General features: G+C 71.6%; 55 protein-coding genes and 1 pseudogene (1 of these 56 cut by a window edge). 30 read left to right on the forward strand and 26 right to left on the reverse strand.

Going from position 1 to position 56,686, the window contains the following annotated elements; all coding sequences use genetic code 11:
- The 3 genes and pseudogenes from FAF44_RS14330 to FAF44_RS14340 form a co-directional block, all read left to right on the forward strand.
- A pseudogene (locus tag FAF44_RS14330) lies at positions 1 to 211 on the forward strand (sarcosine oxidase subunit gamma); the annotation flags it as partial.
- Positions 212 to 268: 57 nt separating this feature from the next.
- Positions 269 to 946 carry an HNH endonuclease family protein gene (locus FAF44_RS14335; RefSeq protein WP_237103624.1) on the forward strand — a complete coding sequence of 226 codons (678 nt, stop codon included), beginning with the start codon at positions 269 to 271 and terminating at the stop codon, positions 944 to 946.
- Positions 947 to 1,014: 68 nt separating this feature from the next.
- The gene (locus tag FAF44_RS14340; RefSeq protein WP_237103625.1) at positions 1,015 to 1,800 is read left to right on the forward strand and encodes an endonuclease/exonuclease/phosphatase family protein; all 786 of its coding nucleotides are present in this window, start codon (positions 1,015 to 1,017) and stop codon (positions 1,798 to 1,800) included.
- A 64-nt stretch (positions 1,801 to 1,864) separates the two neighbouring features.
- Here the strand turns inward: FAF44_RS14340 and FAF44_RS14345 are convergent, their stop codons facing one another.
- Genes FAF44_RS14345 through FAF44_RS14355 form a run of 3 tightly spaced genes read right to left on the reverse strand, consistent with a single transcriptional unit; the run spans position 1,865 to position 4,276 of the window.
- Positions 1,865 to 2,284, reverse strand: a complete 420-nt coding sequence (locus FAF44_RS14345) for a PepSY domain-containing protein (RefSeq protein WP_237103626.1) — start codon at positions 2,282 to 2,284, stop codon at positions 1,865 to 1,867.
- Between the two features lie 46 nt (positions 2,285 to 2,330).
- On the reverse strand, positions 2,331 to 3,599 hold the full coding sequence (locus tag FAF44_RS14350) for a HAMP domain-containing sensor histidine kinase (protein ID WP_237103627.1): 1,269 nt from the start codon (positions 3,597 to 3,599) through the stop codon (positions 2,331 to 2,333).
- Positions 3,596 to 4,276 (reverse strand): response regulator transcription factor, encoded by a 681-nt coding sequence (locus tag FAF44_RS14355; protein WP_237103628.1) that lies wholly within the window; start codon positions 4,274 to 4,276, stop codon positions 3,596 to 3,598. Before FAF44_RS14355 ends, FAF44_RS14350 begins: the two co-directional genes overlap by 4 nt.
- A 93-nt stretch (positions 4,277 to 4,369) precedes the next feature.
- Between FAF44_RS14355 and FAF44_RS14360 the strand changes: the two genes are divergently transcribed.
- Positions 4,370 to 4,804, forward strand: coding sequence for a hypothetical protein (locus FAF44_RS14360; RefSeq protein ID WP_237103629.1), 435 nt, complete (start codon positions 4,370 to 4,372; stop codon positions 4,802 to 4,804).
- A 23-nt stretch (positions 4,805 to 4,827) separates the two neighbouring features.
- On the opposite strand, the gene FAF44_RS14365 is transcribed toward FAF44_RS14360, so the two are convergent.
- Positions 4,828 to 5,430, reverse strand: coding sequence for a YdcF family protein (locus FAF44_RS14365; RefSeq protein WP_237103630.1), 603 nt, complete (start codon positions 5,428 to 5,430; stop codon positions 4,828 to 4,830).
- 9 nt (positions 5,431 to 5,439) lie between these two features.
- Positions 5,440 to 6,786, reverse strand: coding sequence for a helix-turn-helix domain-containing protein (locus tag FAF44_RS14370; RefSeq protein ID WP_237103631.1), 1,347 nt, complete (start codon positions 6,784 to 6,786; stop codon positions 5,440 to 5,442).
- Between the two features lie 150 nt (positions 6,787 to 6,936).
- Between FAF44_RS14370 and FAF44_RS14375 the strand changes: the two genes are divergently transcribed.
- Complete coding sequence (locus tag FAF44_RS14375; protein WP_237103632.1) at positions 6,937 to 7,878, forward strand: radical SAM protein; 942 nt, start codon at positions 6,937 to 6,939, stop codon at positions 7,876 to 7,878.
- Entirely contained in the window at positions 7,875 to 9,035 is a 1,161-nt protein-coding gene (locus FAF44_RS14380) for a methyltransferase domain-containing protein (protein ID WP_237103633.1), read from the forward strand. The genes FAF44_RS14375 and FAF44_RS14380 overlap by 4 nt, the downstream gene beginning before the upstream one ends.
- Before the next feature lie 28 nt (positions 9,036 to 9,063).
- Here FAF44_RS14380 and FAF44_RS14385 read toward each other — a convergent pair whose 3' ends face one another.
- From FAF44_RS14385 to aceB, 7 genes are read right to left on the reverse strand one after another with little or no spacing between them, the layout of a single operon-like run.
- Entirely contained in the window at positions 9,064 to 9,276 is a 213-nt protein-coding gene (locus FAF44_RS14385) for a DUF2277 domain-containing protein (protein ID WP_237103634.1), read from the reverse strand.
- Between the two features lie 4 nt (positions 9,277 to 9,280).
- A complete protein-coding gene (locus tag FAF44_RS14390; protein ID WP_237103635.1) occupies positions 9,281 to 10,021 on the reverse strand; it encodes an IclR family transcriptional regulator in 741 nt (246 codons plus the stop codon).
- Between the two features lie 17 nt (positions 10,022 to 10,038).
- Positions 10,039 to 10,779 carry an IclR family transcriptional regulator gene (locus FAF44_RS55765; RefSeq protein ID WP_237103636.1) on the reverse strand — a complete coding sequence of 247 codons (741 nt, stop codon included), beginning with the start codon at positions 10,777 to 10,779 and terminating at the stop codon, positions 10,039 to 10,041.
- A 25-nt stretch (positions 10,780 to 10,804) separates the two neighbouring features.
- Positions 10,805 to 12,007 carry a (Fe-S)-binding protein gene (locus FAF44_RS14400; protein ID WP_237103637.1) on the reverse strand — a complete coding sequence of 401 codons (1,203 nt, stop codon included), beginning with the start codon at positions 12,005 to 12,007 and terminating at the stop codon, positions 10,805 to 10,807.
- Position 12,008: 1 nt separating this feature from the next.
- Positions 12,009 to 13,190 carry an FAD-binding oxidoreductase gene (locus FAF44_RS14405; protein WP_237103638.1) on the reverse strand — a complete coding sequence of 394 codons (1,182 nt, stop codon included), beginning with the start codon at positions 13,188 to 13,190 and terminating at the stop codon, positions 12,009 to 12,011.
- A complete protein-coding gene (locus FAF44_RS14410) occupies positions 13,187 to 14,623 on the reverse strand; it encodes an FAD-linked oxidase C-terminal domain-containing protein (protein ID WP_237103639.1) in 1,437 nt (478 codons plus the stop codon). Before FAF44_RS14410 ends, FAF44_RS14405 begins: the two co-directional genes overlap by 4 nt.
- A gap of 11 nt (positions 14,624 to 14,634) precedes the next feature.
- Entirely contained in the window at positions 14,635 to 16,212 is a 1,578-nt protein-coding gene (aceB, locus tag FAF44_RS14415) for a malate synthase A (RefSeq protein WP_237103640.1), read from the reverse strand.
- A 157-nt stretch (positions 16,213 to 16,369) separates the two neighbouring features.
- Here aceB and FAF44_RS14420 point away from each other — a divergent pair, with 157 nt between their 5' ends.
- The 8 genes from FAF44_RS14420 (at position 16,370) to holA (ending at position 25,992) form a co-directional block, all read left to right on the forward strand.
- A complete protein-coding gene (locus FAF44_RS14420) occupies positions 16,370 to 17,062 on the forward strand; it encodes a DUF4097 family beta strand repeat-containing protein (protein WP_237103641.1) in 693 nt (230 codons plus the stop codon).
- Between the two features lie 99 nt (positions 17,063 to 17,161).
- The gene (gene hflX / locus FAF44_RS14425; RefSeq protein ID WP_237103642.1) at positions 17,162 to 18,583 is read left to right on the forward strand and encodes a GTPase HflX; all 1,422 of its coding nucleotides are present in this window, start codon (positions 17,162 to 17,164) and stop codon (positions 18,581 to 18,583) included.
- 528 nt (positions 18,584 to 19,111) lie between these two features.
- Entirely contained in the window at positions 19,112 to 20,320 is a 1,209-nt protein-coding gene (hutI, locus tag FAF44_RS14430) for an imidazolonepropionase (protein ID WP_237103643.1), read from the forward strand.
- A 57-nt stretch (positions 20,321 to 20,377) separates the two neighbouring features.
- Positions 20,378 to 20,548, forward strand: coding sequence for a DegV family protein (locus FAF44_RS14435; RefSeq protein WP_237103644.1), 171 nt, complete (start codon positions 20,378 to 20,380; stop codon positions 20,546 to 20,548).
- The gene (locus tag FAF44_RS14440; RefSeq protein ID WP_237103645.1) at positions 20,515 to 20,658 is read left to right on the forward strand and encodes a hypothetical protein; all 144 of its coding nucleotides are present in this window, start codon (positions 20,515 to 20,517) and stop codon (positions 20,656 to 20,658) included. Before FAF44_RS14435 ends, FAF44_RS14440 begins: the two co-directional genes overlap by 34 nt.
- A gap of 265 nt (positions 20,659 to 20,923) precedes the next feature.
- Positions 20,924 to 21,622: a ComEA family DNA-binding protein gene (locus FAF44_RS14445; RefSeq protein WP_237103646.1), complete on the forward strand. Its 699-nt coding sequence runs from the start codon at positions 20,924 to 20,926 to the stop codon at positions 21,620 to 21,622.
- Between the two features lie 303 nt (positions 21,623 to 21,925).
- Complete coding sequence (locus FAF44_RS14450) at positions 21,926 to 24,418, forward strand: ComEC/Rec2 family competence protein (RefSeq protein WP_237103647.1); 2,493 nt, start codon at positions 21,926 to 21,928, stop codon at positions 24,416 to 24,418.
- 602 nt (positions 24,419 to 25,020) lie between these two features.
- Positions 25,021 to 25,992, forward strand: a complete 972-nt coding sequence (gene holA / locus FAF44_RS14455; RefSeq protein ID WP_237103648.1) for a DNA polymerase III subunit delta — start codon at positions 25,021 to 25,023, stop codon at positions 25,990 to 25,992.
- A 179-nt stretch (positions 25,993 to 26,171) separates the two neighbouring features.
- Here the strand turns inward: holA and FAF44_RS14460 are convergent, their stop codons facing one another.
- The 6 genes from FAF44_RS14460 to FAF44_RS14485 form a co-directional block, all read right to left on the reverse strand.
- On the reverse strand, positions 26,172 to 26,864 hold the full coding sequence (locus FAF44_RS14460) for an ABC transporter ATP-binding protein (RefSeq protein ID WP_237103649.1): 693 nt from the start codon (positions 26,862 to 26,864) through the stop codon (positions 26,172 to 26,174).
- Positions 26,857 to 27,783, reverse strand: coding sequence for an ABC transporter ATP-binding protein (locus FAF44_RS14465; protein WP_237103650.1), 927 nt, complete (start codon positions 27,781 to 27,783; stop codon positions 26,857 to 26,859). Before FAF44_RS14465 ends, FAF44_RS14460 begins: the two co-directional genes overlap by 8 nt.
- On the reverse strand, positions 27,780 to 30,368 hold the full coding sequence (locus FAF44_RS14470) for an FtsX-like permease family protein (RefSeq protein WP_237103651.1): 2,589 nt from the start codon (positions 30,366 to 30,368) through the stop codon (positions 27,780 to 27,782). The genes FAF44_RS14465 and FAF44_RS14470 overlap by 4 nt, the downstream gene beginning before the upstream one ends.
- A complete protein-coding gene (locus FAF44_RS14475) occupies positions 30,365 to 33,424 on the reverse strand; it encodes an ABC transporter permease (protein ID WP_237103652.1) in 3,060 nt (1,019 codons plus the stop codon). Before FAF44_RS14475 ends, FAF44_RS14470 begins: the two co-directional genes overlap by 4 nt.
- 184 nt (positions 33,425 to 33,608) lie before the next feature.
- Complete coding sequence (rpsT, locus tag FAF44_RS14480) at positions 33,609 to 33,881, reverse strand: 30S ribosomal protein S20 (protein WP_237103653.1); 273 nt, start codon at positions 33,879 to 33,881, stop codon at positions 33,609 to 33,611.
- Between the two features lie 108 nt (positions 33,882 to 33,989).
- Positions 33,990 to 34,976: a glycosyl hydrolase family 18 protein gene (locus tag FAF44_RS14485; RefSeq protein WP_237103654.1), complete on the reverse strand. Its 987-nt coding sequence runs from the start codon at positions 34,974 to 34,976 to the stop codon at positions 33,990 to 33,992.
- Between the two features lie 14 nt (positions 34,977 to 34,990).
- Here FAF44_RS14485 and lepA point away from each other — a divergent pair, with 14 nt between their 5' ends.
- Both lepA and FAF44_RS14495 read left to right on the forward strand, forming a co-directional pair.
- A complete protein-coding gene (lepA, locus tag FAF44_RS14490) occupies positions 34,991 to 36,862 on the forward strand; it encodes a translation elongation factor 4 (protein WP_237103655.1) in 1,872 nt (623 codons plus the stop codon).
- A 40-nt stretch (positions 36,863 to 36,902) separates the two neighbouring features.
- Positions 36,903 to 37,394, forward strand: coding sequence for a GNAT family N-acetyltransferase (locus tag FAF44_RS14495; protein WP_237103656.1), 492 nt, complete (start codon positions 36,903 to 36,905; stop codon positions 37,392 to 37,394).
- Positions 37,395 to 37,419: 25 nt separating this feature from the next.
- Here FAF44_RS14495 and FAF44_RS14500 read toward each other — a convergent pair whose 3' ends face one another.
- On the reverse strand, positions 37,420 to 38,949 hold the full coding sequence (locus FAF44_RS14500; protein WP_237103657.1) for a DUF6297 family protein: 1,530 nt from the start codon (positions 38,947 to 38,949) through the stop codon (positions 37,420 to 37,422).
- Positions 38,946 to 39,569, reverse strand: a complete 624-nt coding sequence (gene ccmA, locus FAF44_RS14505) for a heme ABC exporter ATP-binding protein CcmA (protein WP_237103658.1) — start codon at positions 39,567 to 39,569, stop codon at positions 38,946 to 38,948. The genes FAF44_RS14500 and ccmA overlap by 4 nt, the downstream gene beginning before the upstream one ends.
- A gap of 145 nt (positions 39,570 to 39,714) precedes the next feature.
- Here ccmA and FAF44_RS14510 point away from each other — a divergent pair, with 145 nt between their 5' ends.
- Together FAF44_RS14510 and FAF44_RS14515 are read left to right on the forward strand one after the other, a co-directional pair.
- Complete coding sequence (locus FAF44_RS14510; RefSeq protein ID WP_237103659.1) at positions 39,715 to 40,026, forward strand: hypothetical protein; 312 nt, start codon at positions 39,715 to 39,717, stop codon at positions 40,024 to 40,026.
- A 56-nt stretch (positions 40,027 to 40,082) separates the two neighbouring features.
- Entirely contained in the window at positions 40,083 to 40,724 is a 642-nt protein-coding gene (locus tag FAF44_RS14515; protein WP_237103660.1) for an MOSC domain-containing protein, read from the forward strand.
- A 171-nt stretch (positions 40,725 to 40,895) separates the two neighbouring features.
- On the opposite strand, the gene FAF44_RS14520 is transcribed toward FAF44_RS14515, so the two are convergent.
- Positions 40,896 to 42,140: a glycoside hydrolase family 18 protein gene (locus FAF44_RS14520; RefSeq protein WP_237103661.1), complete on the reverse strand. Its 1,245-nt coding sequence runs from the start codon at positions 42,138 to 42,140 to the stop codon at positions 40,896 to 40,898.
- 48 nt (positions 42,141 to 42,188) lie between these two features.
- Positions 42,189 to 43,418, reverse strand: coding sequence for a styrene monooxygenase/indole monooxygenase family protein (locus FAF44_RS14525; protein ID WP_237103662.1), 1,230 nt, complete (start codon positions 43,416 to 43,418; stop codon positions 42,189 to 42,191).
- A gap of 92 nt (positions 43,419 to 43,510) precedes the next feature.
- On the opposite strand from FAF44_RS14525, the gene hemW reads away from it, so the two are divergent.
- Entirely contained in the window at positions 43,511 to 44,731 is a 1,221-nt protein-coding gene (hemW, locus tag FAF44_RS14530) for a radical SAM family heme chaperone HemW (RefSeq protein WP_237103663.1), read from the forward strand.
- 2 nt (positions 44,732 to 44,733) lie between these two features.
- Here hemW and FAF44_RS55770 read toward each other — a convergent pair whose 3' ends face one another.
- Both FAF44_RS55770 and FAF44_RS14540 read right to left on the reverse strand, forming a co-directional pair.
- Positions 44,734 to 45,426, reverse strand: coding sequence for a DUF4870 domain-containing protein (locus tag FAF44_RS55770; RefSeq protein WP_237103664.1), 693 nt, complete (start codon positions 45,424 to 45,426; stop codon positions 44,734 to 44,736).
- Positions 45,427 to 45,473: 47 nt separating this feature from the next.
- Positions 45,474 to 46,280, reverse strand: a complete 807-nt coding sequence (locus FAF44_RS14540; RefSeq protein ID WP_237103665.1) for a DUF3097 domain-containing protein — start codon at positions 46,278 to 46,280, stop codon at positions 45,474 to 45,476.
- Between the two features lie 394 nt (positions 46,281 to 46,674).
- Between FAF44_RS14540 and hrcA the strand changes: the two genes are divergently transcribed.
- The 3 genes from hrcA to FAF44_RS14555 are packed head-to-tail and all read left to right on the forward strand — an operon-like array spanning position 46,675 to position 49,567.
- On the forward strand, positions 46,675 to 47,688 hold the full coding sequence (hrcA, locus tag FAF44_RS14545) for a heat-inducible transcriptional repressor HrcA (RefSeq protein WP_237103666.1): 1,014 nt from the start codon (positions 46,675 to 46,677) through the stop codon (positions 47,686 to 47,688).
- 11 nt (positions 47,689 to 47,699) lie between these two features.
- Complete coding sequence (dnaJ, locus tag FAF44_RS14550) at positions 47,700 to 48,839, forward strand: molecular chaperone DnaJ (protein ID WP_237103667.1); 1,140 nt, start codon at positions 47,700 to 47,702, stop codon at positions 48,837 to 48,839.
- Entirely contained in the window at positions 48,836 to 49,567 is a 732-nt protein-coding gene (locus FAF44_RS14555) for a 16S rRNA (uracil(1498)-N(3))-methyltransferase (protein WP_237103668.1), read from the forward strand. The genes dnaJ and FAF44_RS14555 overlap by 4 nt, the downstream gene beginning before the upstream one ends.
- Positions 49,568 to 49,571: 4 nt before the next feature.
- Here FAF44_RS14555 and FAF44_RS14560 read toward each other — a convergent pair whose 3' ends face one another.
- Both FAF44_RS14560 and FAF44_RS14565 read right to left on the reverse strand, forming a co-directional pair.
- Positions 49,572 to 50,231 (reverse strand): hypothetical protein, encoded by a 660-nt coding sequence (locus FAF44_RS14560; RefSeq protein ID WP_237103669.1) that lies wholly within the window; start codon positions 50,229 to 50,231, stop codon positions 49,572 to 49,574.
- Positions 50,228 to 50,740, reverse strand: coding sequence for a SigE family RNA polymerase sigma factor (locus FAF44_RS14565; RefSeq protein ID WP_080047132.1), 513 nt, complete (start codon positions 50,738 to 50,740; stop codon positions 50,228 to 50,230). Before FAF44_RS14565 ends, FAF44_RS14560 begins: the two co-directional genes overlap by 4 nt.
- A gap of 277 nt (positions 50,741 to 51,017) precedes the next feature.
- Between FAF44_RS14565 and FAF44_RS14570 the strand changes: the two genes are divergently transcribed.
- The 8 genes from FAF44_RS14570 to era form a co-directional block, all read left to right on the forward strand.
- Positions 51,018 to 51,362, forward strand: a complete 345-nt coding sequence (locus tag FAF44_RS14570) for a histidine triad nucleotide-binding protein (RefSeq protein WP_237103670.1) — start codon at positions 51,018 to 51,020, stop codon at positions 51,360 to 51,362.
- Between the two features lie 106 nt (positions 51,363 to 51,468).
- Positions 51,469 to 52,512, forward strand: coding sequence for a PhoH family protein (locus tag FAF44_RS14575; RefSeq protein ID WP_237103671.1), 1,044 nt, complete (start codon positions 51,469 to 51,471; stop codon positions 52,510 to 52,512).
- Positions 52,509 to 52,985 carry an rRNA maturation RNase YbeY gene (gene ybeY, locus FAF44_RS14580; RefSeq protein WP_237103672.1) on the forward strand — a complete coding sequence of 159 codons (477 nt, stop codon included), beginning with the start codon at positions 52,509 to 52,511 and terminating at the stop codon, positions 52,983 to 52,985. Before FAF44_RS14575 ends, ybeY begins: the two co-directional genes overlap by 4 nt.
- A complete protein-coding gene (locus FAF44_RS14585; protein WP_237103673.1) occupies positions 52,982 to 54,277 on the forward strand; it encodes a hemolysin family protein in 1,296 nt (431 codons plus the stop codon). Before ybeY ends, FAF44_RS14585 begins: the two co-directional genes overlap by 4 nt.
- 322 nt (positions 54,278 to 54,599) lie before the next feature.
- The gene (locus FAF44_RS14590) at positions 54,600 to 55,232 is read left to right on the forward strand and encodes a hypothetical protein (protein WP_237103674.1); all 633 of its coding nucleotides are present in this window, start codon (positions 54,600 to 54,602) and stop codon (positions 55,230 to 55,232) included.
- A 9-nt stretch (positions 55,233 to 55,241) separates the two neighbouring features.
- Entirely contained in the window at positions 55,242 to 55,553 is a 312-nt protein-coding gene (locus FAF44_RS14595) for a cytidine deaminase (RefSeq protein WP_237103675.1), read from the forward strand.
- An 8-nt stretch (positions 55,554 to 55,561) separates the two neighbouring features.
- Positions 55,562 to 56,038, forward strand: coding sequence for an NUDIX domain-containing protein (locus FAF44_RS14600; protein ID WP_237103676.1), 477 nt, complete (start codon positions 55,562 to 55,564; stop codon positions 56,036 to 56,038).
- Positions 56,035 to 56,686: the 5' portion of a GTPase Era gene (gene era, locus FAF44_RS14605; RefSeq protein WP_237103677.1), read on the forward strand. It continues 278 nt past the right edge of the window; the window shows 652 of its 930 coding nt (coding positions 1–652); its start codon is at positions 56,035 to 56,037; its stop codon lies off the right edge, out of view. The genes FAF44_RS14600 and era overlap by 4 nt, the downstream gene beginning before the upstream one ends.

Consider the following 56,686-nt stretch of genomic DNA (forward strand, 5'->3'; position numbering starts at 1 on the left):
CGTCCTGGGCCCGCGGGCCCAGGACGTGCTGATCACCGGCTGCCCGATCGACCTGCACCCGGACGTCTTTCCAGGTCACGCCCAGACCCTGCTCGGCCGGGCCTCGGTGATCCTGGAACGCCGGGCCGCCGATCGGTACCGCGTGTACGTCAGGTCGTCCTTCACCCGTTACCTCGCGGAGTGGCTTCTCGACGCGATCGACGCGATTTAAGTCCATATTTGGGCATTACCTAGACTTTACGAAAAAACTAAAGTCTGGGGAGCGGGCGTGCGGGTACGGGCGTTCATGGCCGGTCTGGCCACGGTGGCGGTGCTGACCGGTTGCGGCGGACTCGATGTGGCGCAGTCGTCGGGCGGTGACCAGAGCGCCGGGACGGCGGACTCGGCAGCGATCTCCGACGCCAAGAAGAAACTGGACAAGCTCGCCGTCAAGGGGCGGGCCCCCAAGACCGGCTTCGACCGCGACGAGTTCGGCCCCGCGTGGTCCGACGTCGACCGCAACGGCTGCGACACCCGCAACGACATCCTCAAGCGCGACCTCGAGGACGAGACGTTCCAGTCCGGCACCCACGACTGCGTCGTGCTGACCGGCACCCTCCACGACCCCTACAGCGGCAAGACGATCAACTTCAAGCGCGGCCAGACCACCAGCTCGGCCGTGCAGATCGACCACCTGATCCCGCTCTCGGACGCCTGGCAGAAGGGCGCCCAGCAGTGGCAGGCCGCCAAGCGCAAGGAGTTCGCCAACGACCCGCTGAACCTCATGGCCGTGGACGGCCCGCTCAACGGCCAGAAGAGCGACTCTGACGCGGCCACCTGGCTGCCGCCCGTCAAGTCCTACCGGTGTACTTACATCGCCCGCCAGATCGAGGTGAAGACCAAGTACGAGCTCTGGGTGACCGCGGCGGAGAAGGACGCGATGGCCGGCGTCCTGGGGAACTGCTGACGACCACGCCGGCCGGCGTCCGGCGGAACTGATGACGATCCCGTGACGCGCGCGTAAGATCACGAGTCATGCGCGTGATCTTAGGTAGTCAAGCGATCGCAGCGTCCCTTCTCCTGCTCACCGCCGTCTCCGTCACGCCCGCCGAGGCGCAGGCGGTCAGTGTCGTCGTCCTCGACTGGAACATCCACGGCGAGGACGCCGACATCGCCGCCATGGCCGAGGTGATCCGCGACAGCGGCGCCAACGTCGTCACCCTCCAGGAGATCCACCGCAGGCCGGACGCCGACCAGGTGCGCCAACTGGCCGACGAACTGGGCTGGGACATCACCGCCAACGCCCATTTCGGCGCGGGCGACGATGTGGGACCCTGCGACGACCCGCAGCCGGGCAAGGCGGGCAACGCGATCCTGTCCTCGTTCCGGATCGTCGAACGGGTGACGATCAAGCTCACCGACTTCGCCACCTGCCCCGTCAACCGCTCGATGGCTGGGGCCAAGCTCGACCTCGGCGGCGGCGCGGAGGTCCGGGTGTTCACCACCCACCTGTCGCCCGGACTGTCGCAGACCTCCGTCGACCGGCGCGAGGCCCAGGCCGCCAAGGTGCTCGCCTACTTCGGCTCCAGGACCGGGATCATCCTCACCGGCGACTTCAACGCGCCGCCGACGGACGCGCTGTCCAAGCGCTTCGTCAGCGCGGGCTGGACGGACACCGGCGCCCGGTACGCCGCCCTGCCCACCCACGGCGACGCCCGTATCGACTACGTCTACACCCGCGGCGTCACGACGACCAGCGGGTCCGTGCTGTCGAGCACGCTGTCCGACCACCGGCCGCTGGTCATGCGCATGGTGCGCTGACCGCCCCCGGACATGAGGACGCCGGCCCGCGCAGAGCGCGGGCCGGCGTCAGGCCGGTGCGGGATCAGTCGTCGTCGCCGTGCCGGTCGTCGCCGTGCCGGTCATCGTCGCGGCCGTCGTGCCGGCTGTGGCGGTCGTCGTCGATCTCCTGCTTGACGATCTTGCCGGAGGCGGCGTCCACGTCCACCTCGTGCCGCTGCGCGCCCTTGACCAGCTCGACCTCCCACACGTCCGCGCGGCTGCCGCGGCCGTCGAAGTCCACTTCGCTGACCCACGCCCCCGGCACCGCCTGCTTCGCGATGTCGATGGCCTGCTCCGCCGTGACCTTCGGGGCGGTGGGCGCGGCGGCGCTCGTGAGGGGGCTCGTGAGGGCGGTCGGGGCGGCGGTGTCGCCGGCGCTGGTGGCGGCGTAGGCGGCGCTGCCACCCGCGACCAGGGCGAGGACTCCGGCACCTGCAACGATGAGCTTCTTTGTGATCTGCATGTCTCTACGGAACCGCGACCCGGGGTAATCGGGCGCTAAAGGGCGGTTAAGGCGACGAGAAGATGTCAGGGACGCCATCCTGGACGCCGAGCAGCAGCTCCACCCGCGCCCCGCCGTCCGCCGCCCTGGAGACGGCCAGGCCGCCACCCGACGACTCGGCGGTACGCCGGGCGATGTCGAGCCCGAGCCCCGTCGAACCGCCGCCGCTGGTGCCCCGCTCCAGCAGCGCGGGCTCGAACCCCGGCCCGGAATCCTCCACGACCAGCAGCGCGCCCCTCGCGTCCGGACGGAGCCGGACCGCCATGGAGACCCCCTCCGGCGTGTGCGCGAAGACGTTGCCGAGCAGCGCGTCCACGCACGCGGCCAGTTCCTCGGCCCCCACGGGGACCACCAGCGGCCCGTGGGGCAGCTCGACCGCCACGTCCCGTCCCTGGTCCTCGGCCAGCACCGACCAGAACCGCACCCGCTCGCGCACCGCCGCCGCCGCGTCGCACGAGTCGCGACCGGCCGAGCGCCGCCGTGCCTCGGTGATGACCGCGCTCACCGCCCGCTCCAGGGCGTCCACCCTGGCCTGCACGCGGGCCGCCTCCTCGGGGTCGCGCAGCGACTCGGCGTCGAGCCGCAGGCCCGTCAGCGGCGTACGCAGCCGGTGCGACAGATCGGCCACCGACTCCCGCTCGGCCACCAGCAACTCGTCGATCCGCCCGGCCAGATGGTTGAGCGCCAGCGCCACCGAACGCACCTCGGGCGGCCCGCCGGGTTCGGCCCTGGCGCTCAGATCGCCCCCGGCCAGCCGGTGCGAGACCCGCGCCAGCCCGTCCACCGGCCGCGTCACGGCCAGCGCCAGCCGGTCCGCCAGCGCGATCCCGAGCCCCACCAGCCCGATCCCCAGCAGCGACAGCGCCAGCCACGCCTCGCGCACGCCCCGCATGAGCTCGTCGTCCGGCACGAACACCCTGATCACGGCCGTGCCCCCCGGGGACTGCGCCGAGACGAGCACCTCCCTGCCCCCCGCCGCCTCGGCGGTCACGCTGCGGCCGGTGGCGGCCAGGCGCACGGCGTCGGAGCGGGCAGCCCGCGCGCCGACCGTCCGCCCGTCGGGCAGGAACACCGTCACGGGCCGCGACACCTGCTCCACCGCCAGCCCCAGGTCGGGCGTGCCCGCCGCGACCGCGACCGACTCGGCGGCGGCCGTGGCCCGGCTCATCGCGCCGTTCTCGGCCACCGCGCGGATCAGCAGCGCCATCGGCACCAGCAACGCGATCAGCACCAGCGAGGTCGTGGCCGCGACCAGCAGCGCCAGCCAGCGCCTCACGACGGCCCGACCAGCTTGACGCCGACCCCGCGCACCGTGTGCAGGTACCGCGGCTCGGCGGCCGTCTCGCCCAGCTTCCTGCGCAGCCACGACAGGTGCACGTCGACGGTCTTGTCCGCGCCTCCGTAGGGGAGCTGCCACACCTCGGTCAGCAGCTCCCGCTTGGTGACGACCTCACCCGGCCGCGCCGCGAGATAGTGCAGGACGTCGAACTCGCGCGGCGTCAGGTCCAGCGCCGTGCCGTCGAGGGTGGCCGTACGCGCCCGCGGATCCACCCGCAGCGCCCCCACCTTCAGCGGCTCCTCGGGCGCCACCGCCCCGGCCCGCCGCAACACGGCCCGCACCCGGGCGTCGAGCTGCGCCGCGCTGTACGGCTTGACCACGTAGTCGTCGGCCCCCGCGTCCAACACCGGCACCATCTCGGCGTCGCCGTCGCGGGCCGTCGCCACGATCACCGGCACCCGGCTGACCGCCCGCAACATCCGCAGCAGCTCCACCCCGTCGAGATCCGGCAGCCCCAGATCGAGCACGATCAGGTCGGGCCGGTCCTGCACGGCCAGCCGCAGCCCCTCCATCGCCGTGGGGGAGGAGGAGACGGCGTGGCCGAGCTCCCGCAGGCCGCGGCTCAGCGCGGTACGGATCGCCACGTCGTCTTCGATGAGCAGGATGTCGGCCATATAGAAGAACGTAGACGCTTTCTTGCGATGCCTTGAGCAGCCTTAGCGTCGCCTTAACCTGGTCTTAGCCGGATGTGGGGGAAGCTGCCGGGAATGAAGAAGCTCGTCGCGGCCTGGGTCGCCACCGCACTCGCCGCCACCGCAGCCGCCGTGGCGGTGCTCGGCCTGCTCGGCAACGGCCTCACCGGCGCCGACAGCCACGTGCTCAGCCAGGCGAGCGTCCGCGCCGCCCTCGCCACCGCCACGGCCACCGCCTCCGCCCGCGCCACCGCGACGGGGCGCCCCGAGCCCACGCACACCGCGCAGGGCAGGCTGATCCGCAGCGCGGGCGGCAACGTGATCGCCTCCTGCCACGGCGGCCTGGTCACCCTCCGCTCGTGGAGCCCCGCCCAGGACTACTCGGTCGACGAGGTCGAGGCCGGTCCGGCACGCGAGGCCAAGGTGGAGTTCGAGCCCGACGAGGGCAAGGAGGTCGAACTCAAGATCACCTGTGTCTCCGACGTCCCGACGGCCCGCATCCACCACTGACGTCGCGAGCCGAGCCACGCGACTCAGCGCCAGGCCCCGTTCACGGACCGCAGGTCGGCGAGGCTTCCATCCCCAACACGACGGGACACCTCCTGCCACTCGCGGACCACACGCCGCCTGCCATCGGGTACGGACGGCCAGCCCACTCGGGTGACGGCCTCGCCTCCGTAGGCCGGTTCCCAGCCGATGGCGTAAAAGGCGCCGATGCCGGGGAGCAGGGTCTTGAGCATGTGCACGGTGCGACGGTGAAACCACTTGGACACGGCCGTGACCGCCAGCCCCGCCTGGAGCGCTTCTTCGAGAAAGGGCAGCGCGAACTCGACGTTCTGCCAAGTGCTGGCGGACCGGTCCTCGCAGCGGATCACGTTCTCGGGCACACCGCGCTCGATGAGGAGCCGCCTGAAGGTCTGGCCTTCGACGATCCCGCTGTGCCGGTTCACGCCACCGGTGACGATGACGAGCGGCGCGAGACCGGCGAGGTGACGTTCGGCCACGACCTCGATCGGTGCTGACTGGTTGGTTCCGAACAGGAAGAGCGCGGTCGGCCGATCGTCGGGCGGCGGCATCGCGATGTCCACGAACCCGGTGATCTCAGGTATCTGCTCCGGGCTGAAATCGTCGGTCATGCACGATCCTCAAACAGTGTGCGGAAACCGCAGACGGCGGGCTTCCACGGTGTTGATCGCTTCGAGATACCGGGCATGATACTCAGCCGTCTGGCGAGCGTCCGCGAATCGCCGGGTCAGTGTCTGGTCGAGCTTGCTGGCCAGCACCATGGTGGGCCAAGCCGGACGGCCGCCGGCCAGCGCGGCGTGCCCGGCGGCCAGCGACTCGTCCAACCGGCCGAGCCCGGCCTGAGACAGCCCCAGGATGAGCAGGGAACGCGCGTACGCGGACGGATGTTCTCCGCACTGCCTCGTCTCCGGTCGGTAGCAGGCGTTGATGACGCGGTCGGCCGCGGTCACGGCTTCCTGGTAGCGGCTGACGAACAGCAGCGACGTGGCCGTGTAGGGCGGATCCTCCGACAGCGCGATGGACAGGGCGCCTGTGGTGGGCACGCCGGGGGCAAGCGCCGCGATCGCCTCGCCGGCTCGACGCCGGGCCTGGGCCATGCCATGCGCGTCGCCCGCCATCGCTTCCGCCCGCATCTCCTGTGAGGCCAGCTTGGCGTGGACGACCGTCCCCTGACGGGCTACCCTTTGGCCGCGTGCGGCCGACACCGCCGATCGGCGAGGGCTCCCCTGGTACCACGCGATCATGGCTTTGACCAGGTCCGCCCATGCTTCCAGGTCGGGGTGTCCGACATCCCGGCTCCGGCGGGCTGCATCGGAGCACCAGACGTGTGCGGCCGCGTGCTCTCCCATGTCGCAGGCTGCGACGGCGAGCAGGTGAGACAGCCGGCCGGCCGCGAGAACGAGATCCTTCCATGACGGTGCGTGCCCGGCTCGATCGAGGAGGCCACCGACGTACGACCTGACTGAGAGAAGTTCGTCATACGCGTGCGCCGGGGGAAGCACATTGATCGCGAACGTGTAGTGGTCGACGAGCTCGCCGAGACCGTCCACGATCCCGCTGAGCTGGTCACCGCCCACCACGTTGAGCGCCTCGACGACTCGCCCGCCCACGGGCGGAACCACCGCGGCCGCGATCCCACCCTGCAGAAAGGTTCGGCGAAGCAACTTGCTCCGCCGCTCTTCGCCATCGCTGGGGGCGGCGGACGCCGTGCCGGTGCGCGCCTTCTTGCCGGGTCTGTCAGGCGCGGACTCCAGCACATCCCGGTCCACGTCGAGGACGTCCGCCAGCGCGGGGAGCCAGGAGACGGGCCGGACCCGGCCCTGCTCCCACCTGCCGACCTCGAACCGGGTGACCGTGTAGGTGCCGGTGGCCGCACACAGCCGGTCCGCTACTTCCTGCTGGGTCATACCGGCGGAGCTTCGCAGCAGTTTCAGCAGGTCCGGAAGCGGGAGGAGGATGGCTTCCACCTGGCGACCCCTTTTCGGTCACATGTGGGCACGGTGTGGGCACGCTCAGTGCGCCCCTCCATGGTGCCCTTCGCAGGCGGATGCTGCACAGTGTCCCGGCCGCTCCCGTGACGGCCGGAGAAACCACCGCTCACCTGAAAGTTCGACATCATGACTGTCGCACCGGTCCGCCCCACCGCTCCCGCCCTAGCGCCGGAGCCCGTATGGTTCCTCGAACTCGAGCTCACCAACCGCTGCCAACTCGGCTGTATGCACTGCTACGCCGGTTCCGGCCCGGCAGAGGGAAGCGGTGAGATGACTCGCGCCGACTGGGAACGCCTGCTGGCCACCGCCCCGGACGCCGGCATCAGGGTGGTCCAGTTCATCGGTGGCGAGGCGACTCTGCATCCAGACTTCCCGCATCTCGCCGAACGTGCCCTCGGGGCGGGACTGAAAGTGCAGGTGTACTCGAACCTGTACCGCGTCACGAACGCGCTCTGGGAGCTGTACTCCCGCCCGGACGTGACGCTGGCCACGTCCTACTACAGCGACCTGCCCGCCGAGCACGACAGGATCACCGGCAGGAAGGGCAGCCACTCTCGCACTCGCGCCGCCGTCATCGAGGCCGTGAATCGCGGCATCCCGCTGAAGGTCGGCATCGTGGACTGCGGCGCACCGGGCCAGCGCGCCCGGGAGGCGCGCGAAGAGATGATCGCGCTCGGCGTCGCCCAGGTTCCGGCGCCCGACCGGATCCGTGGTGTCGGCCGTGCCGCCCAGGCCATGGGCATCGAGGCGAACGTGCACGAGCTGTGCGGGCGCTGCGGCAGCGGTCGTGCCGCCGTCTCGTGGGATGGTGACGTCCGCCCGTGCGTTCTGTCGAGGTTCCTGCCTTCGGCCGGGAACGTCCGGACCACTGCGCTGGCGCACATTCTCGGCGGTGCCGCCTGGAACGCACTGCTCGTTCAGGTCCCCCGCCGGCGCGAGCCGGACGAGGAGTGCAGGCCGGACTCGGACGGCAATGACTGCAGGCCGGCCGAGACGGTGTGCGAGGGTGACGCACTGGTCCTGCCCGAGCTCCCGGCGCGCTGTGACCGGCCCGGAGGTGGCGGATGACGGGCGACGTCAGCGCATACTTCCTTATGAGCTGGAAGGACCACGCCCGAGCCCTGGCCGCGGCTGCCACCCCGCCCGGCTCTCGGTGGCGGGCACCCGTCGCCGCCACGCCGCGCCACACGTACGTCCCACGATGGTGGGAGCGGGAAGGCGGCGTGTGGGTGCTGCGGGACGGCGGAGCCGACCCGCAGGCGTGGCCGGCCGCCGCTTACCGCAACCGCACGCTCGTCACTGGCGTCGGCGGCCTGCACGCTGACCACGCCACCCCTGCCGATCACCCCGTGGGCCGCCCGACCTCGTCATCGACGCTGCCCGGTCTCGTGGTGCAGATGTACCGGCACGCCTCGATAGACGACCAGTGCTCAGTGCTGGACGTGGGCACGGGCAGCGGATACGGGACCGCGGTCCTGTGCGAGCGCCTCGGAGCCGTCCGGGTCACCGCCGTGGACGTGGATCCGTACCTGAACGAGGCCGCGGCCGAGCGGCTGGGGGAGAACGGCCACGCGCCACGGCTGATCACCGCCGATGCGACGGGCCCGCTTGACGGGGTGTGGGACCGGATCGTCGCGATGGTGTCGGTCAGGACCGTGCCGTCCTCGTGGCTGGCCGCCCTGACGCCGGGCGGGCGGCTGGCGACCACTCTCGCCGGCATGGGCCTCGTCCTCACCGCCGAGAAACGGGAGGACGGCAGCGCGAGCGGCAGGGTCGAGCGCGACCGGGCCATGTTCATGCGCGCTCGCGGCGGCCCCGCCTGCTCCCCGCACGACCCGGCGCTGCGCGCCCGCGCCCTCGCCGCGGACGGGGAGCAGATCGAGCGCGGCCGCTTCCCGGCGCTGGAGGTGGTCGAGGCGTGGGACGTGCGCACGATGTTGGAGATCATCGCACCCGGTGTTCAGCACCATTACGAGGAGAAGGGCGGCACCCGGATCGCGATCATGACTCACGGGGACGGGTCGTGGGCGCGTGCCGTCGAACGCGACGGCGAGGTCGTCGTCCATCAGGGTGGGCCACGCCGTCTGCACGATCTCCTGGACCAGGTGCGCGATCACTGGCTCGCGCACGGTGAGCTGCCGTTCCTGGGAGCGCGTGCCACGATCAGCCCCGAGGGGACGATCACGCTCCGGCGTGGCCGGTGGCAGGCCACCATCGGTCCCTGATGCGGTGAGTCCCGTCGCCGGGGTCGGGTCAGCGGCTTCCGCGTACCTGGAGGGCCGCCAGCAGTTCCTCGGACGCCTTGGTGATCGTCTCGACCGCGCGGTCGAACGCCTCCGCGTTGTGCGCGGCCGGCGCGCGGAATCCCGAGATCTTCCTGACGTACTGCAGCGCCGCGGCGCGCACGTCCTCCTCGGTCACGCTCTCGGTGTAGGGCGGCCGGAGGGTCTTGATGCTTCTGCACATGCCGTCAACCGTAATAGCCGATGCGCTGACTTATCTCCTTCGCGCCTGCCGTCAGCAGCGCGCCCACCTCGGGCAGCCGGTCCCGGGTCAGCCGGTACGACGGCCCCGAGGCGCTGACCGCGGCCACCACCGACCCGTCGGAGCCCCTGATCGGCGCGGCCACCGCGTTCAGCCCCACCTCCAGCTCCTCGACCGTGGCGGCCCAGCCGCGCTCCCTGATCTCCGCCAGGCCCAGTTCGTCCGGGGAGGTGACGGTGTGCGGGGTGTAGCGCTCCAGTTCGGCGCCGAGCCGCAGCGCGCCGAAGGCCAGCAGCACCTTGCCGCTGGAGGTGGCGTGGGAAGGGGTGCGCTGCCCGACCCAGTTGTGGCCGCTGATCGCGGCGGGCCCGCGCACCTGGCTGACGTTGACCGTGTCGCCGCCCCGTGCCACCGCGATGTTGACGGTCTCGCCGATCTCCTCCGCCAGCCGCAGGCACACCTGGCGGCTCTCCCGCGACAGGTCGAGCTGGGCGGTGGCCGCCCCGGCCAGCCGTACGACGCCGAACCCGAGCCGGTAGCGCCCGCGATCGCCGCTCTGCTCCACCAGCCCGCCCTGCTCCAGGGCGGCCAGCAGCCGGAACGCGGTGGACTTGTGCACGTCGAGCCGGGCCGCCAGGTCCGTCACCCGGGTGGCCCCGTCGCGGGCCAGGATCTCCAGGATCGCGATGGCACGATCGACCGACTGAACCGACGTGCTGTTGCCCATAGCGCAACAGAATAGCTCTAGCCCGCGCCCAGCTCGCCGCCGAACTCGGCAGCAATCTTCCGCATCCGCTCGGCCAGGTCGTCGCGGTCCAGCGTGTCGATCCGGCCGGCCGGCCCCGACACCGACATCGCGGCCACCACCCGCGTGCCGTCGCGCACCGGCACGGCCAGGCAGTGCACACCCAGCTCCTCCTCACCCAGGTCCATGGCGTAGCCGCGGCTCCTGACCGCGACCAGCTCGGCGAGCATGGCCGGCAGGTCGGTGATGGTGTTCGGGGTGCGGCGCGGCATGCCGGTGCGCTCGAAGACGGCCGTCGCCTCGGCGGCGGGCCGTCCGGCCAGCAGCACCTTGCCCACCGCCGTGCTGTGCGGCAGCACCCGCCGTCCCACCTCGGCGAACATCCGCAGCCTGCGCGGCGAGGGCGCCTGCGCCACGTAGACGACGAAGTCGCCCTCCAGCACGGCCAGGTTCGCGGTCTCGCCCGACAGCTCCACCATCCTGGCCAGGTACGGCTGCGCCCACGCCCCGACCATGCTCTCCGCGATCCCGCCCAGCCGGACGAGGCCGCCGCCCAGGGCGTAGCGCCGGTCGGACTCCTGGCGTACGTAACCGCGCGCGAGCAGGGTCTGCAGCAGCCGGTGGATCGTCCCGTACGGCAGGCCGGTGCGCGCGGCGATCTCCGACACGCCCGCCTCGCCGCCGTGCTCGGCCAGCGCCTCCAGCACGTCCAGCGCCCGTTCCACGGACTGGACGCTCACCGGGCCTGCTCCGCCGCGCGGCCGGTCACAGGCTCACCCCGCGCAGGGAGGCGTCCAGCACCTCGGCGGTGTGCGCCACCCGGATCTGCCCGCCGCCGCGCCGCATGGCGGCGGCGATCTGCATCGTGCAGCCCGGGTTGGCGGAGACCAGCAGCTCCGCGCCGGTCGTGCCGACCGCCCTGGCCTTCCGGTCGCCGAGATCGCGAGCCGCCCCTGGCTGCAGCAGGTTGTACGTCCCCGCCGACCCGCAGCAGACGGCCGACTCGGGGATCTCCCGCAGCTCCAGCTCCGGGATCGCGCTCAGCAGCTCGCGCGGCTGCGCCCGCACCCCCTGGGCGTGCGCCAGGTGGCAGGCGTCGTGATAGGCGACGGTGAGCGGCAGCGGATGCCGCTTGGCCACGGGCCCCAGCTCGGCCAGGAACTCCGACATGTCCATCACCCGGAACCCGGGCTCGTGCCCCAGCAGCTCGCCGTACTCCTTCATCGAGGATCCGCACCCGGCCGAGTTGACCACGACGGTGTCCACCCCGGCCCGCTCGAACACCCTGACCGTCCTGAGCGCCAGCCGCCTGGCCTGCTCGCCGCGTCCGGAGTGCACGCTGAGCGCCCCGCAGCAGCCCTGCTCGGGCGGGATCACCACGTCGCAGCCCTCCAGCGCGAGCACCCGCGCGGTGGCCGCGTTGACCTGGGGGAAGAACTCCCGCTGCACGCACCCGGTGAGCATCCCGACCACGGCGCGGCGCTCGCCCCGGGCCCGCACCACACGCGGCAGGCGTTGACGCCGCTCCACGCGCGGCGCCAGCCTCGCCATGGCGCCCAGGCTCGGGCTCACCCGGTCCAGGAACGGCGCCATCCGCTCGGCCAGCCACATCGTCGGCCGCAGCAGCCGCAGCCGCCGCGGGTAGGGGAACAGGCCGAACACGACGCCGCGCACGGCCCGCTCGGCCGGCTCGCGCACGTGTTCCCGCTCCACCTCGACCCGGGTCTGCTCGATCAGCCGGTCGTACTGCACCCCGGAGGGGCAGGCGGTCACGCACGCCATGCAGCCCAGGCAGGCGTCGAAGTGCCCGGCCATCTCGGGTGTGATCGGGGTGCCCTCGACGTGCTGTTTCATCAGGTGGATGCGACCGCGCGGCGAGTCCATCTCCTCGCCCCACAGCACGTACGTCGGGCACGTCGGCAGGCAGAACCCGCAGTGCACGCAGTCGTTGATGAGTTCCGGGTCCACGTCAGATGCCTCCCACGAACCGTCCGGGAGACATCCTGCGTCCCGGATCGAACCGTTCCTTGACCCGCCGCATCAACGGCAGTGCGCTGACCTGCCCCCACCGGTCGAGCCCGGCGTGCGGCGCGGCCAGCACGTTCACCCGTCCCGCCGCGCGCAGCCGGGTCAGGGCGGCGGTCAGCTCGTCCTCGGCCAGCTCCCGGCGCGCCTCCAGCAGCACCCGCCCCGAGACGGCCGAGCCGCGCAGTGCCAGGCCGCCGGTCGCGGCCACCGCGTCGAGCACGGCCTCCAGGGCGGACGGCGGGAAGCGCACCTCGACCAGCACGTCGTCCCGCTCGATCAGCCCCCACCAGGAGGGCCGCTCCCCGGTGACGGAGCCCGCGCCGATCAGCTCGCGCAGCGCCTCGGCCCTGGGGCCGGCCGCCGTGCCCTCCACCAGCGCCGCCAGCCTGAGCGGCCCGGCCGGGTCGGGCCAGTCCACCTCGACCGCGCTCGGCTCGGCCTGCGCGGCGGCGAGCCGGGCCGCGACCGGCGCCACGTCGGCGCGCCGCAGCTCCGCGACCGCCCACCTGCGCTCCGCGGGCAGCGGGTGCAGCCGGAACGTGGCCTCCGCGATCACGCCGAGGGTGCCGTACGAGCCGGTGAACAGCTTGCCCAGGTCGTAGCCCGCGACGTTCTTGACCACCTTGCCACCGGAGTGGGCGACGGTGCCGTCCGCCAGCACGACGGTGATGCCGATGAGCAGGTCGCGGGCGGTGCCGTAGCGGAAGGAGCGCGGGCCGGGGAGCCCGGCCGCCAGAGTGCCGCCGACCGTCGAGTCGTCGGCGAACGGCACGTCGAGCGCCAGTTCCTGCCCCTTGGCGGCGAGCGTCGCGGCCAGCGTGCCCATGGTCACCCCGGCCTGCGCGCGGACCACGAGGTCGCCCGCCGCGTGCTCCGGCACCTCGTTCATGCAGCACAGGTCGAGCAGCACGTCGCACCGCTCGGGCGGCAGGCCCCAGTGCAGCTTGGTGCCGCCGCCCGCGGGCACCACCGCGAGGTCCCGCTCGGCGCAGGCCCGCAGCACGGCGGCGATCTCCTCGACCGTCTCCGGCAGCGCGACCCAGCGCGGCGGCACGCCGCCCACGGCGTCGTCCTCGCCCGCGTCCCTGACCGTCACCCCGCAGGCCGAACCCAGGCTGCTCAAAACTGCTCCGCCTCTCCCGACTCGACCAGCGGATGCACGCCCTTGCGCACCCCGGGCACCTCGCCGCACAGGCGCGGCGTGGGGAACACCTTGCCGGGGTTCGCCAGCCCCCGGGGGTCGAACGCGCACCGGACGAGCTGCATGGTGTCCAGGTCGTCCGCGCTGAACATCTTCGGCATATATCGCGATTTGTCCACCCCGACCCCGTGCTCACCCGTGATCGAGCCGCCATGCTCGACACACAGGTCGAGGATCGCGCCCGAGACCACCTCGGCCCGCTCGCCCGCCCCCGGCTCGCCGTCGTCGAACAGCACCAGCGGATGCAGGTTCCCGTCGCCCGCGTGGAAGACGTTGGCCACCCTGATGTCGTGCTCCGCCGACAGCCGATCGATGGCGGCCAGCACGGCGGGCAGCGACGTGCGGGGGACCACGCCGTCCTGGACGATGTAGGACGGGCTGATGCGCCCGACCGCCGCGAACGCCGACTTGCGGCCCTTCCAGATCGCCGCGCGCTCGGCCTCACCTGCCGCCACACGCAGCTCGAACGCGTCCGCGCAGATCTCCCTGAGCCGGTCGAACTGCCGCTCGACCGCCGCGGCCGGCCCGTCGAGCTCCACGATCAGCACCGCGCCCGCGCCCTCGGGGTAGGAGCAGGCCACCGCCGCCTCGGCCGCCTCGATGGCCAGCGCGTCCATCATCTCGATCGCGGCCGGCACGATGCCCGCCCCGATGATCGCCGAGACCGCCAGCCCGCCCTGCTCGATGCTCTCGAACGCGGCCAGCACCGTGGTCACGGCCTCCGGCGCGCGGCTCAGCCGTACCGTGATCTTGGTGGCGATGCCCAGCGTGCCCTCCGACCCGATGAACGCCCCCAGCAGGTCGTAGCCGGGGTCCATCCGGTCGAGCGTGACCAGGTCGCCGTCCGGCGTGACGATCTCGCACGCCTCGACGTGGTTGACGGTGAACCCGTACTTGAGGCAGTGGGCGCCGCCGGAGTTCTCCGCGACGTTGCCGCCGATCGAGCAGACCTGCTGGCTGGACGGGTCGGGCGCGTAGTAGTAGCCGCGCTCGCGGACGGCCTCGGTGATGGCCAGGTTCGTCACGCCGGGCTCCACGACCGCGCGGCGGTCGGCCAGGTCGATCTCCAGGATCGCGCGCATCCTGGAGGTGACGATCAGCACGCCGTCCTCGCGCGGGAGCGCGCCCCCGGACAGGCCCGTGCCGGAGCCCCTGGCCACGAAGGGCACGCCGTGCTCGGCGCACAGCCGTACCACCTGGGCGACCTGCTCGGCCGTGCCGGGCAGCACGACCACGCCGGGGGTCGCCCGGTGGTAGGTGAGGCCGTCGCACTCGTACGTGCGCAGCCGCACCGGATCGGTGATGACCGAGTCGTCGGGCAGAAGCGCACGCAGGGCCGCTACCAGCTTGTTCATCATCCGGCTGGTTACGGCATCCGCGCGTAGGCGGGAAGGGTCAGGAAGTCGGCGAAGTCGTCGTCCAGCGCCACTTCCTTGAACAGTGCCGTCGCCTGCGCGAACAGCTTCTCGTCGTAGCCCGGCTCCATCGCTATCCTGGCGAGCTCCTCGGAGATGATCCGCTCGACCAGCTCCTTCGTCACCTGCTGCGCCGTGTCGGCCAGCGTGATGTCGTTGTGGATCCACTGCCAGATCTGCGAGCGCGAGATCTCGGCCGTGGCGGCGTCCTCCATGAGGTTGTGGATGGCCACCGCGCCGAGCCCGCCCATCCAGGCGGCCAGGTAGCGCAGCGCGACGTCCACGTTGTTGCGCAGCCCCGCCTCGGTGATCTCGCCCGGCGTCGCGGAGACGGACAGCAGTTCGGCGGCGGTCACGTCCACGTCCTCGCGCAACCGGTCGAGCTGGTTCGGCCGGGACCCGAGCACGCCGTCGAACACCTCACGGCAGACCGGCACCAGATCGGGGTGCGCCACCCACGACCCGTCGAACCCGTCGCCGGACTCGCGCGTCTTGTCGGCCCGCACCTTCTCCAGCGCCACGGCGTTGACCTCGGGGTCCCTGCGCGAGGGGATGAACGCCGCCATCCCGCCGATGGCGTGCGCGCCCCGCTTGTGGCAGGTGCGCACGAGCAGTTCGGTGTACGCGCGCATGAACGGGGCCGTCATCGTGACCGCGTTGCGCTCCGGCAGCAGGAACTCCCGCCCCCGGGTCCGGAACTTCTTGATCACGCTGAACAGGTAGTCCCAGCGCCCGGCGTTCAGCCCCGCCGAGTGGTCGCGCAGCTCGTGGAGGATCTCCTCCATCTCGAACGCCGCCGGGTACGTCTCGATGAGCACGGTCGCCCTGATCGTGCCGTGCGGGATGCCGAGCAACTCCTGAGCCCTGGTGAACACGTCGTTCCAGAGCCTGGCCTCCTGGTGGGACTCGATCTTGGGCAGGTAGAAGTACGGCCCCCTGCCCTTGTCGATCTGCCGCTGGGCGCAGTGGAAGAAGTAGAGCCCGAAGTCGAACAGCGACCCCGAGACCGGTTGCCCCTCGACCATCGCGTGCTTCTCGTCGAGGTGCCAGCCGCGCGGGCGCACGACGACGGTGGCCAGCTCGTCGTCGGGGCGCAGCGCGTACGACTTGCCGCCGGTCTCGAAGTCGATCGTGCGGTCGAGCGCGTCGCGCAGGTTGAGGTGGCCGGCCACGCAGTTCTCCCAGAGGGGGGAGTTGGCGTCCTCGAAGTCGGCCAGCCACACCTTGGCGCCGGAGTTGAGCGCGTTGATGGTCATCTTCTTGTCGACCGGGCCGGTGATCTCGACGCGGCGGTCCTCCAGGCCGGGCGCGGGGGGCGCGACCTGCCAGTCGCCCTCCCTGATCTCCTTCGTCCCGGGCAGGAAGTCGAGTGTGCCGCCGTCCGACAGCTCCGCCTGGCGCGCCTGGCGGGCCTCCAGCAGCTCCAGCCGCCTGGCGCCGAACTCCCGCTGGAGAGCCGTCACGAACGCGAGCGCCTCCGGCGTGAGGATCTCGTCGAACCGGTCGAGCATCGGGCCGGTGATCTCCATGGGACCTCTCTCTTTCCACTCTATGGAAAACGAGTTCTGGATTATGGAAACGAACGTACTCTTGTGGCGCTCAGGGGTCAAAGGTGCGGGTTCACTCGGGGAGTCTTCGGGGTGATCCCGGATGCGGACGGCGCGCCCCCGCGTACAGGATCTGCCCATGAAGACGATCGCGGTCGCGGGCGGGCTGCTGGCCTCCGCCATCCTGTTGTCAGGGTGCGGCATCGCCGGCATCGCCGGGCCCAACAGCGAGGAAAGCACGTCCTACCAGGTCACGGAGAAGATCGCCAAGCTCAAGCTCAGCAGCCAGGCGGGCGATTCCGTGATCACCGAGACCGACGGCGCCGCCGTGCGCGTCGTCGAGACCCTGCAGTGGCACGGTGACGAGAAGTCCAAGCCCGAGCACAAGGTCGAGGGCGGGACGCTGGTCCTGACCGACACCTGCTCGGACGGCTGGATGGGGTGCAGCGTGCACTACAAGATCGAGGTGCCCAAGGGGACCCCCGTCGAGCTGGACGCCGGCTCGGGCAACCTCACGCTGCGTGACCTCACCGGCGACATCAGCGTGCGCATCGGCTCCGGTGATGTGGACGGCGCCGGCCTGGCGAGCAGAAAGGTGGTCGCCGACGCCGGAGCGGGCAACATGGAACTCAAGTACGCCACCGCGCCCCAGGACGTCGAGCTGAAGGCCGGCTCCGGTGACATCGACGTCGTCGTCCCCGACGGCGCCTACGCCGTCCGGACCAAGGTGAACTCGGGTGAGGCGAGCGTGGAGGTCAGGAACGACGCCGCCGCGCCGAACAAGATCTCGCTGACCGCGGATTCCGGGAACGTCACCGTGAAGCCCGCTTGACAGAGTGTGGAACCACCTGGATAACCAGGTGTTCGAGCCGTGGATGTCATGTCACCATCGTGGGAAGACACTGAGGTGTCCGGACGTTCCCTAATAGAGATGACACGTATGCACGAATACTCCGAGTTCGACACGTTCGAGACCGGCGACATGGACCTTGACGACCGCCAGGCGCTGCGCCGAGTGGCGGGCCTGTCCACAGAACTTCAGGACGTCTCCGAGGTCGAGTACCGGCAACTGCGGCTCGAACGGGTCGTCCTTGTCGGAGTCTGGACCTCCGGAACCGCGGAAGACGCCGACAACTCCCTGCTCGAGCTCAAGCTCCTGGCCGAGACGGCCGGGTCCCAGGTCCTCGACGGCCTCATCCAGCGCCGCCAGAAGCCCGATCCGGCCACCTACATCGGCTCGGGCAAGGCCCTGGAGCTGCGCGACGTGGTCGAGTCCAACGGCGCCGACACCGTGATCTGCGACGGCGAGCTGACCCCCGGCCAGCTCCGCCAGCTCGAGGAGACGGTCAAGGTCAAGGTCATCGACCGCACCGCGCTGATCCTCGACATCTTCGCCCAGCACGCCCAGAGCCGTGAGGGCAAGGCCCAGGTGGAGCTGGCGCAGCTCTCGTACCTGCTGCCCCGCCTGCGCGGCTGGGGCGGCAACCTGTCCAGGCAGGTCGGCGGCCGCGCCGCGGGCGGCGTCGGCATCGGCGGCCGCGGCCCCGGTGAGACCAAGATCGAGCTGGACCGCCGGCGCATCCGCGAGCGCATGTCGAAGCTGCGCCGCCAGATCAGCGGCATGTCCACCTCCCGCGACACCATGCGCAACCGGCGCCAGCGCCGCGAGGTGCCCGCCGTGGCCATCGCCGGCTACACCAACGCGGGCAAGTCCTCGCTGCTCAACCGCGTCACCGGCGCGGGCGTGCTGGTGGAGGACGCGCTGTTCGCCACCCTCGACCCCACCGTGCGCCGCGCGCGCACGTCGGAGGGCAGGCTGTTCACGATCGCCGACACCGTCGGGTTCGTCCGGCACCTGCCGCACCAGCTCGTCGAGGCGTTCCGGTCCACGCTGGAGGAGGTCGCCGACGCCGACCTGATCCTGCACGTGGTCGACGGGTCGCACCCCGACCCCGAGGGGCAGCTCGCCGCCGTGCGGGAGGTCTTCGCCGACATCGAGGGGGCGTCCGCGATCCCCGAGATCGTGGTGATCAACAAGGCCGACGCGGCCGACCGCGAGGTGCTCGACCGGATCGTACGGCGCGAGCGCGACAGCATCGTGGTCTCCGCCCGCACCGGCAAGGGCATCCCCGAGCTGATGGAGCTCATCGAGGAGCGGCTGCCGCGGCTGGACCACGAGATCCACCTGCTCATTCCGTACGAGCGGGGCGACCTCATCTCGCGGGCCCACAAGGAGGGCGAGGTGCTCTCGGTGGACCACGTCGAGGACGGGACGATCCTGCACGCCCGGGTGCTGCCCAGCCTGTCGCAGGAGCTGTCGCGCGTGGGCAAGCCGGTGGAGCGGGTCTTCTAGGCGTCTCTGGCGGGCCTCCGCGCGCGTCGCGGGGGCTCCGGACGTTCTGGTCCCACACGCGTCACAGGAGCCTCTGGGCCCGTCGTCTGACATGGTGGTGCAGTACTCGCCGCAAAGCGTGTCAGAGCTGCCCAAAAGCGGCAGTGGTCCCTGAACCCCGGGGTTGCTAGGATTGGCCAGACCTTACGTTGGTCTGGCTTTGGGTTTGGGTTCTAGGTTTCAGATGATGACCGAGCGTGCCGAAGTCATCAGCGGGGCCGTGGGGACAGGACAGGGCTGCGTGGTGGGTGGGATGAATGGTCTTTATTCCGAATAACCCTGTACAGCAGCCCAACATGTGAAATAACGTAACTGAACTGAAATCGCCGGATCATGAGTCTGGCGATACGGTCACCGCACAACTTCGATGCGGAAGAGCAGGAGACCCCCCATGTCGTCCGGACCCGGAGCGGACTCAGTGGGCGCGGCACAGGCTGCCGTGCGCTGGGCTGCGCGTTCGTGCGGGGGGTCATGCGGGGTGGTGATGCGGTGACCGTCCGACTCCTCACCAACATCGGCCGCCTCTGGACCGGCAACGAAGTCCTCAGCAACGCCGCCATCCTGGTGCACAACGACCGCATCGCGTGGGTCGGCCGCGCGCCCGACCTGCCGCAGAGCGTGCCCGGTGTGGTCGATGACATCGTCGACGTCGACCACGTCGAGAACCTCGGCGGCGCCCTGGTCACGCCGGGCCTCATCGACGCCCACACGCACCCCGTCTACGCCGGCAACCGCTACGCCGAGCTGGCCATCCGCACCGGCGGCTCCACCTCCGCCTCGATCACCGCGGCGGGCGGCGGCGTGGGCTCCACCGTCACCGTGACCCGCGGCACCGACCCCTGGACGTTGTGCAACGGCGTGCGCGAGCGGCTGCGCGGCTGGCTGCTCAGCGGCACCACCACCGTCGAGGCCAAGACCGGCTACCACCTCACCCGCGACGGCGAACTCGCCGACGTGCGGCTCCTGCGCGAGCTGGAGAAGGAGCCGATGATGCCGCGGGTGCACGTCACGTTCCTGGCCGCGCACGTGGTGCCGCCGGAGTACTTCGGCAGGCAGCGCGAATACGTCGAGGCCGTGGGCGCCTGGTGCGCCGACGCCGCCGCGGCGGGCGCCGACAGCGTCGACGTCTACTGCGACGAGGGGCACTTCACCACCGAGGAGTCCCGCTGGGTCCTCGCCTCCGGCCGTAACGTGGGGTTGCTCCCGCGCATCCACGCCGGCCTCTACAGCCGCCGCGGCGCCGTTCAGCTCGCGGCCGAGCTGGGCTGCGCGTCGGCCGACGGGCTGCACCACATGTCCGACGAGGACATCGCGATCATGTCCCGCTACGGGGTGCCCGCGGTCGTCTGCCCGGCCACCGCCCTTCAGCGCGGTCACCTGCCGCCCGTCCGCCAGATGATCAAGCACGGCGTGCAGATCGCCCTCGGCAGCGACCACAACCCCGGCTACTGCGGCATCACCTCGATGTCCCTGGTCATCGCCATGGCGGTGTCGGCGTTCGGCATGAGCGTCAACGACGCGCTGCGCGCGGCCACCCTGGGCGGCGCCACCGTGCTCGGCGCTCCCGACCGCGGCGTGCTGGCCCCCGGGCGGCTGGCGGACATCGTGCAGTGGGACGCCGACCACGAGGGCGCCTTCGCCTGGTCCTTCGGCCTCAAGCCGCGACGGGTGTGGCGGGGCGGAACCCCCGTCCAGTAGCCGGCCGCGGCCCACGTCGGTCCCCGGCCGCCGCGTCCGGAGGGCACCTCCGAGGCGGTGACGGCTGCCGCCCGGCGCGTCCTGCTCGACCACCTGCGTCGTAGTGGCCGCATCGGCGCGGCGGCGTCCCTCCTCGGCTCCGCCCTCATGATCAAGCCGCCGCCGCACCTCACGGACGGTCGCATCTCCCTCCTGTGCGCACCGCCTCCCGGGCCATCGCCCGCCTGAAGGACCTGGCGGTCGAGCAGGCCGGGGAACGGGCGGTAGAGGTGGCGGAGCGGTTGCGTGCGCGGGTGCCGGGGCTGCGGGAGGTCAGGGTGGTGGAGATGGGGCCGTGAGCGGTTGTCCACGTGGGTCCGGGCATGTTCGGTCCCACCATCGCCACCCTCTAGCCTTTATCCACAGAACGCCGTTCGGTCCGTTGGCGGCCGGGTCGCCGGTCGTACGTTTCCTGCCGTGCGAACCCCCGATCCTGCGGCAGAGCGCGCCGTAGCCGAGTCCCGGCTGCGGTCGATCATCACTCCTGCCCGTCGTCTCCGCCCCGGCCGGCCGTCGTGGGGCAGGGCGACCGGCGCTGCTCCGCTCCCGGATGACATCCTCCTCGTGAGTGACGTCGAAGCCGCTCCGCCGTCCGGCTCGGCGCGCGATCCGGTGGGCGGCCTTCCTCGTGCGTCCTTTCAAGCCCTGCGTGCGGCCGTCGGTTCCACGGGCGCGGCGGCCGCTCTTGATCCGGGGAAGCCCGGTCTGCGCGTCCTCATCGCCGTGGGCGTGCTCGCGATGGCCGTGGCGGGCTTCTTCGTCTGGCGGTCGAAGCCGTCGGCGCAGCCGCTTCCGGCTCCCGTACCGATGAGCCCGGCCGCGCCGACACCCTCGCCGGCCACCGCCAAGGTGACCGTCCACGTCACCGGGAAGATCCGCAAACCGGGCGTCTACCTGCTTCCCACAGGCGCTCGGGTGACGGACGCGGTGTCCGCCGCGGGAGGGGTGTCCCGCAAGGCGTCCACGGGTGCGCTCAACCTGGCCAGGAAGCTGATCGACGGCGAGCAGATCGTGGTGGGAGCTGCCGCGGGCCAGGTTCTGTCCGGCCCGCTGACCGTGGATCCGGCCGCCGCCGTGATCGACCTCAACTCCGCGACGACCGAGCAGTTGGAGCAACTTCCAGGTGTGGGCGAGGTGCTGGCCGCACGGATCAGCGAGTTCCGTGCAAGCCGTGGCGGTTTCACCAGCGTTGAGCAACTACGCGAGGTCACAGGCATCGGGCCGCGAAAATTCGCGGAGATAAAACCGAAGGTCAGGGTGTGAAATGCCGGTACCTGATGAATCGGATTCCCGGTCTGAAAAGCGTCGCAATATCGCTCGGGTGCCGGATGCGCCGGACAGCCGTCACGGAAGCCCCCGCGGCAAGTCGGGTGGTCATTCCGTTGCGTTTTCCCCAGAAGGGCCCATACGGTGACGCCCGGGATTCTCCCGCCGGGCGGTGGAGAGGTTGCCGCTGGTACTGCGCGGCGAAGTCATGCCTGGCCCCTTGCCCTGCCTGCCCTGGGGGCGTGGGCCGGGTCCCTGATCCTCCTGGCCTGCCCGCCTCTCGCCGGCCTGATCGTCGCTGTGGTCGCCGTCCTGGGTGCCGTCGCGACAGCCTGGTTCACCGGATCGGCCTCGCGGGCCCGTCGGCTGTCGCGCTCCACCCGGTATGCCGGATGGGCCGGGTGGGCCAATACGGTCACGGCCACGCTCGTCTGCACGGCGGCCGCCGCCGCCTCGATCGCCCTCCGGACGCACGCCCTGACCTCCGGCCCGGCAGCCGAACTCGCCGCCGGGAACGCCTCCATCACCGCGCAGATCGCCCTGACCGACGACCCGGAACGCAGACCCAACAAGAACGCCCGTTTCGCCCAGGAGAGCTTCGTGGTCTCCGCAGACCTCAAGATCATCCAAACCGCCACGGGCAGACAAGCCGTCAACGTCCCCATCACGGTCTTCGCCAGCGGTCACGTCTGGGGTTCCCTGCTGCCCACCCAGCACGTGGAGGTCACCGGCCGGCTGGCACGGCCTACCCCTGGCACCCTCGAAGCGGCGATCCTGCTGGTCCGGACCCCACCGCGCGTCCTGACACCTCCGTCCGGCCTCCAGACAGCGGCCGGCGCCCTCAGGTCGGGCCTGCGATCCGCCGCCGACGTCCTGCCTCCCGATCAGCGGGGCCTGCTTCCCGGGCTGGTCGTGGGTGACGTCTCCCGCATGGATCCCCAGGTGACCGCCGACTTCCGGGAGGCGGGGCTGACCCATCTGAACGCCGTTTCCGGTGCCAATCTGGCGATCGTCGCGGGCGCGGCCCTCGCGCTCTCCCGCCTGGTCGGCCTCCCGCTCCCGGTGCGGGCCGTCTTCGCCGCCGTCGCGATGCTCGCGTTCACGGTGGTCGCCCGGCCGTCGCCGAGCGTGCTCCGTGCCCTCCTCATGGGCCTCGCAGCGGCCGTCGCCCTGGGTACGGGCCGCTCGAAGGACGGTCTCGCGGCGCTCTCGGCGACCGTCCTCTTCCTGATCCTGTTCGCCCCGGAACTCGCCCGCTCCTACGGCTTCGCCCTGTCGGTGACGGCCACCGCCGGCATCCTCATCCTCGCCCCGCGCTGGCGCGACAGGCTGGCGGGCCAGAAAGCCGAGAACGCCCGGCCCGAACGGCCGCAGCACACGTCCGGCCCTCCGGACGAGCCTGTCGTGGGAGGTGCCGCGCGGGCCGCCTTCGAGGGTGGGAGAGCGGTGGAGGCGGGTGAAGGCGTCGCGTGTGCGGGCGGTGACGTCAGGCGTGCGGGTGGGAGGGCCGACGGTGCGGGGAGAGGCGCGGGGGCGCGGCAGCGGGTGCCCCGGCGGGTGCCTCGGTGGGTGGCTGAGGCGGTCGCTGTGCCCGCAGCCGCGCAGGTGGCCGTGACGCCCGTCCTGGTGTTGATGTCGGGGCAACTGGCACCCGTCGCCGTGGTGGCCAATCTCCTGGTGGCCCCGGCGGTGGCGCCCGCGACGCTGCTCGGCTTCGGCGCCGCCCTGGTGGCGCCCGTGTGGCCCGACGGCGCCCGGCTCCTGGTGATCCCGGCGGGGTACGCGGTCGGGTGGATCATCGCGGTCGCCCGCTGGGCCGCGAACCTGCCCTTTGCCACCCTGCCATGGCCGGCCGGGCTTCCTGGGCTCGGTCTGCTGCTGCTCGTGGTGGCCGTCGCGATCCCCGTCCTGAGACGCCGTCCCTGGCGGGCCATCGCCCTGACGGCGGCCGGTGCCGCCCTGGTGGCGGTGCTGGTGGTCCGGTCCATCGCCGGTCCGTGGCCGCCGAAGGGGTGGTTGATGGTGATGTGCGACGTGGGCCAGGGTGACGGGCTCGTCGTCTCGGCCGGTCCGGGACGCGGAATCGTGATCGACACCGGACCCGACCCGGTCGTCATGGACCGTTGCCTGCGCAGGCTCGGCGTCGAGGACGTGCCCCTGCTCGTCCTCACCCACCCCCATGCCGACCACGTGGACGGGCTGTCGGGTGTCCTCAGGGAGCGACGGATCGGGGCGGCGGTCGTCAGCCCGCAGCGGACCGGCGCGCACTCCACCACCCGGATCTCCGCCACGCTGGCACGCCACCGAATCCCCCAATGGACCGCCCCGCCCGGAACACGGTGGCGCTTCGGCCCGTCGGAGGTGACCGTGCTGGCCCCGGACCCCGTTCACGGTGAGACGAACGGGTATGGCGAGGGCAGCGCGATCAACAACGCGAGCGTGGTCCTCCACGTACGGTGGCGTTCCGGCTCGATCCTGCTCGGCGGCGACCTGGAAACCGAAGCCCAGGACGAACTGCTGCACCGCTTCCCCATGAGGGCCGACCTCCTCAAGACGCCGCACCACGGCTCGAACCGGCAGTCTCCGGGCTTCCTGGCCTCGCTCGGCGCACGAGCGGCGCTGATCAGCGTCGGCGCCGGCAACGACTACGGTCACCCCGCCGGGTCCACGCTCGCTCTCCTTCGCGGCCTCGGGCTCGCCGTCTACCGAACGGACAAGTCAGGGGACCTGGCCGTCGTCGAACGGGACGAGGGGGAGGGAGGAGGCATCGCGGTGGTGCCACGAGGGCCGTAGGCGCGGCGGCTGCCGTGCGTGACGAAGTGCGGGTGCCTGTGGCTGTCGTCACTCGAACAGGTGGCGGTTGGCCCGGGTCCAGGACAGTCTTTCGCGGCCGGATTCGCCGTCCAGGTAGGTGAGGAGTTCGCGGCTGATCGTCACCGCCTTCCCCTTCCCGGCCGTGCCCGCTCGCCGAGTGTCGGCCTCCGGCGTCTCGGCACGAGACGAGACCGGCCGGTCCGGGGTGCCCCAGCAGGCAGGCTGGGGTGTCTCGTCGAACACCGGCCACGTGCGGGTGGCTCGCAGGTCTGAGGCGTTCCGCGTGATGACCGAGGGCGGTTGGGGCGTCGGTTCATGGTGTCGCGTCTTGTTGGACGCCGGTCGTGTGTGGTTCGCGGGTCTGGGGTGTTCGGGGTGGGCTGGGTTCGGCATGAGACGAAGACCGGCGGCTGGAGCGCCGGGAGGTGTCCGGCGCGGGCGTGGTGCGGGCGTGGTGCGGAGGGAGCTTGGCCACCAGCCGCGTTCGCCGTCCCAGCGGTGTTGCCGGGTCGGCGGGATTTCTGGGGGAGGGGAGGGCATCGAGTACCAGGTTGTCGGCGGCGCATGGCATGCTGCCTGACATGGCGGGAACCGATCCAGCACCTGTGACACTGGTCGTCGGCGACGAAGAGTTGCTGGCCGAGCGGGCGGTGAGCGGTGTCGTGGCGGCGGCGCGGGCCGTCGACCCCGGTGCCGAGGTGCATGACCTGCTGGGGAGCAAGATCACGACGGGGGAGCTGACGCAGCTCACCTCGCCGTCGCTCTTCGGGGACCGCTCCGTGGTGGTGATCAGGTCGGCTCAGGACCTGCCGAAGGACGTCATCACCGAGATCGTGGCGTACGCCAAGCAGCCCGCTGAGGACACCGCGATCGTGCTGGCGCACTCCGGTGGGGTGAAGGGGAAGGCGCTGGTCGACGGGGTGAAGAAGGCCGGGGCCAAGGTGATCACGATCAACAAGGTCACCAAGGCCGGCGAACGGCTCGACTTCATCAAGGGCGAGTTCAAGCGCGCGGGGCGGAACATCTCCGGCGACGCGGTGCAGGCGCTGCTCGACGCGGTGGGGAACGATCTTCGGGAGTTGGCCGCCGCGTGCAACCAACTGGTGTTCGACACCGAGGACAAGACGATCGGCGCGGCGGCGGTCGCCCGGTATCACAAGGGGCGGGCCGAGGTCACCGGGTTCAACGTCGCCGACTCGGCCGTCGAAGGGCGGCTGGCGGATGCCCTGGAGCAACTGCGCTGGGCGCTCGGCACCGGGGTCGCCCCTGTGCTGCTGGTGAGCGCGCTGGCCGGTGGGCTGCGCTCGCTCGCCAAGGTCGGCAGCGCGCCGCGTAACCTGCGGGGCGGGCAACTGGCCAGTCACGTCGGCATGCCGCCGTGGAAGGTGGACCGGGTGCGGCGGCAACTCAACGGCTGGGGGCCGGACGGGCTGTCGCGGGCGATCCAGGCCGTGGCCGACGCGGATGAGCAGGTCAAGGGCGGGGGAGCGGATCCGGCGTACGCGCTGGAGCACACGGTCCAGGTCATCGTGGCCAGCCGGACCGGCCGGTGACGGCGGGCACCTCGACGTTCCGCAGGCCCATACGGCGCGACCCCGGGCATGCTGCCGGCAAGCACGCGCGCCGTGGCAAGGCGATCGCTACCGGTCCATGCGCTGCGGTCAGGCGAATGCCGTTTCCGGTAGATCCCCCCGGATGAGCGGGTGTGCCGCCACCGGCGCGTGGGCCGTCGTCAGGTGAGTGCCGCTTCTCGGACGACGCCGTCGTTGATCTCCAGGACCCGGTCCGCCAACGTCATCAGGCTCGGGTCGTGGGTGGCGACCAGCGCCGTGACCCCCTCACTCCGTACGAGCGCCCGCAGCAACTCCATGATCTGCCGCCCCGTCTGCGAGTCCAGTTGCCCGGTGGGCTCGTCGGCCACCAGCAGCCGGGGCCGGTTGGCCAGCGACCTGGCGATCGCCACCCGCTGCCGCTGCCCGCCGGACAGCTCGTACGGCCGCTGGTTGGCGTGCTGCTCCAGTCCGACGAGCGCGAGCAGCATGCGCACGCGGTCGTCCCGCTCCGCGACGGGTGTGCGCAGCAGCCGCATGGGCACGCCCACGTTCTCCGCCGCCGACAGCACCGGGATCAGCCCGAACGACTGGAAGACGAACCCGACGACGTCGCGACGCACGGCCAGCAGGTCGTCCTCGGACAGGGACGTGATCTCGCGCCCGTCCACCGTCACCCGGCCGGCGTCCGGTTTGTCCAGGCCGCCGATCTGGTTGAGCAGGGTGGTCTTGCCCGATCCGGACCGGCCGCGGATGGCGACCAGTTCCCCGGGGAGCACCGAGAACGACACGTCCCGCAGCGCCACGACCTCCTTGGGCCCGCTCCGGTAGACCTTGCGCAGCCCTTCGACCACGACCAGGGGCGATTCAGTCATTCGAGGGCTCCTCCCGGGCGGGCCACACGCCGATGTGGTCGGATTCGAGTTCGAGGCGCACCCGGCGTTCCATGTCGAGGGCGTTCATGAAGTCGCGGGGGAGTTGCAGGCGTCCGACGCGGTCGAGCACGGCGTACTCCTCGGCGACGATCTGCCCCTCCGCGCCCTCGCGCCGCAGCGTCTCGCTGCTGGTGCGCCCGTCGCGGATGCCGACCGTCCGGTCCACCTGCTCCGAGACCAGCGGGTCGTGCGTGACGATGACCACGGTCACCCCCAGTTCCCTGTTGGCCTTGCGCAGCGCGTCGAACACCTGCTCCGACGTCTCGCTGTCCAGCTCGCCCGTCGGCTCGTCGGCCAGGATGAGCTGGGGGGAGTTGGCGAGGGCGACGGCGATGGCGACCCGCTGCTGCTCGCCGCCGGACATCTCGGGGGCCCGGCGGTTCGCGCAGGAGGCGACGCCGAGCAGCTCCAGCAGTTCCTCCGCCCTCCGGCGCCGCCCGCGTGCGCCGCCGGACAGCTTCATCGGCAGCTCGACGTTCTCCCTGGCGGTCAGGTACGGCAGCAGGTTGCGCGCCGTCTGCTGCCAGATGAACCCCACCACCGATCGCCGGTAGCGCAGCCGGTCCTTGGCGTTCATCGACAGCAGGTCCATCCCGGCGACCCTGGCGACTCCGGCCGTCGGCACGTCCAGCCCGGACAGCACGTTGAGCAGGGTCGACTTGCCCGACCCCGACGCCCCGACGATGGCGACCAGCTCGCCCTTGTCGATCACGAGGTCCAGCCCCTGCAACGCGACGACCTCGACGCCCTCGGTCTTGTAGATGCGGACGAGGTTGTCGCACACGATGTGCGCGTCGCCGCCGAACGCGGCGGCGGGCCGGGTGGCCTTGGCTTCCAGCTCTGACAGGGTCGGATTCATGTGAGGTCCCCCACTCGCAGGACGGCGCCGAGGCTGCGACGGCGGCTGATGGCGGTGTGCGCGTATGCGCCGAGGATGGCGACGGCGGCCAGCCCGGCCGCCAGCGCGCCGGGCAGGAACGGGTCGGGCGAGTAGTCGCCGACGGGCAGGTCGCCCGCGTACGACGACAGGTCCACGCCGGGCCCGAGCGCGGCGGGCAGGCCGAGTCCGAGTCCGAGCCCGGCCAGCGCGGTGACGACGATCATGGGCAGGATCTCCAGCACGGTGAGGCGCTGGGCCTGCGGCTCGGACAGGCCCAGCGTCCGCAGGAAGGACACCGCCCTGGCCCGCTCGGCCGCCCCGACGACCAGTGACAGGACGACGGCGACCAGCGCGTACGCCGCCAGCGCCACCGTCACCACCACGAGGGTCCAGCGTACGGTGCTGGTCAGCGGGTCGTCCTGGATGGCCCGCAGGGCGCTGTCCTGGGAGACGACGGTGGCCGATGGCACGAGCCGCGCCAGTTCGGGGAGCGCGGCGTCCCCCTTGATCAGCAGCGTGTTCACGGCGGGCCGGAGTTGCACGCCGATGGGCACGACCAGGAACTTGCCCTCGCTGCGGAAGCCGGGCACCGCCTCGATCACGCCGCGTTCGGCCAGCTTCAGCCGCGACTGCCAGCCGATCTCCAGCGTGCCCCGGCCGCGCAGGCCGGGCGAGACGAGCGCGCCGTCGGACAGCGGGGGCAGGCCGACCGGGGCGTCTTCGAGGATCCGCCGCCACTGGGCCACGTCCACGGCGATGGCGTCGGCCTGTTCGGCGCTGTAGCCGACCTGGACCCGTCCGGTCTGGGCGAGCACCACCTGCTCGACCCCGGCCAGGCCGCGCACCCGCTCGATCGTCGCGGCGGGGATCTCGCTCTCCGAGCTGACCCTGATCGGCGCGCCGACCTGCTGCCAGGACGCCAGCCGCTGCGTGCTCGCGATCCCGGAGGAGATCACGGACGCGAACACCGACACGCCCAGCGCGGGCAGCAGGATCAGCACCGGCAGCACGCTGCCGGAACGCGCCCTGGCTGCCCTGGTCAGCCCGAGGAACGGCACCGCCGCCCGGCCGCGTGAGGCCAGCCGGACGAGCAGCCGCAATGGGTACGGGTAGCAGCGCAACGTGACCAGCGCCGCCGCCACGGTCAGCACGATCGGCACCACGAGCAGGAACGGATCCTGTCCGGCCGCGGACTGGTCCGCGGCGCCCAGTCCCCGGGCGCGCAGCAGGTACGCCCCGGTCAGCGCGAGCACCACGACCAGCACTTCCAGCGTGATCCGCTTGGCGGACGGCCGGGTCGAGGCCACGTCCTCCCGCGGCTCGTGCAGCGGCGTGCGGTGGACGAGCGCCAGCCGCACGGCGGCGAAGCCGACGGCCACGACCACCACGATCACCGGCCCGGCGTGCACGATCGGCAGCACGGGGCCGGGCACGAGGTACGAGCCCGCGTACCCGATCAGCGCCGCGGGTGTCACCGCGAGCCCGGTCAGCGCCGCGGCGGTGCCCGCCACCTGCGGCAACGATCCGCCGCGGGCCCGTGCGAGGCTCAGCGTGTGCTCCAGCTTGTCGGCCAGGAGCTGCACGGCCAGCAGGATCACGCCGAGCGCCACCGCCAGCAGTCCGCCGAGCACCAGGTACATGACGGTCTGCGCGGTGGACAGCGAGGCCAGGAAGTCGCCGAGCAGCTTGGGCAGCGCGGTCTCGACGCGGTACTGGCTGCCGGTGGCCTGTAGTTGCACGACCCGGTCGAACTCGGCGACCGCGGCGCGCAGGGCGGGCACGTCCAGGGCGCCGGCCGCCCGCGCGTCCAGGGGCAGGATCCAGCGGTAGGCCAGGTTGCGTCCCTCGCCGCTGAGCACGCTCAGCCCGGCGTCGGACATCAGCGTGGTGGCGTGCCTGAGGTGGTCCTCGCCGCCGGGCGCCTTCTGCTCGATGACGTGCAGGATGTCGGAGTTGTGGGACCAGTAGCGGTCGCCGGGGTCCTTGGCGCGGAAGGCGCCGACGATCTTCACGGCGGCGTAGTCGTTCTCGCCGAGGACCACCGTCTGGCCCAGCCGCAGGCCCATCAGGGGCAGGGCCTCCTCGACGAGCCCGACCTCGATGACGGGGATCGTCTCGCCCTCGAACCGCATCGTGGCGGGCGCGCCGGGGGCCCGTCCCTGGACCCAGTCCACGCGCCGGTCCGCGTCGGACAGCCAGCCCAGGTTGACGTACGCCTTGCCGCCGGTGCCGGTGACCGGCGTGAGCGTGGTCTTGGCGCTCATGTGGCCGCCGCCGGCGGTCAGCGGGCGCAGCGGGGCGGGCAGGAGCTCGCGCCACAGACGCTCGCGGCTGTCGAACTGGGCGCGTTCGCGCAGGTCCTCGCCCCGCCTGAAGGACTCGGCGGTCACGGTCAGGTCGGTCTGGACGGCGGGCGCGCCGGTCAGCGCGCGGCGCAGCGCCTCGTCGTACGACGCCTGGGTGGTTCGCGGCAGCCCGGAGACCAGCAGGCAGGCGCTCAACGTCAGCACGAAGAGCACGGCCACCGTGCCCAGGTGCACCCGGGCGAGCAGCCAGATCCTCACTGTTCCTCCCGAAGGCCGTGCCCCTGGCGGCGCAGGTTGCGCGCCAGCCCGGCGACGATCGCGAACAGCACCGCCGCCACCAGCGCCAGCATCGCCGCGGTGGCCGCCCACGGGATGTCCAGCACCACGCCGGGCGTGACGGCCGCGGCCTGCCCGGTCAGCACGATGTGCGGCACCACCAGCACGCCGACGACGATCGCCAGCCCGGTGCCCGCCGCCAGCGACAGCCCCACCACGAACGCCTGCTCCATCGCCAGCATCCCGAACATCTGCCTGGAGCTCACCCCGAGCGCCCGCAGGATGGCGAACTCCGCCAGCCGCTCCCGCGCCGCCACTGCCGCGTTGACCAGGAACCCGAGCGCCGCGAACACCAGCGCCGCCAGGAACCCCAGCATCAGTGCCCCTTGCAGCCCGCTGGCCAGGGGGTCGTCCCGCAGGGTGGCGGCCAGCGCGCGTTCGTCGATGGCGGTGACGTCCCATTCGGGCCGGCTGCCGAGCGCCGCCGCGGCGGACGTGGTGTCCCCGGCGGCCAGCCACCATTCCGTGGCGGGCCGGGGGAGTTGCGCGGCGGCCAGTTCGTGCGTCTGCATCGTCGCCCAGTCCACGAGCACGGCCTGCTGCCCGGCCGCGGTCGTCGGCATCGTCTCCACCACGCCCACGACCTTGACCGTCATGACCCGGCGGTCGATGGCGGCCGGTCCGGTCTGGCCGAGGCCCAGTTTGAGTGAGGCGGCCAGGTCGGCGGTGAGCACCACGGGCATGGGACCGGGCTCGGGCCGTCCGACGAAGGGGGCGGTCGCGGGGCGGTCGTCGCCGGCGCTCAGCGTGAGCGCGGACGTCGTCACCGGCTGACCGTCGGCGCTCACGCCGCTCACCGTCAGCTCCGCGGTGCTCTCCTGCGCGCCCGCGACCAGGCCGAGCAGCGACACCGGGTACGTGATCGCGCCGCTGCGGCCCGCGAGCGCGCGCAGGTCCACCTCGATCTGGTTCGTCCCCGGCTTGAGCACACCGAGGGACACGTCACGCCAGACGCCGAGCCCGTCGGACAGCACCAGCCGCAGCGGCAGGTCCGCGCTCGCCTCGGCGGTCAGCCCCAGCTTGGCCGGCTGTCCGGGCAGGGCCAGGCCGCCGGCCCGATCGGCCGCCAGGGCCCGTGACAGCTCGCCGACGCTCTGCGCCGACAGATCGGGACGCAGGTGGAACAGCTCGCCCAGCTTGCCCGCGTCGAGCGCGAGCAACATCGCGTTCTCGCCGCTCACGTCGGTCTGGCCGCGGAAGCCGGGTGAGGCCGCGGTGACGCCGGGCAGCGCGGTGAACGCCGTGCCACGTCCGAGCGAGCCCAGCTCCGGGCCTTCCGCGGGTCCCGACAGCCGCAGGTCGGCCCCGGCCTGGTGGCGGGCCTGGTCGAGCTGCGAGGAGCGCCAGGTGGCGGCGGTGGCCAGGGAGACGATGCCGATCGCGATCGCCATCGTGAGCAGCAGCGCGGGCCCGGCGTACTTGAGCGGGCGTCTGCTCACCTGCCAGGCCCCGAGCGCGGGGGCGAGCGTGGGCCGCCGGGAGGTCACCCGCTCGGCCAGCCGCGACAGGCGCGGCACCAGCCGCAGGCCCAGCATGCCGCCGGTGAGCAGGGCCAGGGCCGGGCCGGAGATGATCAGCGGGTCGATGCCCAGCCCGCCCGCCGCCGTCGTGGTCACGGGCGCGCCGTAGCGCTGGAGCTGCCAGATGGCCAGCCCGGCCACGACCAGCAGCGCCAGGTCCGCGCCCGCCCGCTCGATGAGGCCGCGACCGCCGCCGCGCCCGCGCGCCGACTGCTCCTCCACGTACGTACGCCGCGCGCCCGCCAGCGCGGGCAGCATCAGCAGCACGGCCGAGGCCAGCGCCACCCCGAACGACACGAGGAAGGTCCCTGTGTCCGCCACCGGCGCCAGCCGCACGCCCGACGCCCTGATCCAGGGCAGCAGGTTGACCAGCCCGAGCAGCGGCGGCCCCAGGAACGGCGCCACGACCGCGCACGGCAGCGCCACGAGCAGCGCCTCCCCGCCCGCCAGCGCCGCCAGCCGCAGCGTGCCCGCGCCGCGCGAGCGCAGCAGCGCCACCTCCATGCGGCGGTGGTCGGCCAGCAGTCGCGCGGTCAGCATGAGCGCGTACGCGGCCAGCAGCAGCAGTTGCAGCACCGGGATCAGCATGGTGGAGCGGGCCACCAGCGAGGCGGTGTCGAGCTGGGTGAGCATCTCGGGCAGGTGGCTGGTGGCCACGCAGGGGCCGCAGCCGCCCGTCTTCAGCCGCTCGCCGACCTGGGCGATCGCCCCGGCCAGCGGGCGCAGCCGCTCCGGGGTGAGCGTGCGCAGGTCGGGCACGGCGGACCAGGTCGCGTTGACGTTCGTGGCGAAGCGGTCGATGAAGGTCTCGCGGGCCACCATGAGCGGTCCGTACGTGGTGAACGCGCCGCGCTCCGCGCCCCGGCTGAGCAGTTGCTCGCCGCTCCAGCGTTCGCCGAACGGGTCGTTGAGCTGGAAGACGCCGACCACGCGGACCTTGACGGGGCGGGGGTCGAGGCGTCCGCGCGTGGTGAACTCCCGTCCGGTCTCGAAGCCGGTCGCCGAGGCCGCCGACATCGAGATCGCCACCTCGACCGGGTCGCCGCCGGGCTTCGGCCAGGCGCCGGAGACCAGCCTGGCGTGCTGGTCGAGGCCGTCGTAGCTGCCGAACCTGAGTAGTTCGGGCTGCTCGCGGTCGTCCTGGCCGGGCATGGTGTAGGAGTCGGAGCGGAAGCTGGTGGTGACGGCGGGCGAGCCGGCGTAGGCGCGGGTCAGCTCCGCGCGGACGGACCGGTCGTACGCCGGGAACGTCTCCGCCGTCACGGGGGCGCTGATGGTGGCCGCGGTCTGCCGGTATGAGGCGGTCTCCATCGTCCTGCGGACGCCCGCGTCGGCGATGGAGGAGGCGTACATGGTCAGCGCCACCAGCGTGGTGGTGGCCAGCAGGATCGAGCCGAGGGCGGCCAGGAGGAGCAGCGGCTCGCTGAATGCCCGTTTGATGACCAACGGTGCCCGCATGTGTCCCCCCCTTACCCCGTTTAGTGCACCTTCGGGCAGGCGGAGGAGTGGGGGCAAGGCGATCTTTGCAACGGTGACGCACCCGATACGGCCGTGTGATATCGAAACTGTGACAAAATCGCGTGTACAACCGCGAAACGCCGCACCCCCTCAGGCGGGGGTGCGGCGTCCGGGAAAGCCTGGATTACTTGGCGCCGGCCAGGGCCGCGGCCTGCTTGGCGATCGCGGACTTGCGGTTGGCGGCCTGGTTCTTGTGGATGACGCCCTTGCTGACGGCCTTGTCGAGCTGACGGGCGGCGGCCCGCTGCAGAGCTGCGGCCTGCTCGACGTCGCCCTGCTCGGCGGCCTCGCGGAACTTGCGGACGGCCGTCTTCAGCGAGGACTTGACGGCCTTGTTGCGCAGACGAGCCTTCTCGTTCTGCTTGTTGCGCTTGATCTGGGACTTGATGTTCGCCACGAAGAAGCCTCGGTGAAGTCTGAAGTGATGGACGGGGCGCGCGGGCTCGAGAGAGGGCGCGCCACACGCAGTTGCCCAGGATACCAATAACTCAGGCGGCTGCTCAAATCAACGCCAGCGAGTCATGTACTCATGCCAATCCTCTTCCGTGGCGGCGAAGTCCACATAGAGGGCAAGACCGTACAGTTCGCGCGGTCCGTGCTCCGACAGCGCCAGCCTGGCGCCCTCGGCGGCCATCGCCACGCTCTCGGCGTGATCGGCCCATGCTATGCCGTGGTCATGGTAGGCGGGAGCGCCGATGTACAGGGCCTTGGACTCCGGGACCAGGTCGAGGGCGAGACCGGCCTGGCGGGTCACGTATCCGCCGTAGAGGGACTGGAGCGGGGTGAACGAGTCGTACGTCATGATCGCCACCTGGTCCACGCGGGCCACGACCTGCCGGAAGTACCCCTGCGACCAGTACTTGTCGTGGCCCAGGACCGCCCTGGCGGTCAGGCGCATGCCCGGGTACGGCGCGATCTGGGGCGTGGAGGCGGACAGCAGCTTCGTGTGCCGCCGCGTCCGCTCCAGGAGGTCGAGGAACTCGGTGTCGTCGTCGCCGATCGGCTCGAAGTTGTAGTGGATGCCGTCGTATCCCTGCTTCATGATCGCGGCGACGCCGGCCAGGACGTTCTCGCGGGAGCGGGCGTCGTCGAGGTCGAGGCCGTTCTTGACGGTCTGGCCGAGCCAGGCGGAGACGCGGATGCCGGGGAGGTGCGTGCGCATCCATTTAATGAAATTTCCGGCGCTGGGGTATTTGGCGGGATCAAGGCGCCCGTCCCACTCGAACGGGCCGGAGTGGACGTACACGTCCTTGACGCCGGTCGCGCGCAGCCGGACCGCGAGCCGCTCCACGTCCCGCTCGGAACGGCGGCCGTCCACCCACGCGTGGCCCAGCCACAGAGCGTCGTTGCCGGTGCTCTTCGCCCAGGCAGCCGGGGCACCGGTAAACTGGATACGGAGCGCGGCGGCGAGGATGCCACCCAGCGCGACCACGACGGCCAAGGCAAGCGCGACCAGGCGCAGGCCGCGGCGGATGACGGTTCGGGCAATCACCCGGGCATGTCACCATGGAAGACTGCTTGACCTCAACCCTGTTGAAACGGACTTCGGTGCGCACTCAGCCTGGCCAGACCGACCCCGCGGTGATCCGAAACTTCTGCATCATCGCACACATCGACCATGGCAAGTCGACCCTTGCCGACCGGATGCTGCAGATCACCGGCGTGGTCGAGGAACGTGCGATGCGCGCGCAGTACCTCGACAGGATGGACATCGAGCGCGAGCGCGGCATCACGATCAAGTCGCAGGCCGTCCGGCTCCCGTGGGACGGTCACGTGCTCAACATGATCGACACCCCCGGGCACGTCGACTTCACCTACGAGGTCTCCCGGTCGCTGCAGGCGTGCGAGGGCGCGGTCCTGCTCGTCGACGCGGCGCAGGGCATCGAGGCGCAGACCCTGGCCAACCTCTACCTGGCGATGAACGCCGACCTGCACATCATCCCCGTCCTCAACAAGATCGACCTGCCGGCGGCGCAGCCGGAGAAGTTCGCCGAGGAGCTGGCGGGGCTGATCGGCTGCGATCCGTCCGACGTGCTCAAGGTGTCCGGCAAGACCGGCGAGGGCGTGCGCGAGCTGCTCGACCACGTGGTGGCCACGGTGCCCGCCCCGGTCGGCGTCGCCGACGCGGCGGCCAGGGCGCTGATCTTCGACTCCGTCTACGACACCTACCGCGGCGTGGTGACCTACGTCCGGGTCATCGACGGCCATCTGAGCAAGCGCGAGCGCATCCTCATGATGTCCACCGCCGCCACCCACGAGACGCTGGAGATCGGCGTCATCTCGCCGGAGCCCAAGCCCGCCGACCTCGGGCTCGGCGTGGGCGAGGTGGGCTACCTCATCACCGGCGTGAAGGACGTGCGCCAGTCGAGGGTCGGCGACACCGTCACCTCGTCCGTCAAGCCCGCCAAGGAGATGCTGGCCGGCTACGAGCACCCCAAGCCGATGGTGTTCTCCGGCCTGTACCCCATCGACGGCGACGAGTACCCCGAGCTGCGCGAGGCGCTCGACAAGCTGCAGCTCAACGACGCCGCGCTGGTCTACGAGCCGGAGACGTCGGCGGCGCTCGGGTTCGGCTTCCGGGTCGGCTTCCTCGGGCTGCTGCACATGGAGATCGTGCGCGAGCGGCTGGAGCGCGAGTTCGGCCTGTCGCTGATCTCCACCGCGCCCAACGTCGTCTACCGCGTGGTCATGGAGGACGAAAAGGAGCTGACGGTCACCAACCCGTCCGAGTTCCCCACCGGCGGCAAGATCGCGCAGGTCTTCGAGCCGGTCACCAAGTCCACGATCCTGGCGCCGTCGGAGTTCATCGGCGCGATCATGGAGATCTGCCAGGGGCGGCGCGGCCAGCTCCTCGGCATGGACTACCTGTCGGAAGACCGCGTCGAGATCCGCTACACGCTGCCGCTCGGTGAGATCATCTTCGACTTCTTCGACCAGCTCAAGTCGCGCACCCGCGGTTACGCCTCGCTCGACTACGAGCCCGCCGGCGAGCAGGAGTCCGAGCTGGTCAAGGTCGACATCCTGCTGCAGGGTGAGGCCGTCGACGCCTTCAGCGCCATCGTGCACAAGGACAAGGCCTACGGCTACGGCGTAGACATGGCGAAGAAGCTGCGCGAGCTGATCCCCAGGCAGCAGTTCGAGGTGCCGATCCAGGCCGCCATCGGCGCCAGGGTCATCGCCCGCGAGAACATCCGCGCCATCCGCAAGGACGTGCTGGCCAAGTGCTACGGCGGTGACATCTCGCGTAAGCGCAAGCTGCTGGAGAAGCAGAAGGAAGGCAAGAAGCGGATGAAGATGGTCGGCCGGGTCGAGGTGCCCCAGGAGGCCTTCGTCGCCGCGCTGTCCACCGATTCGAGCGGCGACAAGACCAAGAAGTAGCCGCTTTCAGGGCGCGGAGGCGGCTGAATACCCTGAAAGCATGGAAGTTGTGCGGACGGCACGATTGGTGCTCTCCCGGGTGATGCCCGAGGACCTGGATGCCGTCCACGAGATCCATTCCGATCCGCGTACGAGTGTGTACCATCCCGGCGGCCCCGTCACCGACCTGGAGGCCAGCCGGGCCATGCTCGACCTGTGGCTGGCCGACTGGGACGAGCGGGGCCTCGGCTACTGGGCCGCCCGGCTGCCGGCAGATCCGCGCGTCCTCGGCTTCGGCGGCCTGCGCCACGCGGTGGTGGACGGGGCCCAGGTGCTCAACCTGTACTACCGCTTCCGGCCGTCGGCCTGGGGGCACGGGTACGCGGTCGAGCTCGCCAGGGCCGCGCTGCGGGTCGGCAAGCGGCTCGGCACCGTGGTGGCGGTGATCAGGGACGTCAACCTGCCCTCACACCGGGTCGCCGAGCGGGCCGGGATGCGCAAGGACCGCACCATCCCGTACGGCGGGGTGCCGAGCGACCTGTACGTCGCCTGACCCCTCGCGTCACGTCCGGCTCAGCTCATCTCGCCCTGCCGCCCGTGCGGGCCCGCCACAGGTACCCCGCCAGCACCACCACGCTCAGCACCCCCTGCGCCACCAGGAACGGAGCCGGTGCGGCCGGCTGGAGGACCAGCGCCACGGCGGTGGGCAGGCAGCCGAGCAGGGCCAGGTCGGGCCCGGTGGCCGCCCAGAACAGCGGCCCGGTGGGGACGGGACCCGACGGCGTGTCCAGCACCGGCATGGAGTGGTCGACCGGGTCGCGCCTGGCCATCCGCAGGGCCGCCGCCGCCAGTGCCGGTGCGGCCAGGGGCCCGAACAACCACCAGACCCCGGTGCCGTCGAGGGCCGTGGCCGTTTCGGCGGTGAGCGGGCCGGAGGTCAGGGCCAGGCCGGTCAGCGCCAGGGCCGCCCACGCGCCGGCCAGCAGTCCGGGCAGCACCGCGCGGGCCGCCAGCGCCTGGCGCGGGCCCACGCCGGCGAGCCTGGCCAGGGCCGGGTTGTCGGCGTCCCGGCGCGCGCCGGAGGTGCTCAGGGAGGCCACGGCCAGCGCGCCCGCCAGCACGGCTGCCCCGAGGGCCGCCGGAGGACCTCCGGCCTGGGCCAGCACCGCGGGCAGCGCCGCCGTCCCGGCCATCGCCGCCAGCCGTCCGCGCCTGCGGGCCAGCCGCCGCCAGTCGTGCCAGGCCAGCGCGAACGGCCCCGGCAGCGACGGCCAGCGCCTTGAGGTGAGCTTCCTGGCCCGCCAGTGGTTGTCCTCGGCGATCCAGGTGAGCACGCCCGGGTCGAGCATCGTGGCCGCGCTCGCCACGTGACCGGCCCGGGTCGAGGAGGCCAGGAGCTTACGGGTGGGGATCCGGTCGAGGGCGGTCCACGCCTGCCGTACGAGCAGTCCGGAGAACAGCGCGGCGCCGGACATGGCGGCGGTGAGCGCCGGCAGGGGCGCGCCCGCCGCGATGGCCGCCACCGTACGGAGCTGTCCCGTCACCGCCACCAGGGCCAGCGCGAGCAGCACGCCGATGGCGCAGGTCAACCACACCTGCCACGTCTGGGACGCCTGTCCGAGTACGGCCAGCGCCATCCCGCCCACGGTCGCCGACACGCCCGCGACCAGCGCGCCCAGCACCCGCCAGACGAGCTCGTCCGGCGCGCCCAGCACGGCCACCAGCATCACGCCGAGCAGCACGCCGGCCGCCAGCGCGACCAGTGCCAGCAGGCGGGCGGAACGGGCGAGCACCTGCCGCCGGTTCAGCGGCGAGAGCAGCAGCCAGGACGCGTCGGAGGAGGGCAGCAGCACCGGCCCCGCCGCGCGGGCCGCGGCCAGGAAGGCGGCCAGGCCGAGCGCGAGCAGCGCCATCCCCGCGCCCGAACGCGCCGGATCGACCGGCCCCGCCAGGCCCGCGAACATCTCGGTCACGGGCCGGCCCGCCACGGCGACGAACATCAGCAGGCCGAACGCGGACGTGTAGCGGTCCACCACGCCGGTACGGGCGCGGCCACGCGAGCTCAGGTACGCCCGCACCGCCCGCACGCCGCTCGCCTGGGCGCTCACGCGCTCACTCCCGTCGGGACGAACCGGCGGCCCACGGCGGCCAGGCCCTGGTCATGGGTGGCCATGACGACGGTGCCGCCCTCGTCGGCGTACTCGCCGAGCAGGCCGGTGAGGCGGTTGCGGAAGTTCTCGTCGAGACCGCGTTCGGGCTCGTCGAGGAGCAGCAGCGTGCTCGGACGCAGCAGCGCCGAGGCCAGGCACAGCCGCTGGCGCTGGCCCGTCGAGAGGTTCAGCGGTGGTGCGTCGGCCCGCTCCACCAGCGCGAACGTCTCCAGCGCCGCCTCCACCGGCATCCGGGCCCGTCCGTGCACGGCTCCCATCAGCTCCAGGTGCTCGCGCGCCGTGAGACCCGGGTACCAGGCCGGTTCGTCGCCCAGCAGCGCCACCCGGCTCCAGAACCCGGCGTCGTCGGCCGGGGGCCGGCCGAACACCCGTACCTCGCCGGAGGTGACGGGCTGCAGGCCGGCCAGGCAGCGCAGCAAGGTGGACTTGCCCGATCCGTTCGGACCGACGACGGCCACGATCTCTCCTGGCTCCACGGTCAGGTCCAGGTCGCGCAGCACGGGATTGCCGCCGAGGTCCACGGTGAGGGCGGTCACGCCGATGATCGAGTCGTACACCGTTCGAGCGTAGCCACCTTCGGCAACGAACGCGCATCGCCCGCCGGGGCCGAATCCCTCCGCGGAATCCCCGGCTGCGTAAGGGATTCTGTCGGTGCCGCCGTCTACGTTCTATAACCGAACACCTGTGCGACTGGAGGGTAGCGTGATTGCTTCTGAGCGATTCGAGCGTGCCGCGGTGCTGGGGGTCGCGGTGGCGGAGGAGACCCGGCGGCTGCTGCGGCTCCATCTCGACAGGGAGGAGGAGGGCGCCGACGGCACGGTCCTCGTGGACGTGCCGTATCCCGACGCGGCCGTCGTCGCGGCGCTGCTCGACGTGGCGGCCGAGTGCTTCGGCGAGCACGGGGGCTCGGTCGAGGAGACCCGGCAGGCGGCGCTGGAGTCGTTGTTACAGCTCGCGGGCTTCGACGAGGAGTCCCAGCTCAACCAGCAGGGCGCACGCGACGGGCGTAGGTGACTGCCTGAGCCCGGCCGGCTCGCCTGGGGGAAGACGTCCGGGTTAACGTGCTGGGTATGCGCATTCTTTCGGTGAACGTGGGCCGGTCGGTCGACGCCGCCTGGGCGGGCGGCCTCGGGCGTACGGCGATCGACAAGCGCGCGGTCGCGCACCGGGTCGCGGTGCTGGCCAACGGCCTGGCCGGCGACGAGCGGGCCGACAGCGAGCACCACGGCTCCTCCGACCAGGCCGTCTACTCCTACGCCAGGGAAGACTACGACTGGTGGGCCGGTGAGCTGGGCCGCCCGCTGCGCGACGGGCAGTTCGGCGAGAACCTGACCACCTCGGGCATCGACCTCAGCCGCGCCCTCGTCGGCGAGCGGTGGCGGGTGGGCAGCGCCCTGCTGGAGGTGACCAAGCCCCGGACCCCGTGCGTGGTGTTCCGCAACTGGATGGACGAGCCCGGCTGGGTCAAGCGGTTCACGCGGGAGGGGCGGACGGGGGCGTACCTGCGGGTGGTCGAGACCGGCGAGCTGGGTCCGGGGGACGACGTGGAGGTCGTCTCGCGGCCCGAGGTGGGCGTGAGCATGGCCGACTGGTTCCGGGCCCGGCACGGCGACCCGGACGCGCTGCGCCGGATCCTCGCCGTGCCGGGACACGCCGCCAGATGGGACGAGATGGCCGAGCGCGTCCTGGCGCCCGGCCCCACCACCGGCTGAGCTCCGTGCGAGCTGTCCGGCCTCGGTGCACTCGGCCGAGGCGGGGCCGGGTTCGGTCAGGTCGGCCGGGCCTCGATGAGGCTGCGCCGGGTCCGGTCGAGACCTTCCGGGCCCGGCGAACTCGGCCCGGGGCCGGATCAGGCCCGGTGCACCCCACCGGGCCCCGGGATGTCAGCGGAGGATCGAGTAGAGGGCCGAGGTGAGGGAGGCGCGGTCGTCGTCCTGGTCGATGGACCACATCATCGACCCGCCGAGCCCCTTGAGCCGGATGTAGGCCGCCTTCTGCACCAGCACCGCCGGATCGTCGTACGACCAGAACTCGTTCCCGTCGTAGAGCCACATGGCCCCGGTGCGCAGGTCGCGGTGGCGCTTGCCCGGCTTGGCGACCAGATCCTTGTAGTCCTCGCTGCCCGGCGCCCACCTGCCGGGCGCGGGGCCGGTGGCGGGCTGGTAGAGGCCGTCGCCGCCACCGGTCACGCCCGTCCAGCCCTGCCCGTACGCGGGCACGCCGATCACGAGCTTGCGGGCGGGCGCGCCGCGCGCGAGGTAGTCGCGCACGGTCTGGTCCACGCTGTAGCGCACCGGGTTCGGGTCCCGGCGATCGGTGAGCAGGTTGCCGTTGTGGCCGGTCCGCGGCTCCCAGGTGCCGTGCAGGTCGTACCCCTGCACGGTGGCGAAGTCGAGCTGCCGGAAGACGTCGCGTACCTCGAACCCGGCGTCGATCTTGGCGGCGGCGGCCGGGAGGAAGGCGGTGAGCTGCGCGGCGGGGGAGAAGGCGCGCAGTTGCGCGCGCAACTCGGTGGCGAACAGCGTGAAGTTCCGCCTGTCCGCGGGCCTGATCACGTTGCCCTCGGCCCCGGCCGAGCCCGGCCACTCCCAGTCGAGGTCGATCCCGTCGAACACGCCCGCGCCCGCACCCGGTTCGAGGCCCGGCAGGTCGCCGCGCAGCCACAGGTCGACGCACGAGCGTGCCAGCGCGGCGCGGGACTCCGGGGTGAGGACGGCGTCGGAGAAGTACGCGGAGCCGGTCCAGCCGCCCAGCGAGATCATCACCTTGAGTCCGGGGTGCTTGGCCTTGAGCTTGCGGAGCTGGTTGAGGTTGCCGTTGAGCGCCTGCCCGGGAGCGTCCGCGACGCCGTCCACGCTCTGCTCGGCCGGGACCGGCCGCTGCCAGTCGGCCCACGGGTCGGCCGAGTAGCAGCCGCCTTCGGCGTTGACGAACCCGAACGCGTAGTTCAGGTGCGTGAGCTTGGCCGCGGCGCCGGTGACGTCCACGTCCTTGACGTGGTAGTCCCGCCCGTAGACGCCCCACTGGATGAAGTACGCCACGCGGTGGAAACCGGCGCGGGCCTCGGCGGGCACGGCGATCGCCGTGAGGCCGAGTAAGAGCGACAGCGCGAGCAGGATCTTCTTCATGGAGCGGCTCCCGGAACTGCGCACTTATATAGGAAACTTTCCTATAAGTTAGACGCGATCGTAGAGGCGCTCCTCACCCCCGTCAACGATTCGCGCGACCGCCTCCGGGCTCGACAGCAGCGCCCACGCGGACCGGGGGTCGGAGAACAGCCCGGCCATGACGTCGGCGATGTCCTGCCTGGTCGTGGCCGCTGCCATCAGCCGCATGACATGCTCGGCCGGAGGCTGCAGGAACGCGTTCGTCCAGTTCGTGACCGGGCCGCCCACCTCCCACATGCGCTCCGCCGTGGCCCGGCCGAAGGCGGCGTCGTACGGTCCGCCCGCGGCGATGGCGTCGGCCGCGATCCAGGCGCACGCCGAGCCCAGGTTCGCGCCCTGGCCGGTGATCGGGTCGTTGACGATCCAGGCGTCGCCGACGGCCAGCGCGATCCGCCCGCTCGGCAGTTCCGCCACCGGGCGCCGCACCGTGGGCGTGATCGCGCCCTGCAGCAGGTCGTCCGGGCCCAGCAGCTCGAACGCCGCCGCGTCCACCGCCTCGGCCAGCCGCGGCGTGTGCTCGCGGAACAGCGCCAGCAGCGCGGCGGGCACCTCGTCCCAGGGCATCCGGGTGACCGGCTCCAGCGGGCCGCCGGGGACCGCCTCCAGGATGAGGGCGGAGGCCACCCCCTCACGCGTCACGAACGGGGCGCGGAAGATCTCGCCGACGCCGCCGGAGATGTTGAAGGAGAAGGTCCGGCCCATGCCGTCCAGCCCGCGGTACAGGCCCGCCGCCAGCAGGCGCTGCGGCCGGTCGTACGGGCAGCGCCCGGGGTCGCGCGGGAACAGCTCGGCCACCGACCGCCGTCCCGCGGTGACCACCATCAGCTCGTGCCGCCGCGACCAGCGGTCGATCCGCGCCGCGTCCGGCGGCGTGCCGGTCACCACGATCTCCCCGCCGCGACCGGCGAAGTCGTCCATGAGCGCCGGGACGAGCAGCCGGAAGTCCACCGCGTGGAACGGCTCGCCGAAACTCCCCGTGAACTCCAGCGGCGGATCCCCCTTGATCGACAATGAGGCGCTGGGCATGATCGCGCCGGGGTCCCGGAAGTGCTCGGAGCCCAGCTCCCGCTCCCGCGCCTGGGTGTGGCCCGCCCGCCCGACCGTGTTCGGCAGCCGCCCCCCGCGCAGGCCGTCGGGATCGTGCTCGCTGTAGAGCGTCGCCCCGACGCCGAGCTGCTGCAGCCGCAGCGCGAGGACGAGCCCGGAGATTCCCGCCCCGACGATACCGATGCCTGTCATCGTGGTTTCCCCTTTGCCGGTGTGACATCAGTGGACCTCACGGTGTTCGCGGCCGGATCGGGCACCCTCGGGAGCCGGGCAGACTGGAAGGCGTGCCATCCACCCTGCCTGACGGCGATCCCGTGCCCACCTCGGGCGAGCTGCCCGACAGCGCCCTGAGCGGCCTCGGCGAGCGCCCGTTCGGCTTCTACGTGCACGTGCCGTTCTGCGTGACCCGCTGCGGCTACTGCGACTTCAACACCTACACCGCCGCCGAGCTGGGGCCCGGCGCCTCCCATCGAGACTACGCCGACACGGTGATCGAGGAGGTGCGCCTGGCGCGCCGCGTCCTGGGCGAGGCGAGCCTGCCGGTGCGGACGGTGTTCTTCGGCGGCGGCACGCCCACGCTGCTGCCGCCCGAGGACCTCGCCAGGATCCTGGCCGCGATCGACTCGGAGTTCGGCCTCGAACCAGGGGCCGAGGTCACCACGGAAGCCAACCCCGAGTCCGTTGACCCGTCCTACCTGGAGAAACTGCGCCACGGCGGCTTCAACCGGATCAGCTTCGGCATGCAGAGCGCCAGCGAGCACGTGCTGAGAGTGCTCGACCGGCGGCACACCCCCGGCCGGGCGGCGGCGGCCGTGCGGGAGGCCAGGCGGGCCGGGTTCGAGCACGTCAACCTCGACCTGATCTACAGCACGCCGGGGGAGAGCGACGACGACTGGCGGGCCTCGCTGGGCGCGGCGATCGAGGCCGGGCCCGACCACGTGTCGGCGTACTCGCTGATCGTCGAGGAGGGCACCAGGCTGGCGGCCCGGATCCGGCGCGGCGAACTGCCCATGCCCGACGACGACGTGGCCGCCGACCGCTACCTCATCGCCGACGAACTGCTGAGCGGGGCCGGCTTCCACTGGTACGAGGTGTCCAACTGGGCCCTCTCCGACGCGGCCCGCTGCCGGCACAACCTGCTCTACTGGACCGGCGGCGACTGGTGGGCGGCCGGCCCCGGCGCACACAGCCACGTCGGCGGCACCCGCTGGTGGAACGTCAAGCACCCCGCCGCCTACGCCCAGCGGCTGGCCGCCGGAGCCTCGCCCGCCCACGCGCGCGAGGTGCTCGGCCCGGACGACCGCGACGCCGAGCGGCTGATGCTGGAGCTGCGGCTGATCACCGGCTACCCGCTGGCGGAGGTGGCGCCGGCCGCGCGCACGGCGGTGGCCGGCGCCCTGGCCCGCGGGCTGCTGGAGCCCGGCGCGTTCAGGGCGGGGCGGCTGGTGCTGACCCTCCAGGGGCGGCTGCTGGCCGACGCGCTCGTCCGCGACCTCCTGGTGTAGTCCTAGGTGATCATCCGGATGGACATCGGGTAGCGGTACGGCTCGCCCTTGTTGGTCGCCATCGCCGCCTGGATGTGGAAGATCAGCGACAGGATCCAGATGATCGGCATCAGCACGACGCCGACGAAGACGACCACCAGGATGCCGGAGATCAGGTAGCCGATGAACATCGTGATCTGGAAGTTGAGCGCCTCCGCCGCCTGGTCCCTGACGTAGGGGGACTCGTCCTTCTTCATCAGGTAGATGATCAGCGGGCCGACCCAGGAGACGAGCAGGCCCAGCAGGTGCGACATCATCGCCATCGAGGTGTCGTCGGTGCCGGGACGGGGGCCGAAGCGGCCGGGGACGTACGGCTGGCCCGGCCCCTGGCCCTGGGCGTGGCCGGGCGGCGGGGCGTAGCCGCCGGGCGGCGGGTAACCGGGCCGGCCCTGACCCCCGGGCGGGCCGTAGCCGCCGGGCGGGGCATAACCGGGGGGCGGCTGCCGGTCGAAGTTCGGCGCGGAACCGGGTTGCTGGCCGTACGGAATCTGCTGCCCGTAACCCCCTGACTGGCCGTAGCCCCCGGCCTGGCCGTAGGAAGGGCCCTGGGGGCCGTAGCCGGGCGACGAGCCGGGCTGGTGGCCGTAGCCGGGCCCGCCGGGCTCCGGTTGCTGCGGGCCGGAGCCGGCGGACGACGCGAGATCCTCCGCGGTCACTCTGCGTGTGGCGTCATCATCGGCCGGCTGATGGGGCGGATCCTGGCTCATGGCGCCTCCGTTACGAAGTCGATCAGTTCTTCGACCCGGCCGAGCAGCTCCGGCTCCAGGTCCGTGTACGTCGAGACGGCCCCGAGAATCCGCCGCCACGCCTCCGCCGGCTCCATGCGCCAGCCGAGCGCGGCGATGACGCCTTCCTTCCACGGCACCCCGCGCGGGACGTCGGGCCAGGCGGGGATGCGCAGCACCGACGGCTTGACCGCCTGCCAGATGTCGACGTACGGATGCCCCACCACGAGCACGTCCGGCGAGGTGATCTCGTCGGCGATCCGGCTCTCCTTGGACCCGGGCACCAGGTGGTCGACCAGCACGCCCAGGCGGCGGCCCGGTTCGGGGCCGAACTCCGCCACGATGGCGGGCAGGTGGTCGACGCCCTCGAGGTACTCGACGACGACCCCTTCGACCCGCAGGTCATGGCCCCAGATCCGCTCCACGAGGGCGGCGTCGTGGACGCCCTCCACGTAGATCCGGCTCTGCCTGGCCACCCTGGCCCGCAGCCCCTCCACGGCGATCGAGCCCGACGCGCTGCGTCTGGGCCCGGCCGGGGCCGCCGCGGGGCGTTCCAGGGTCACGGGCTTGCCGTCCAGCAGGAAGGCGGCGGGCGCGAGCGGGAACAGGCGGCGCTTGCCGAACCGGTCTTCCAGGGTGACGGCCTCCTTGTCACAGGCCACCACCGCGCCGCAGAAGCCGCTGTCGGCGTCCTCCACGACGAGGTCCAGTTCGGCGGCCACTTTCGGGATCTTGCCCTTGCCCGGCCGCCGCCAATTTCCCGCCAGTACATCGCCCTCGTACACACGGGGACCGTAGCAAATCACCCGCTGACCGCAAGGTGAGAGACCGGGACGGCGACCGTGCAGGTCACGGAGATCCACCACAATCCGGGCTTTACGTCTTTGAAGTTGATTCGTGGTGGAAATTGGGCTAAACGGCCGTATTGTCCGTACTGAGGTGGTGGAACGGGCCGGGAGGTTGACGTTGACCGTGGTGAGGACCCCGCGCGGACGGGGGATCGGATGAATCGCCGGTCAGCCGGGCAAGTGTGTCACCGGCCGCGCTCGAGAGACCGGCGGCAGGATGGGGCACTCGGTGTTATCGCACCTTGTGGGCGAGAGCCGTACACTTGGCACTCGGGAACACAGAGTGCTAGACACCACGTTCCTGATATTGACAGAGGCAGGAGGTGAGCACGTGCTCGATGAGAGAAAGCTTGCGGTGCTCCGCGCCATTGTCGAAGACTACGTGTCCACCAACGAACCGGTGGGCTCCAAAGCGCTCGCCGAGCGCCACAACCTGAAGGTCTCCCCCGCGACGGTCAGGAACGACATGGCCGCGCTGGAGGAGGATGGCTACATCACCCAGCCGCACACCAGCGCGGGCCGCGTGCCGACAGACAAGGGCTATCGCCTGTTCGTCGACCGGCTCTCCCAGGTCAAGCCGCTGTCGGGGGCCGAGCGCAGAGCGATCGAGACCTTCCTCGCCGGAGCGGTCGACCTCGACGACGTCGTCACCCGCACGGTCCGGCTGCTCGCGCAGCTCACCCGGCAGGTGGCGGTCGTGCAGTACCCGACGCTGACCCGCTCCACCGTCCGGCACGTCGAACTCGTCCCGCTGAGCGACCGGCGGGTCATGCTCGTGCTGATCACCAACACCGGCCGGGTCGAGCAGCGCGTGGTGGAGCTGCCCGAGGTGGTGGAGGAATCCCGGGTCGCCCACCTGCGCGCCGTGCTCAACGCCTGCCTCGACGGCTGCGGCCTGAGCACGGTCCCCGAACTGGTCGCCGACCTGCCCGAGCGGCTGGCTCCCGAAGACCGGCCGACCGCGGCCACGATCCTGTCGGTGCTGCTGGAGACACTGGTCGAGCGGCACGACGAGAAGATCGTGTTCGCGGGCGCGGCCAACCTCGCGGGCGCCGACTTCTCCGTGGGGCTGCGCGACGTGCTGGAGGCGCTGGAGGAGCAGGTCGTTCTCATGCGGTTGCTCGGCGAGACCTCCACAGACACCCCGTCCGCGCTCACCGTGCGCATCGGCTCGGAAAACCCCTACCTGCGGGGGACATCCGTCGTCGCGACCGGATACGGTTCAGGCGACAACCAACTGGCTCGGCTCGGCGTGCTGGGCCCGACCAGGATGGACTATCCCGTGACAATGGGCGCCGTACGCGCGGTGGCACGCTACGTCAGCCAGATCCTGGCTGCATCATAAGAGGTCGATAAGTGGCAAACAGCGACTACTACGCCACCCTCGGGGTGCGCCGTGACGCGAGTCAGGACGAGATCAAGAAGGCGTACCGCCGTCTCGCCCGTGAGCTGCACCCCGACGTGAACCCCGATCCTGAGACCCAAGAGCGGTTCAAGGAGATCACGCAGGCCTACGAGGTGCTGTCCGACCCCAACAAGCGCCAGATGTACGACCTGGGCGGCGACCCCTTCGGCGGCGCCGGAGCGGGCGCGGGGGCCGGCGGCTTCGGCGCGGGCTTCCCGTTCAGCGACATCATGGACGCCTTCTTCGGCAGCGCGACCGGCGCCAGGGGGCCGCGCTCGCGCGCCCGCCGGGGCCGCAACGCCACCATCCGGGTGGAGCTCGACCTGCGCGAGACGGCCTTCGGCACCACCCGCGAGCTGGTCGTCGACACGGCCGTGGTCTGCGAGGTGTGCGCCGGCGCCGGCACCGCGCCGGGCACCCACCCCGACACCTGTGACATGTGCAACGGCCGGGGCGAGATCTCCCAGGTCACCCGTTCCTTCCTGGGCCAGGTCATGACCTCGCGCCCGTGCCCGCAGTGCGGCGGCTTCGGCACGATCATCCGCCACCCCTGCCAGGAGTGCTCCGGCGACGGCCGGGTGCGCACCCGCCGCACCATCAAGGTCCGCATCCCCGCGGGCGTCGAGGACGGCACCCACATCCAGCTCGCAGGGGAGGGCGAGGTGGGTCCCGGCGGCGGCCCGCCCGGAGACCTCTTCCTGGAGATCGTCGAGCGCAACCACGAGATCTTCGAACGGCGCGGTGACGACCTCCACTGCACCGTCCAGCTCCCGATGACGGCCGCCGCGCTCGGCACCATCCTCGCCGTGGAGACCCTCGATGGCACGGAAGAGGTGGACGTCCGCCCCGGCACCCAGTCCGGCCAGGTCATCACCATGTACGGCCGCGGCGTGCAGCGGCTCAACGAGTCCGGCAGGGGCGACCTGCTGATCCACGTCAACGTCGAGACCCCGAGCCGCCTCGACACCGCGCAGGAGGACCTGCTGCGCGAGCTGGCCAAGCAGCGGGGCGAGGAGCGTCCCCCCGGCAAGTTCGCGCCGGGGCAGCAGGGTTTCTTCTCCAGGCTGCGCGACGCCTTCAACGGCCGGTGACCGCTCCGGTCTTCCTCGCCGAGACCGAGCACCTCGACGGGCCCGAGCTGACGCTCGGCGGGCCCGAAGGACGGCACGCGGCCTCCGTACGCCGCCTGCGGGCCGGTGAGCGGGTCGATCTGACCGACGGCGCGGGCGCGGTCGCCGAGTGCGTCGTCCGTGAGGCGCTGAAGGACGCGCTCCGGCTCGACGTGCTGCGCCGCTACGACGTCGAACGCCCCACGCCCCGGATCGTCGTCGTCCAGGGGCTGCCCAAGGGCGACCGGGGCGAGCTGGCGGTCGAGATGATGACCGAGGCCGGCGTGGACGTGATCGTCCCCTGGGCCGCGGCCCGCAGCATCACGCAGTGGAAGGGCGACAAGGTCGCCAAGGCGCTGGGCCGGTGGCGTTCCACCGCCCGCGAGGCGGGCAAGCAGGCCCGCCGCTTCCATCTGCCCGAGGTGGCGGACCTCGCCTCCACCAGGCAGGTCGAACGTCTGCTGGCGGGAGCCGCGCGGGCGCTGGTGCTGCACGAGGAGGCGGCCGAGCCGCTGTCCGGCGTGCCGCTGCCCGCCGGGGGCGACATCGTGCTGGTCGTGGGGCCGGAAGGGGGCGTCTCGGAGGAGGAGCTGGCCGCCTTCGGCGCCGCCGGGGCGGCTCCCACGCTGCTCGGGCCGACGGTCCTGCGCACCTCCACCGCCGGGGTGGCGGCGGCGGCCGTGCTGCTCAGCCGTACGGGACGCTGGTGAGCCGCTAGGGCGTCGTCTGGGAGTCGTCCAGCAGCGGCGGGCTGGCCGCTTCCGTGGGGGTCTCCGTCATCTCGTCGGGCGGCGGGCACTCCTCGGGCGGGCACACCGAGGGCTGCCCCGCCGTCTCCTCCACGGTCGGCGTGGGCGTCGGCGTCGGGGAGAGCGTGGGGCAGTCGTCGGGCGGCGTGGTCTGCTCGGTGACGGACGTGGGACAGTCGGCCGGGGTGGGTGTGGGCGACGGCGACGGCCTGCTGGTCGAATCGGACTTCGGCGACGTCTTGGGCGACGGCGGGGCCGAGGTGTCGGGGACCACGACGACCGGCTGCGACTGCTCGGGGGCCGGGTCCTTCGACGGCTGCTGGTGGGAACGGCTCGTGGACGAGTTGGACGGGACCTCGGTGGACTCGTTGCGCTGGTACTGGACCGGCTCCCGGTCGATGATCTGGGAACGCAGCTCGGGCACGGCCATCACGATCGCACCCGCCACCAGGACGGCGCTGGCGGCTGCCGCGCCCACCCGCCACCAGAACAGGTTGCGAACGCCGCGCCGCGAGATGCGGGCGCGGATGATCTCCAGTCCTTCCGGCGAGGGCACGACCGCGTCCGCCTCCGCGCGGAGCGCACGACGCAGCAGGTCGCCGTGCTCGTCGGGGGGCTGGGTCATGACATCTTCTCCAGGACCGATCGCAATGCGGCCATGCCTCGTGCGGTGTGGCTCTTGACCGCGCCCTTGCTGATGCCCATGGCGTGGGCGATCTCAGCTTCGGACAAGTCACCGTAGTAGCGTAGAACCAGGGCTTCTCTCTGTCGGGTCGGCAGGGCGCGTAACGCCTCGATGACGGCGGAGCGTTCCAGCTCGCCGATCGCGCCGTTCTCGGCGCTCGGGGCGTCCGGCAGGCCCTTGGGGGCGTACTTCTCGACTACCGCGCGGTGACGCAGCACTGACCGGGATCTGTTGACGACAGACTGACGCAGGTAGGCGAGTGCTTTGTCGGGGTCGCGCAGCCTACGCCAGGCACCATGGATGGCGACGAACGCATCCTGCACGACTTCCTCGGCTGTTGCGATGTCGCGCACCAGCAACACGGCGAGACGCACCAATGACCGGAAGTGCGCGCTGTACAGCGCCGTCACGGCCATGTCGGCATCCCACCCGACCGGCACCGCCCCCATCGACCTGTCGGCCAGAAGGGTTTCGGTGGTCACATCAGTGGGACGCGCGGCCTTCCCAGAGGGTTTACGCTCTTCCGGTTCTGGAGGTTTCCCCGGTTCGTTAGGGTGCATTACCCAGTCGTGTCCTCGCCAGGTGGCGCTCGCCCGACCCTGAATCGTGTTTTTCCCTGAAGTGTCGCACACTCACCCTAACCGTGTGGATCTTCCTGCGCACGACACAGGGGATTACCGATTCGCAACGGACTTGCCTACGGCAGCGGGTCTGTAGGGTGATCGGGTGAGCGATTGTCTCTTCTGCAAAATCGTCGCCAAGGAGATTCCCGCCGAGATCGTTTATGAAACCGGCCGGGCCCTGGCGTTCCGTGACGTCAACCCACAGGCGCCCACGCACGTGCTGGTCGTCCCCAAGGCGCACCACGCCGACGCGGCGGCGCTCGCCCGCGCCGACGACGGTCTCGCCGACGAGGTGCTGAAGGCCGCCCACGAGGTGGCCGTGCGCGAGGGGGTCACCGAGGGCGGTTACCGGATCGTCTTCAACACCGGCGCGGGCGCCGGTCAGACCGTCTTCCACGTGCACGCGCACGTCCTCGGCGGGCGCGCGCTGACCTGGCCTCCCGGCTAGGCCCGACGCGGGGGATATTGGCGAGAGCAATCGGGCTGCTCCCGGATACGATGGGCGGAGAAGAACTCCGAAAGAGACCGGGAGGCATCAGGCCGCTGGCCTGCCCATGTCTGAACTACACGAATCCCGACGTACAGCACCGCCCTCGAAGACCCAAGCGAAGGTGCTGATACCGGACGAATACCCGATGGTCAGCCTCCTGGGCTCCCGAGACGAGCTGCTACGCGTCATCGAGGGTGCCTTCAGGGCCGACATCCACGTGCGCGGCAACGAGATCACCGTCACCGGCAGCCCCGACGAGAGCGGCACCGTGGTGCGGCTGTTCGAGGAGCTCGTCGAGGTCCTGCGCAGCGGCGGCGAGCTCACCCCCGACGCGGTCGAGCGCAGCATCGCGATGTTGCGCATGACCTCCGACCGCCCCGCCGAGGTGCTCTCGCTCGACATCCTGTCCTCGCGGGGCCGGACGATCCGGCCGAAGACCGTCAACCAGAAGCGCTACGTCGACGCGATCGACAAGCACACGGTCGTCTTCGGCATCGGGCCGGCGGGCACCGGCAAGACGTACCTCGCGATGGCCAAGGCCGTGCGCGCGCTGCAGGAGAAGCGGGTCAACCGGATCATCCTGACCCGCCCGGCGGTCGAGGCCGGCGAGCGGCTCGGCTTCCTGCCCGGCACGCTCTACGAGAAGATCGACCCCTACCTCCGCCCCCTCTACGACGCGCTGCACGACATGGTCGACCCCGACTCGATCCCCAAGCTCATGGCGGCGGGCACGATCGAGGTCGCGCCGCTGGCCTACATGCGCGGCCGTACGCTCAACGACGCCTTCATCATCCTCGACGAGGCCCAGAACTCCTCGGCCGAGCAGATGAAGATGTTCCTCACCCGGCTCGGCTTCAACTCCAAGATCGTGGTGACCGGCGACGTCACGCAGGTCGACCTGCCGGCCGGCACGGTCAGCGGGCTGAGGGTGGTGCAGGAGATCCTCGAAGGCATCCCCGACATCCACTTCTCCCGCCTGACCAGCTCCGACGTCGTACGCCACAAGCTGGTCAGCGAGATCGTCGACGCCTACGGCCGCTACGACGCCACGCAGCAGGCGGCGCAGGAGCCGAAGTCCATCCAGCACCGGGGGAAGCGTCGCCCATGAGCATCGAGATCAACAACGAGTCCGGCGTGGGCGTCGACGAGGAGAGCGTCGCCGCCCTGGCCGCTCACGTGCTCGGCGAGCTGGGCATCAACCCGCTCGCCGAGTTGTCCATCGTGGTGGTCGACGAGGACGCCATGGCCGAGCTGCACGAGAAGTGGATGGGCGAGCCGGGTCCGACCGACGTGCTGGCCTTCCCGATGGACGAGCTGCGCCCCGGCGGCGGTGCGCGCGGCGACTCCGACGGGCCCGCCGACCCGGCGCTGCTCGGCGACGTCGTGCTCTGCCCGCAGGTCGCGGCCAGGCAGGCGGAGGAGGCCGGGCACAGCACGGCCGACGAGCTCGAGCTGCTGTGCACCCACGGAATCCTGCACCTGCTCGGCTACGATCACGCCGAGCCGGAGGAGCACAAGGAGATGTTCGGACTGCAGTCCCGGCTCCTCGAGTCGTGGCAGGAGGTGCGCAACCCGCGGTGAACGCCTGGTTGTTGTCGGCCATCGCCCTCGTGGCGATAGGTGGCCTGATCGCCAGTGCGGAAACGGCACTGACGCGCATTTCCCGGGTGCGCGCCGAGGAGTACACCCGCGAAGGCAGGCGGGGGTCGGTGCGGCTGCAGGCGATCGTGACCGACCCGCCCCGCTATCTCAACCTGCTCCTGCTGCTGCGGCTGAGCTGCGAGCTGGTCGCCACGGTGATCGCGACGCTGCTGTTCATCGATCTCATGCACGACCAGGGCTGGGCCTACGTCTGGGCCGCGGTCGTGATGATCCTGATCAGCTACGTGGTGGTCGGGGTGATGCCCCGTACGCTGGGCCGGCAGCACGCCGAGCCGGTGGCGCTGGCCAGCGCCCCCATCGTGTACGGCCTGACCCGCATCTTCGGCCCGCTGCCCAAGCTGCTCATCCTCCTCGGCAACGCGCTGACGCCCGGCAAGGGCTTCCGCGACGGCCCGTTCACCTCCGAGGCCGAGCTGCGTGACCTGGTGGACCTCGCCGAGGAGCGCCGGGTGATCGAGCCCGACGAGCGCGAGATGATCCACTCGGTGTTCGAGCTGGGTGACACGCTGGTGCGCGAGGTGATGGTGCCGCGTACCGACATGGTCTACATCGAGCGGGGCAAGACGATCAGTCAGGCCCTGTCGCTGGCGTTGCGCAGCGGTTTCTCCCGCATCCCGGTCGTGGGGGAGAACGAGGACGACGTCGTCGGCATCGCCTATCTCAAGGACATCGCCCGCAAGATCCACGAGGTGGGTGAGGGCGGGGGCAAGGAGACGGTCGAGTCGATCATGCGCTCGGCCGCGTACGTCCCGGAGAGCAAGCCCATCGACCAGCTCATGCGGGAGATGCAGGCGCGGCAGATCCACATCGCCATCGTCATCGACGAGTACGGCGGCACCGCCGGCCTGGTCACGATCGAGGACGTCCTGGAGGAGATCGTCGGGGAGATCACCGACGAGTACGACCAGGAGGCGCCGCGCGTGGAGCCCATGCCCGACGGCGGGATGCGGGTGACGGCCCGGATGCCGGTGGACGAGCTGGGCGAGCTGTTCGACGCGGAGATCGAGGTGGACGACGTCGAGACGGTGGGCGGGCTGCTGGCCCACGCGCTGGGCCGGGTGCCGATCGCCGGTTCGCAGGCGGAGGTGGCCGGGTTGTCGCTGACGGCCGAGACCCTGGCGGGGCGGCGCAACCGCATCAGCACGGTGGTGGTGCGGCGGGTGACGCCTCCCGAGGGCGAGGTCGAGCCGTTCGTCGCCGAACGTGATTGAGCCGTCCTGGGCAAATGCGGTCGAAAGCCGCAAGCGTTCTACAAGTCTTCTGCAAGTCCCGTCCGGCACTCTCTTCTCAGGACATCCAGTGCGGTGGGTGTCACAAGGGGAGGCATCCGAAGGCCGGGTGGGGTTCGCGGCCTGAGGATGACGTTCCCGGGGGGACGACAGCGTCACGGCTGCGAGCCGGTCGCGACGCGGGTCGGCGTAAAGGGTGTTCTCGTCCGAAAAACCGGATGAGGGCACCCTTTTTGCGTGTTGGTGGACACTCCGGTGGATTGCCGCATTCGTCGGCCGGGGAGGCTGCGACCGAGGGGGGATCATGAAACGAAAACCATGGGTCATCACGTTCGTGCTGGTGACGGGCCTCCTGGCGGGATGCGGCGGACAGGGGGCCGAGAGCTACCTCGACGCGCAGGCCATGGCACGGTTGCGCGACGCGCTCACCAAGGAGCCACCGCTGCCCGACGGGTTCACGGCCAGGCCGGAACAGGCGTGGCGGATGCCGTTCGGGCAGGCGGACGAGAACTGCCGGGCCGTGCTGGAGCCGGCCGGCGGACGCGCCCCCGGACAGGCGCTGACCGCGCAGGCCGCCGTCAGCTACCAGGGCGACGGCCTCGGGGAACAGGCCGGGGTCGGCCTGGCCCGGTACGCCAACGACGAGGCCGAGAGCCACCTCGACCACCTGGCCCGCGCGATGGGCGCCTGCCGCGAGGTGCACACCTCCAGCGGCACCGACCTGTGGCTGGAGGAGCTCCCGCTGCGCGACACCGGCGACGAGGCCGTGGCCGGGCGGCTGCACGGGCGGCTGAACGGCTACCCCTACGCGATGGACGTCGTCCTGTCGCGGGTCGGGGACACCCTGGTGTCTGTGGTGCACACGGGTATGAACGACGTGGACGCCGCCCGTACCAGGAAGGTGGTCGAGGCGGCGATCTCCATGGTCAGCGCCTAGTCTGGTCGGGTGAATCCTGAAGACAGCAAGATCATCACGCTGGCCCGCGCCGCCCGCGCGCGCAACGGCTCCGCCGAGGGAGCGGCCGTGCGCGACGAGACCGGCCGCACCTACTCCGCGACGAACGTGGCCCTGTCCGCGCTGACCCTGTCGGCCGTGCAGGTGGCGGTGGCCACGGCCGTCTCCAGCGGAGCGCGGTCCCTGGAGGCCGTGGCGCTGGTGAGCGAGGGCGACCCGAGCCCCGCCGACGAGGCCGTGGCGGCCGAGCTCGGCGTCGCCAAGCTCCTCGTGGCCGGCCCCGACGGCGCCCTGCGAGGCTGAGCATGCCGATGTCGCCGTTTCTGGCGAGGATCCGGGAGAAGGTCGGCGGCGATCTGCTCGTGCTGCCGTCGGTGTCGGCGTTCGTGTTCGACGACGAGGGCCGGCTGCTGCTGGCCCGGCACGGCGACGTGGGGCTGTGGGCGGCCCCCGGCGGCGGCGTGGACCCCGACGAGCGGCCCGAGGACGCCGTGGTCAGGGAACTGCGCGAGGAGCTCGGCATCGACATCGAGGTGCGCGGGCTGTTCGGCGTGTACGGCGGGCCCGACTTCCGCGTCGTCTACCCCAACGGGCACCAGGTCTCCTACGTCATCGCCGCCTACGGCTGCGCCGTCGCCCCGGGTTCCGGCCTGCCCGTGCCCGACGGCGTGGAGATCAACGACTTCCGCTGGGTGTTCGAGCGGGAGACGTCCGAGCTGAGCATGACCGCCTGGTCACCCCAGGTGCTGCCGCAGGCGTACGCGTGGTGGCGGGAACACGCTCGATGATGGGACACAATGCACATGTGACTTCGCCAGACAACCATCGCGCCGGATTCGCCTGTTTCGTGGGAAGGCCGAACGTCGGCAAGTCCACACTGATGAACGCCCTGGTCGGCACGAAAGTGGCGATCACCTCGTCCAAACCGCAGACGACCAGGCGGGTCATCAGGGGCATCGTGCACCGTCCCGACGCCCAGCTCATCATCGTCGACACCCCCGGCCTGCACCGCCCGCGCACGCTGCTGGGCGAGCGGCTCGACAGCCTGGTGCTGTCCACGCTGACCGAGGTCGACGTGCTCGGCTTCTGCGTGCCGGCCAACGAGCCCATCGGCAAGGGCGACCGGTTCATCGCCGACAAGCTCGCGGCGGTGCGCAAGACGCCGGTCGTCGCGGTGGTGACCAAGTGCGACCTGGCGACCAAGGAGCAGGTCGCCGAGCAGTTGCTGGCGGTCTCGCAGGTGGCGGAGTTCGCCGCGATCGTGCCGGTCTCCGCGCAGTCGGGCGAGCGGCTCGACGTGCTGGCCGACGTGCTGATCGAGCACCTGCCGGAGTCGCCGCCGCTCTACGAGGGCGGCCGGCTCACCGACGAGCCCGAGCAGGTGCTGGTGGGCGAGCTGATCAGGGAGGCGGCGCTGGAGGGCGTACGCGACGAGC

Origin of the sequence: Nonomuraea sp. MG754425 (assembly GCF_021699195.1) — a bacterium.
In the GTDB taxonomy this organism is placed as follows: domain Bacteria; phylum Actinomycetota; class Actinomycetes; order Streptosporangiales; family Streptosporangiaceae; genus Nonomuraea.

Excerpts from the sequence above, each read along its gene's own strand:
- FAF44_RS14345 (WP_237103626.1), bottom strand. The coding sequence starts at position 2,284 with ATGCAGATCACAAAGAAGCTCATCGTTGCAGGTGCCGGAGTCCTCGCC.
- ybeY (WP_237103672.1), top strand. The coding sequence starts at position 52,509 with ATGAGCATCGAGATCAACAACGAGTCCGGCGTGGGCGTCGACGAGGAG.
- FAF44_RS14360 (WP_237103629.1), top strand. The coding sequence starts at position 4,370 with ATGAAGAAGCTCGTCGCGGCCTGGGTCGCCACCGCACTCGCCGCCACC.
- FAF44_RS14520 (WP_237103661.1), bottom strand. The coding sequence starts at position 42,140 with ATGAAGAAGATCCTGCTCGCGCTGTCGCTCTTACTCGGCCTCACGGCG.
- FAF44_RS14560 (WP_237103669.1), bottom strand. The coding sequence starts at position 50,231 with ATGACCCAGCCCCCCGACGAGCACGGCGACCTGCTGCGTCGTGCGCTC.
- holA (WP_237103648.1), top strand. The coding sequence starts at position 25,021 with ATGGCGGGAACCGATCCAGCACCTGTGACACTGGTCGTCGGCGACGAA.
- FAF44_RS14495 (WP_237103656.1), top strand. The coding sequence starts at position 36,903 with ATGGAAGTTGTGCGGACGGCACGATTGGTGCTCTCCCGGGTGATGCCC.
- FAF44_RS14565 (WP_080047132.1), bottom strand. The coding sequence starts at position 50,740 with ATGGGGGCGGTGCCGGTCGGGTGGGATGCCGACATGGCCGTGACGGCG.
- FAF44_RS14515 (WP_237103660.1), top strand. The coding sequence starts at position 40,083 with ATGCGCATTCTTTCGGTGAACGTGGGCCGGTCGGTCGACGCCGCCTGG.
- FAF44_RS14525 (WP_237103662.1), bottom strand. The coding sequence starts at position 43,418 with ATGACAGGCATCGGTATCGTCGGGGCGGGAATCTCCGGGCTCGTCCTC.
- aceB (WP_237103640.1), bottom strand. The coding sequence starts at position 16,212 with ATGGAGATCACCGGCCCGATGCTCGACCGGTTCGACGAGATCCTCACG.
- FAF44_RS14460 (WP_237103649.1), bottom strand. The coding sequence starts at position 26,864 with ATGACTGAATCGCCCCTGGTCGTGGTCGAAGGGCTGCGCAAGGTCTAC.
- FAF44_RS14355 (WP_237103628.1), bottom strand. The coding sequence starts at position 4,276 with ATGGCCGACATCCTGCTCATCGAAGACGACGTGGCGATCCGTACCGCG.
- FAF44_RS14575 (WP_237103671.1), top strand. The coding sequence starts at position 51,469 with ATGTCTGAACTACACGAATCCCGACGTACAGCACCGCCCTCGAAGACC.
- FAF44_RS14475 (WP_237103652.1), bottom strand. The coding sequence starts at position 33,424 with ATGCGGGCACCGTTGGTCATCAAACGGGCATTCAGCGAGCCGCTGCTC.
- FAF44_RS14465 (WP_237103650.1), bottom strand. The coding sequence starts at position 27,783 with ATGAATCCGACCCTGTCAGAGCTGGAAGCCAAGGCCACCCGGCCCGCC.
- hflX (WP_237103642.1), top strand. The coding sequence starts at position 17,162 with ATGACACGTATGCACGAATACTCCGAGTTCGACACGTTCGAGACCGGC.
- FAF44_RS14385 (WP_237103634.1), bottom strand. The coding sequence starts at position 9,276 with ATGTGCAGAAGCATCAAGACCCTCCGGCCGCCCTACACCGAGAGCGTG.
- FAF44_RS14340 (WP_237103625.1), top strand. The coding sequence starts at position 1,015 with ATGCGCGTGATCTTAGGTAGTCAAGCGATCGCAGCGTCCCTTCTCCTG.
- FAF44_RS14390 (WP_237103635.1), bottom strand. The coding sequence starts at position 10,021 with ATGGGCAACAGCACGTCGGTTCAGTCGGTCGATCGTGCCATCGCGATC.
- FAF44_RS14365 (WP_237103630.1), bottom strand. The coding sequence starts at position 5,430 with ATGACCGACGATTTCAGCCCGGAGCAGATACCTGAGATCACCGGGTTC.
- FAF44_RS14410 (WP_237103639.1), bottom strand. The coding sequence starts at position 14,623 with ATGAACAAGCTGGTAGCGGCCCTGCGTGCGCTTCTGCCCGACGACTCG.
- FAF44_RS14380 (WP_237103633.1), top strand. The coding sequence starts at position 7,875 with ATGACGGGCGACGTCAGCGCATACTTCCTTATGAGCTGGAAGGACCAC.
- FAF44_RS14420 (WP_237103641.1), top strand. The coding sequence starts at position 16,370 with ATGAAGACGATCGCGGTCGCGGGCGGGCTGCTGGCCTCCGCCATCCTG.
- FAF44_RS14600 (WP_237103676.1), top strand. The coding sequence starts at position 55,562 with ATGTCGCCGTTTCTGGCGAGGATCCGGGAGAAGGTCGGCGGCGATCTG.
- lepA (WP_237103655.1), top strand. The coding sequence starts at position 34,991 with ATGGAAGACTGCTTGACCTCAACCCTGTTGAAACGGACTTCGGTGCGC.
- FAF44_RS14590 (WP_237103674.1), top strand. The coding sequence starts at position 54,600 with ATGAAACGAAAACCATGGGTCATCACGTTCGTGCTGGTGACGGGCCTC.
- FAF44_RS14375 (WP_237103632.1), top strand. The coding sequence starts at position 6,937 with ATGACTGTCGCACCGGTCCGCCCCACCGCTCCCGCCCTAGCGCCGGAG.